Annotated in this window: 57 protein-coding genes and 1 tRNA gene (1 of these 58 running past the window's edge); 23 read left to right on the plus strand and 35 right to left on the minus strand. The window is 39.5% G+C overall.

Annotated features, from left to right (window positions below):
• Nucleotides 1-548 precede the first annotated feature (548 nt).
• A tRNA-Ala gene (locus BUB71_RS09585) sits at nt 549-624 on the minus strand.
• Nucleotides 625-753: 129 nt separating this feature from the next.
• On the opposite strand from BUB71_RS09585, the gene BUB71_RS09590 reads away from it, so the two are divergent.
• Both BUB71_RS09590 and BUB71_RS09595 read left to right on the plus strand, forming a co-directional pair.
• Complete coding sequence (locus BUB71_RS09590; RefSeq protein WP_073154634.1) at nt 754-1,665, plus strand: DMT family transporter; 912 nt, start codon at nt 754-756, stop codon at nt 1,663-1,665.
• 333 nt (nt 1,666-1,998) lie between these two features.
• Nucleotides 1,999-3,069: a M23 family metallopeptidase gene (locus tag BUB71_RS09595; protein WP_073154635.1), complete on the plus strand. Its 1,071-nt coding sequence runs from the start codon at nt 1,999-2,001 to the stop codon at nt 3,067-3,069.
• A gap of 445 nt (nt 3,070-3,514) precedes the next feature.
• On the opposite strand, the gene BUB71_RS09600 is transcribed toward BUB71_RS09595, so the two are convergent.
• Entirely contained in the window at nt 3,515-4,558 is a 1,044-nt protein-coding gene (locus BUB71_RS09600) for a cation:proton antiporter domain-containing protein (RefSeq protein WP_073154636.1), read from the minus strand.
• Between the two features lie 45 nt (nt 4,559-4,603).
• On the opposite strand from BUB71_RS09600, the gene BUB71_RS09605 reads away from it, so the two are divergent.
• Entirely contained in the window at nt 4,604-5,839 is a 1,236-nt protein-coding gene (locus BUB71_RS09605) for an MFS transporter (protein WP_073154637.1), read from the plus strand.
• Nucleotides 5,840-5,879: 40 nt separating this feature from the next.
• Here BUB71_RS09605 and BUB71_RS09610 read toward each other — a convergent pair whose 3' ends face one another.
• From BUB71_RS09610 to BUB71_RS09625, 4 genes are all read right to left on the minus strand, one after another.
• Nucleotides 5,880-7,307, minus strand: a complete 1,428-nt coding sequence (locus BUB71_RS09610; RefSeq protein WP_175552331.1) for a glycoside hydrolase family 10-like protein — start codon at nt 7,305-7,307, stop codon at nt 5,880-5,882.
• Between the two features lie 81 nt (nt 7,308-7,388).
• Entirely contained in the window at nt 7,389-8,438 is a 1,050-nt protein-coding gene (locus tag BUB71_RS09615; RefSeq protein WP_073154638.1) for a hypothetical protein, read from the minus strand.
• On the minus strand, nt 8,431-10,200 hold the full coding sequence (locus BUB71_RS09620; protein WP_073154639.1) for an HSP90 family protein: 1,770 nt from the start codon (nt 10,198-10,200) through the stop codon (nt 8,431-8,433). Before BUB71_RS09620 ends, BUB71_RS09615 begins: the two co-directional genes overlap by 8 nt.
• A gap of 590 nt (nt 10,201-10,790) precedes the next feature.
• A complete protein-coding gene (locus tag BUB71_RS09625; protein ID WP_073154640.1) occupies nt 10,791-11,705 on the minus strand; it encodes a LysR family transcriptional regulator in 915 nt (304 codons plus the stop codon).
• A gap of 140 nt (nt 11,706-11,845) precedes the next feature.
• Here BUB71_RS09625 and BUB71_RS09630 point away from each other — a divergent pair, with 140 nt between their 5' ends.
• Nucleotides 11,846-12,760 (plus strand): NADP-dependent oxidoreductase, encoded by a 915-nt coding sequence (locus tag BUB71_RS09630; protein WP_073154641.1) that lies wholly within the window; start codon nt 11,846-11,848, stop codon nt 12,758-12,760.
• Between the two features lie 528 nt (nt 12,761-13,288).
• Here the strand turns inward: BUB71_RS09630 and BUB71_RS09635 are convergent.
• From BUB71_RS09635 to BUB71_RS09680, 10 genes are all read right to left on the minus strand, one after another.
• On the minus strand, nt 13,289-14,248 hold the full coding sequence (locus BUB71_RS09635; protein ID WP_073154642.1) for an ABC transporter ATP-binding protein: 960 nt from the start codon (nt 14,246-14,248) through the stop codon (nt 13,289-13,291).
• A complete protein-coding gene (locus BUB71_RS09640) occupies nt 14,249-15,259 on the minus strand; it encodes an ABC transporter ATP-binding protein (protein WP_073154643.1) in 1,011 nt (336 codons plus the stop codon).
• Nucleotides 15,260-15,269: 10 nt separating this feature from the next.
• Entirely contained in the window at nt 15,270-16,178 is a 909-nt protein-coding gene (locus tag BUB71_RS19555; protein WP_073154644.1) for an ABC transporter permease, read from the minus strand.
• Nucleotides 16,179-17,111, minus strand: a complete 933-nt coding sequence (locus BUB71_RS19560) for an ABC transporter permease (RefSeq protein ID WP_175552332.1) — start codon at nt 17,109-17,111, stop codon at nt 16,179-16,181.
• A gap of 20 nt (nt 17,112-17,131) precedes the next feature.
• Nucleotides 17,132-18,763, minus strand: coding sequence for a peptide ABC transporter substrate-binding protein (locus BUB71_RS09655; protein WP_073154645.1), 1,632 nt, complete (start codon nt 18,761-18,763; stop codon nt 17,132-17,134).
• Between the two features lie 195 nt (nt 18,764-18,958).
• Nucleotides 18,959-19,747 (minus strand): potassium channel family protein, encoded by a 789-nt coding sequence (locus BUB71_RS09660; RefSeq protein WP_073154646.1) that lies wholly within the window; start codon nt 19,745-19,747, stop codon nt 18,959-18,961.
• A 113-nt stretch (nt 19,748-19,860) separates the two neighbouring features.
• Complete coding sequence (locus tag BUB71_RS09665) at nt 19,861-20,250, minus strand: DUF3221 domain-containing protein (protein WP_073154647.1); 390 nt, start codon at nt 20,248-20,250, stop codon at nt 19,861-19,863.
• Between the two features lie 255 nt (nt 20,251-20,505).
• Nucleotides 20,506-21,708 carry a hypothetical protein gene (locus BUB71_RS09670; protein WP_073154648.1) on the minus strand — a complete coding sequence of 401 codons (1,203 nt, stop codon included), beginning with the start codon at nt 21,706-21,708 and terminating at the stop codon, nt 20,506-20,508.
• 31 nt (nt 21,709-21,739) lie between these two features.
• Nucleotides 21,740-22,102: a DUF2085 domain-containing protein gene (locus BUB71_RS09675; RefSeq protein WP_245815564.1), complete on the minus strand. Its 363-nt coding sequence runs from the start codon at nt 22,100-22,102 to the stop codon at nt 21,740-21,742.
• A complete protein-coding gene (locus BUB71_RS09680; protein WP_073154649.1) occupies nt 22,096-22,341 on the minus strand; it encodes a hypothetical protein in 246 nt (81 codons plus the stop codon). Before BUB71_RS09680 ends, BUB71_RS09675 begins: the two co-directional genes overlap by 7 nt.
• A gap of 125 nt (nt 22,342-22,466) precedes the next feature.
• Between BUB71_RS09680 and BUB71_RS09685 the strand changes: the two genes are divergently transcribed.
• The 3 genes from BUB71_RS09685 (at nt 22,467) to BUB71_RS09695 (ending at nt 24,730) form a co-directional block, all read left to right on the plus strand.
• Nucleotides 22,467-23,390 (plus strand): S66 peptidase family protein, encoded by a 924-nt coding sequence (locus BUB71_RS09685; protein ID WP_073154650.1) that lies wholly within the window; start codon nt 22,467-22,469, stop codon nt 23,388-23,390.
• Nucleotides 23,391-23,862: 472 nt separating this feature from the next.
• A complete protein-coding gene (locus BUB71_RS09690; RefSeq protein ID WP_073154651.1) occupies nt 23,863-24,078 on the plus strand; it encodes a hypothetical protein in 216 nt (71 codons plus the stop codon).
• Between the two features lie 238 nt (nt 24,079-24,316).
• Nucleotides 24,317-24,730 (plus strand): cupin domain-containing protein, encoded by a 414-nt coding sequence (locus tag BUB71_RS09695; RefSeq protein ID WP_073154652.1) that lies wholly within the window; start codon nt 24,317-24,319, stop codon nt 24,728-24,730.
• 45 nt (nt 24,731-24,775) lie between these two features.
• Here BUB71_RS09695 and BUB71_RS09700 read toward each other — a convergent pair whose 3' ends face one another.
• Nucleotides 24,776-27,442: a phosphoenolpyruvate synthase gene (locus BUB71_RS09700; protein ID WP_073154653.1), complete on the minus strand. Its 2,667-nt coding sequence runs from the start codon at nt 27,440-27,442 to the stop codon at nt 24,776-24,778.
• 96 nt (nt 27,443-27,538) lie between these two features.
• On the opposite strand from BUB71_RS09700, the gene BUB71_RS09705 reads away from it, so the two are divergent.
• A complete protein-coding gene (locus BUB71_RS09705; RefSeq protein ID WP_073154654.1) occupies nt 27,539-28,162 on the plus strand; it encodes a nitroreductase family protein in 624 nt (207 codons plus the stop codon).
• A 136-nt stretch (nt 28,163-28,298) separates the two neighbouring features.
• Here the strand turns inward: BUB71_RS09705 and purU are convergent, their stop codons facing one another.
• From purU to BUB71_RS09730, 5 genes are all read right to left on the minus strand, one after another.
• On the minus strand, nt 28,299-29,162 hold the full coding sequence (gene purU, locus BUB71_RS09710) for a formyltetrahydrofolate deformylase (RefSeq protein WP_073154655.1): 864 nt from the start codon (nt 29,160-29,162) through the stop codon (nt 28,299-28,301).
• 64 nt (nt 29,163-29,226) lie between these two features.
• Nucleotides 29,227-29,709 (minus strand): preQ(1) synthase, encoded by a 483-nt coding sequence (queF, locus tag BUB71_RS09715; protein WP_217653546.1) that lies wholly within the window; start codon nt 29,707-29,709, stop codon nt 29,227-29,229.
• A gap of 1 nt (nt 29,710) precedes the next feature.
• The gene (locus BUB71_RS09720; protein WP_073154657.1) at nt 29,711-30,097 is read right to left on the minus strand and encodes a 6-pyruvoyl trahydropterin synthase family protein; all 387 of its coding nucleotides are present in this window, start codon (nt 30,095-30,097) and stop codon (nt 29,711-29,713) included.
• Entirely contained in the window at nt 30,090-30,785 is a 696-nt protein-coding gene (gene queC, locus BUB71_RS09725; RefSeq protein WP_073154658.1) for a 7-cyano-7-deazaguanine synthase QueC, read from the minus strand. Before queC ends, BUB71_RS09720 begins: the two co-directional genes overlap by 8 nt.
• 19 nt (nt 30,786-30,804) lie before the next feature.
• Entirely contained in the window at nt 30,805-31,506 is a 702-nt protein-coding gene (locus BUB71_RS09730; RefSeq protein ID WP_245815565.1) for a 7-carboxy-7-deazaguanine synthase QueE, read from the minus strand.
• 121 nt (nt 31,507-31,627) lie between these two features.
• Here BUB71_RS09730 and BUB71_RS09735 point away from each other — a divergent pair, with 121 nt between their 5' ends.
• The 3 genes from BUB71_RS09735 (at nt 31,628) to BUB71_RS09745 (ending at nt 34,596) form a co-directional block, all read left to right on the plus strand.
• Nucleotides 31,628-32,668: an oxidoreductase gene (locus tag BUB71_RS09735; protein ID WP_073154659.1), complete on the plus strand. Its 1,041-nt coding sequence runs from the start codon at nt 31,628-31,630 to the stop codon at nt 32,666-32,668.
• A gap of 47 nt (nt 32,669-32,715) precedes the next feature.
• Nucleotides 32,716-33,630 carry an alpha/beta hydrolase gene (locus BUB71_RS09740; protein WP_073154660.1) on the plus strand — a complete coding sequence of 305 codons (915 nt, stop codon included), beginning with the start codon at nt 32,716-32,718 and terminating at the stop codon, nt 33,628-33,630.
• Between the two features lie 144 nt (nt 33,631-33,774).
• On the plus strand, nt 33,775-34,596 hold the full coding sequence (locus BUB71_RS09745; RefSeq protein ID WP_073154661.1) for a squalene/phytoene synthase family protein: 822 nt from the start codon (nt 33,775-33,777) through the stop codon (nt 34,594-34,596).
• Between the two features lie 28 nt (nt 34,597-34,624).
• Here the strand turns inward: BUB71_RS09745 and BUB71_RS09750 are convergent, their stop codons facing one another.
• Nucleotides 34,625-35,170, minus strand: coding sequence for an NADPH-dependent FMN reductase (locus tag BUB71_RS09750; protein ID WP_073154662.1), 546 nt, complete (start codon nt 35,168-35,170; stop codon nt 34,625-34,627).
• Nucleotides 35,171-35,258: 88 nt separating this feature from the next.
• On the opposite strand from BUB71_RS09750, the gene BUB71_RS09755 reads away from it, so the two are divergent.
• Nucleotides 35,259-35,945 carry an HAD family hydrolase gene (locus BUB71_RS09755; RefSeq protein ID WP_073154663.1) on the plus strand — a complete coding sequence of 229 codons (687 nt, stop codon included), beginning with the start codon at nt 35,259-35,261 and terminating at the stop codon, nt 35,943-35,945.
• 8 nt (nt 35,946-35,953) lie between these two features.
• Here the strand turns inward: BUB71_RS09755 and BUB71_RS09760 are convergent, their stop codons facing one another.
• The 5 genes from BUB71_RS09760 to BUB71_RS09780 all read right to left on the minus strand — a co-directional run bounded on the left by BUB71_RS09760 (nt 35,954) and on the right by BUB71_RS09780 (nt 43,589).
• Nucleotides 35,954-37,075 carry a Ger(x)C family spore germination protein gene (locus tag BUB71_RS09760; protein WP_073154664.1) on the minus strand — a complete coding sequence of 374 codons (1,122 nt, stop codon included), beginning with the start codon at nt 37,073-37,075 and terminating at the stop codon, nt 35,954-35,956.
• Nucleotides 37,072-38,163 (minus strand): GerAB/ArcD/ProY family transporter, encoded by a 1,092-nt coding sequence (locus tag BUB71_RS09765; RefSeq protein ID WP_073154665.1) that lies wholly within the window; start codon nt 38,161-38,163, stop codon nt 37,072-37,074. Before BUB71_RS09765 ends, BUB71_RS09760 begins: the two co-directional genes overlap by 4 nt.
• Entirely contained in the window at nt 38,147-39,589 is a 1,443-nt protein-coding gene (locus tag BUB71_RS09770; RefSeq protein WP_073154666.1) for a spore germination protein, read from the minus strand. The genes BUB71_RS09765 and BUB71_RS09770 overlap by 17 nt, the downstream gene beginning before the upstream one ends.
• Before the next feature lie 332 nt (nt 39,590-39,921).
• Nucleotides 39,922-40,725 (minus strand): hypothetical protein, encoded by an 804-nt coding sequence (locus BUB71_RS09775; protein WP_073154667.1) that lies wholly within the window; start codon nt 40,723-40,725, stop codon nt 39,922-39,924.
• A gap of 293 nt (nt 40,726-41,018) precedes the next feature.
• On the minus strand, nt 41,019-43,589 hold the full coding sequence (locus BUB71_RS09780; protein WP_073154668.1) for a tetratricopeptide repeat protein: 2,571 nt from the start codon (nt 43,587-43,589) through the stop codon (nt 41,019-41,021).
• Nucleotides 43,590-43,897: 308 nt separating this feature from the next.
• On the opposite strand from BUB71_RS09780, the gene BUB71_RS19565 reads away from it, so the two are divergent.
• From BUB71_RS19565 to thrS, 3 genes are all read left to right on the plus strand, one after another.
• Nucleotides 43,898-44,047 carry a hypothetical protein gene (locus BUB71_RS19565; RefSeq protein WP_175552334.1) on the plus strand — a complete coding sequence of 50 codons (150 nt, stop codon included), beginning with the start codon at nt 43,898-43,900 and terminating at the stop codon, nt 44,045-44,047.
• A 182-nt stretch (nt 44,048-44,229) separates the two neighbouring features.
• Nucleotides 44,230-44,448: a hypothetical protein gene (locus BUB71_RS09785; RefSeq protein WP_073154669.1), complete on the plus strand. Its 219-nt coding sequence runs from the start codon at nt 44,230-44,232 to the stop codon at nt 44,446-44,448.
• 665 nt (nt 44,449-45,113) lie between these two features.
• Nucleotides 45,114-47,024: a threonine--tRNA ligase gene (gene thrS / locus BUB71_RS09795; protein ID WP_073154671.1), complete on the plus strand. Its 1,911-nt coding sequence runs from the start codon at nt 45,114-45,116 to the stop codon at nt 47,022-47,024.
• A gap of 57 nt (nt 47,025-47,081) precedes the next feature.
• Here thrS and BUB71_RS09800 read toward each other — a convergent pair whose 3' ends face one another.
• Nucleotides 47,082-48,017, minus strand: a complete 936-nt coding sequence (locus tag BUB71_RS09800; protein ID WP_073154672.1) for a phosphotransferase enzyme family protein — start codon at nt 48,015-48,017, stop codon at nt 47,082-47,084.
• A 37-nt stretch (nt 48,018-48,054) separates the two neighbouring features.
• Complete coding sequence (locus BUB71_RS09805; protein WP_175552335.1) at nt 48,055-48,567, minus strand: 2'-5' RNA ligase family protein; 513 nt, start codon at nt 48,565-48,567, stop codon at nt 48,055-48,057.
• Between the two features lie 124 nt (nt 48,568-48,691).
• Here BUB71_RS09805 and BUB71_RS09810 point away from each other — a divergent pair, with 124 nt between their 5' ends.
• From BUB71_RS09810 to BUB71_RS09845, 8 genes are all read left to right on the plus strand, one after another.
• Nucleotides 48,692-49,027 (plus strand): PadR family transcriptional regulator, encoded by a 336-nt coding sequence (locus tag BUB71_RS09810; RefSeq protein ID WP_073154673.1) that lies wholly within the window; start codon nt 48,692-48,694, stop codon nt 49,025-49,027.
• Nucleotides 49,028-49,030: 3 nt separating this feature from the next.
• Complete coding sequence (locus tag BUB71_RS09815; protein WP_073154674.1) at nt 49,031-49,570, plus strand: DUF2812 domain-containing protein; 540 nt, start codon at nt 49,031-49,033, stop codon at nt 49,568-49,570.
• A gap of 135 nt (nt 49,571-49,705) precedes the next feature.
• A complete protein-coding gene (locus tag BUB71_RS09820) occupies nt 49,706-50,311 on the plus strand; it encodes a hypothetical protein (RefSeq protein ID WP_073154675.1) in 606 nt (201 codons plus the stop codon).
• A gap of 133 nt (nt 50,312-50,444) precedes the next feature.
• A complete protein-coding gene (locus BUB71_RS09825) occupies nt 50,445-51,344 on the plus strand; it encodes a DUF4097 family beta strand repeat-containing protein (RefSeq protein ID WP_073154676.1) in 900 nt (299 codons plus the stop codon).
• Nucleotides 51,345-51,361: 17 nt separating this feature from the next.
• The gene (liaF, locus tag BUB71_RS09830; RefSeq protein WP_073154677.1) at nt 51,362-51,997 is read left to right on the plus strand and encodes a cell wall-active antibiotics response protein LiaF; all 636 of its coding nucleotides are present in this window, start codon (nt 51,362-51,364) and stop codon (nt 51,995-51,997) included.
• Nucleotides 51,994-53,025 (plus strand): sensor histidine kinase, encoded by a 1,032-nt coding sequence (locus BUB71_RS09835; RefSeq protein WP_073154678.1) that lies wholly within the window; start codon nt 51,994-51,996, stop codon nt 53,023-53,025. Before liaF ends, BUB71_RS09835 begins: the two co-directional genes overlap by 4 nt.
• Nucleotides 53,022-53,660 (plus strand): response regulator transcription factor, encoded by a 639-nt coding sequence (locus tag BUB71_RS09840; protein ID WP_084731390.1) that lies wholly within the window; start codon nt 53,022-53,024, stop codon nt 53,658-53,660. Before BUB71_RS09835 ends, BUB71_RS09840 begins: the two co-directional genes overlap by 4 nt.
• A gap of 105 nt (nt 53,661-53,765) precedes the next feature.
• Nucleotides 53,766-54,122, plus strand: a complete 357-nt coding sequence (locus BUB71_RS09845) for a VOC family protein (protein ID WP_073154679.1) — start codon at nt 53,766-53,768, stop codon at nt 54,120-54,122.
• A 156-nt stretch (nt 54,123-54,278) separates the two neighbouring features.
• Here BUB71_RS09845 and BUB71_RS09850 read toward each other — a convergent pair whose 3' ends face one another.
• The 5 genes from BUB71_RS09850 to BUB71_RS09870 all read right to left on the minus strand — a co-directional run.
• Complete coding sequence (locus BUB71_RS09850; protein WP_073154680.1) at nt 54,279-54,773, minus strand: hypothetical protein; 495 nt, start codon at nt 54,771-54,773, stop codon at nt 54,279-54,281.
• Between the two features lie 24 nt (nt 54,774-54,797).
• Nucleotides 54,798-55,394, minus strand: coding sequence for a TetR/AcrR family transcriptional regulator (locus tag BUB71_RS09855; RefSeq protein ID WP_073154681.1), 597 nt, complete (start codon nt 55,392-55,394; stop codon nt 54,798-54,800).
• A 365-nt stretch (nt 55,395-55,759) separates the two neighbouring features.
• Entirely contained in the window at nt 55,760-56,488 is a 729-nt protein-coding gene (locus BUB71_RS09860) for an amidohydrolase family protein (RefSeq protein ID WP_084731392.1), read from the minus strand.
• Between the two features lie 29 nt (nt 56,489-56,517).
• Nucleotides 56,518-57,348, minus strand: coding sequence for a PTS system mannose/fructose/sorbose family transporter subunit IID (locus BUB71_RS09865; protein ID WP_217653547.1), 831 nt, complete (start codon nt 57,346-57,348; stop codon nt 56,518-56,520).
• Nucleotides 57,345-57,671 carry the 3' end of a PTS mannose/fructose/sorbose/N-acetylgalactosamine transporter subunit IIC gene (locus tag BUB71_RS09870; RefSeq protein WP_073154682.1) on the minus strand. Its footprint extends 444 nt past the window's final position, so the window shows 327 of its 771 coding nt (coding positions 445-771); its start codon lies off the right edge, out of view; it ends in the stop codon at nt 57,345-57,347. The genes BUB71_RS09865 and BUB71_RS09870 overlap by 4 nt, the downstream gene beginning before the upstream one ends.

The following is a 57,671-nucleotide window of genomic DNA, read 5'->3' on the forward strand; positions in this document are numbered from 1 at the left end:
GGTTCTAAGCATCCCCGCAAAAGGGATACCGAACCACGTCCCATTCACCTCACCGCTTGTAGAAGCGGGAGTACTCTTGGACGAATTTGGATAGAATTGAGCAGTCTCAACAAAAATTAAAATTAGGTGCAGATTATAAAGATCAAAATTTAGTTATCGCAACTCGTTTCGGTACTCTGATAGGACCTCGAAATCTTCTTAGGAGCTTCTACCGAATTATCAAACAAAACAAACTAACCAAGATTCGCTTTCATGATATCCGCCACACACGCTACGCTTATGTTGCAACAAGGCGAACATCCAAAAATTGTGAGCGGAACGACTTGGACATTCAAATAGCCGTGTCATCCTAGATATTTACAGTCATGTGTTACCAAACGTGCAAAAAGGAGCTGCGGATCGTTTTGACCAATTCCTCACAAAAGAAAACGATCTTCATTTAGTTAAAAACACTTTAGCAGACTAAAGGTTAGCATTTCGTTTGCAATTTGTGATCTCCTCTACTTTCTCAACAAAGCAAAAACCCTTGCATATGCAAGGGTTTGTTTTGGTGGAGCATAGCGGGATCGAACCGCTGACCTTCGCGCTGCCAGCGCGACGCTCTCCCAGCTGAGCTAATGCCCCATGTTGATAGCGATGCTTGATATTTTATATGATTTAAGCAGGGTTGTCAAGAAAGGGAGATTGGCCACTGCTCTATGATTTTATAAAAAATAATGATATTTTATAGGGATGGGAATGGAGGAGTAGGTTTTGAGTAAGCGATTGATTTATTTGATTTTGCTAAGTGTTGCGTTGATGTGGGGAACGACTTATGTGGGGTCTAAAGCTGTGCTTCATATGGTTCCACCAACAGTAGCAGCAATGATTCGATGGGGATTTGCAACGCTTTTTTTAGCTCCTCTCTATTTGGTCAGGAAGGTAGAGAAGCCAAGAGGTCGCGAATGGATCATGGTGGCTCTAGTAGGTATGCTGGGTGTGGGCCTGTACCAGGCTCTTTTTTTTGGTGGATTACATTATACTACCTCATCAGATGCAACGATGATTCTATCGGTTGGGAATCCTGGATTTACCGTTCTGTTCACCCTTCTATTTTTCCGACAACGTTTGAGCCAGAAGCAATTAATCGGGTTTACCATTGCTTTTATTGGGGCAATTCTCTTCTTCTCTACTTTACAGCAAACAAATCATGTTGATGCGGATCGTCTGATAGGCATTGGGTTCATGATCTTAACTGCTTGTTGTGGAGCATGGTATGCCATCTTAGCAGGGCGCTTGATGAAACGCTTTGATAGCCTCTTGATTAGTATAATCTGTACGTTTGCTGGTACATTGCTATTAACATTGATGGCACTTCCAGAACTGCAAAGCGTAAACTGGAAGCAGCTTCCGTGGCAATTTTGGCTTGTAGAAATCTTTTTAGGGCTATTTCCTAGTGCATTAGCTAACCTACTTTATTTTAAAGCAATAGAGCTTGTGGGTGCCTCACTAGCCATCTCAGTAAACTATTTGGTTCCCATTATCAGTTTGTGGCTTTCTTCCCTACTACTCAACGATACCATCACGTTGGTTCAAATAATGGGCTCATTGATTATGATTATCGGTGTCTGGTTGATCCAGCAACAGACAGAAGAGATCAATAATAGAAAATATAAGTCAGGATGAAACAGATAGATGGAATCCCCTTCCATCTATTCCTCAGAACAACTGATTAATCTATCTCAATAGGCGATAAACCATACAAAAATAGGGCTTTTCACTGATTCTTAACTACCTAAGTAATAGATGTATGGTTACTAATTTTTAAGTATAATGGTTTGGCTTGCTTTTAAAAAACGACCTTCTATGATGAAGATTGATCCATATAGCGAAAACGTTTCAATCGTTTAAAAATATAATTGACTTAAATAATATGTTATTATTTAATCAAATCAATAATATAATCTTGTCCATTCTATATTAAATTTTTCCTTTTCTGATAGGAAGGAGTTTTGCCGTTTGAAGAAAATATCCAGTTTGTTCGCCTCTTTTGTATTAATTGTGAGTCTACTTACGGTAACGCTCCCAAATCAAACAAATGCAGCGGGAAAGCCAAATTTTTTACTCCCCTTTCCCTGTAAAGAACAATGGGAAGGAAAGACCTATGCAATTCATAATAATAAGCCTTCTGTTGACTTCTATCTTGCTTTTTCTAAAGAGTTAAGTGATGGAACCAGAGTGGGGACAAAAGGGAAAACTGTAGTAGCTTCAGCAGCAGGGAAAGTTATCTATGCACAAAATATGACCCTGGCTTCTAATCAAGGTACAGGCTATGGAAATGTGGTTAAAATTGATCATGGTGATGGCTGGGTCTCACTCTACGCCCATTTGGACACGATTGATGTAAAAAATGGTGCTTCAGTCAAAGCAGGAGATAAAATTGGTACTGTAGGGAATACAACCCGTATTGGCAATCATATAACACCCCATCTCCATTTTGAACAGTTTTACAATGGCGTCTCTCAAGCTATGACGCTTGAAGGAAAGGGCGTTCCATACAGTTTTATGGGATCAGCTAAACCACATGGAACCGAAGGAAAAGATTGGTGGTATAAAACAGAAGATAAAATAGTCAAATTAGTCCAAGTCTATACAAGTTCTAACTGTGGAAATCAAGATACCTCCAGCAAACCTGAAGAGAAAGAGACGATAAAGAAACCAAAATCGAGCGAACCTATCGATACAACGCAAAACGATTATCAAGTAACAACCCTTAAAAAAGAAGAACCACTTAAAGCAACCGAGCAACCCAAAAAAGGGACTGAACAAAAAAGTGATGGAAAAGAGTACAAAGTAACTACATTTGAAGGTAAGCCACTCTCCATCCGCTCGGGCCCCGGTACCTCATATCCCATTGTAGGGACATTAAAAAATGGGGATAAAGTAAAAATAGAATGTCAGGTAAAAGGTCCTCGTGTTCATGAAGGATTTGATAACAACCTCTGGGATCGAATTGGTAAAGACCAATATGTCACCGATAGTTATGTTTACACAGGTTCTGACAATATGGTTGTACCTGAATGTAAGTAATGATCCATAAGAATTGCCACTTGAAAAGTTGATTTCTCGTTTTATCAGGTTGGTAAAACTTTATATCATTCGATTTGCGCATCAAAAATGATCGAACATAGAAAGAGTCGGACAAAAGAGGATCATCCTCTTTAGATGCCGACTCTTTTTTATGAAGTGAATCACCCATATCGTCTTGCTAATAAAACGAAAGAATAACCTAATGATCATGTGAAGGTGGCATTTCGAGTGCTACTTCGTGCACTGGAAGCTATAGTCTGTGGACAAACTGTTCAACTCTCCACAGGCTTATATGCTAGAGAAGGCAGTTTTTTGCCCAGCCACAAGGGTTATCAGCCAAACATCCTCGCAAATCTGGAGCAGAGCGTCGCCGTAAACCACGATCAGGAGTAGATCATGGACTCTTTCTACAAGCTAATTCTCATACTAGAAGTTAAAGATTTGATCAGCTAGAGAGATATCGCTGGTTTTTTTCCATCCTTTTATCCAATAGGGAATTGGCCATGAGATGAATCAAATTAATGATAAAAATAGCAGGGGCAGTAATAGCTATAATACCTGGAAAAGTGGTTTCAAACGTTAAAGCCAAAATTATTGCTGTGATCCCATTTTGTTGTCCAAAAGCTAGATAGACTCGATCCATCTTATCCATTCGCCTTGTTAGTAAGAGGACGACAATTATTTGTGCAAAGATCGCAGCCAATGCAACCCAAAGCCCATCTAATAGTTGCCATCCATTCACCATTAACATACCTAATAAAAAAGTGGCAATTGCTAATGAGCCATTGGAAAGATAGTCGATGAACTTCCCAAAAGCTGGACGTAAAAAGAGTCCAATCAAGGCGATTCCTAGCATCAACTGTGCATAAATGGCAAAGATGATAGAAAAAACGACCCACACATATTGAAAAGCTGGGTATCGATACGTCCCTTTCCAAATGAGATAAATCATTGCTGCAAACACAAAATTCCAAGCTACTAGAAGCAGTTGCTGTCCTAATAAGCCACTAGAGACTAACAGATTGCCCGTTTGATCATCTAGCTTCGTCGCAAATTGTAAAATGAATAAGGAAAGAATAACGGTAACCGGATCATCAAATGACGACCAAAATGCAAGTAGCGTGCGTGCTTTGCTTGACATCTTGCTTTTCCCCATTAAAGCAGCAACCGACAATGGATCAATCTGCGCTACAACTACACCTAACAATAGAAAAATCGGTTTCTTACTAAGCAGAAACAATAGACCACCAATCAAGATCACTTTTAGTAAAACACCGAAGACGATAACTTGTAGAATTTGTAAAACTTGTGCCCGATCCCTCACTTTTTCAATTTGATAGGTACTGCTATATAATCCAATTGCTAATAAGGTATAGATCAGAATTTGATACCAATCCGATTGTTGTGGATGATGAATATATAAAGCATTAGCAAAAAGAAATCCGAGCAACGCTAAAAAAAATAATAAGAATAGACGAATGAATATCATCTCCTACGACATAATTATCTAAAAATTCATTCAAAGAGGTTAGGTATGAAAAATCAGGCTCGAAGGCGTTATGTAGTCATAACGCTACTCTTTACCACTTGGATGGTTGGCTATCTAGATCGACTTGCGATCAATACAGCAATCATTCCAATTGCAAAAGAATTCTCACTCAATGAAGTAGAGTCAGGTCTCATCCTCAGTGCTTTTTTCCTTAGTTATACACTGATGCAACTCATTGGAGGTTGGTTAGCCGACCGTTTTGATGTCAGATGGTTAATCTTACTTTCAGTCATTGTCTGGTCTCTCTTTACAGGGTTGACTGGACTTGCTACCTCTTTTCTAGGTCTTATCCTCATCCGAATCTTATTTGGAGTTGGTGAAGGAACGTTCCCTTCCGCTAGCACAGTCATCATCATCCATCTGTTTCAACCGGACGAACGTGCGCGAGCCAAGACATCCGTACTCTCGGGTACAACGGCTGGCACATTACTAGGTACCTTTGTCTCCGCTTCATTGATTCTCTCAGTTGGATGGCGCGGGATGTTTTATTTGCTGGGCTTACTTGGTACCATTCTCGTTCTTTGCTTCTGCTTCATGTTTCAAGATATGAAACCACAATCGGTACCCCTAAAAAAACATGAACCCTACCCATTTCAACAAATCTTCCGCTCCCCAATGCTTGTCTACATTTTGAGTAGCTGGTTTTGTTGGAATATTGTTCTCTGGGGCATGAACTCTTGGATGCCTTCATACTGGGTTAAGGTTCGCGGTCTAAATCTCATGGAAATGGGTACCGTGTCCATCATACCAGCTTTAGCAGGGATGATCGGTATGATCGGCAGTGGATGGGTTTTGGATCGATGGTTAAAAGGGCGCGAATCTTTATTAGGCGCGGGAGCAGCGATCGTTGCTTGTATCTCTCTACTAGGTCTTCTCTTCGCAAATTCAGATTGGATTGCTCTACTTTTTCAAACAGTTGTTGCTTTTTGTGGTTCTTGTGTGAGTGCTACGATCTTTGTCTACCCCATTAAATATGTTGCCCAGCAAATTGCCGGCTCCGTGACAGGTCTGATCAACTTTGGCGGAATGGCAGCAGCGGCCATCTCTCCTACTATTTTTGGATACTTAGTAAAAATCACAGCAGGTTCTTATCAAGCTGGATTTCTTTTCTTTATGACCGCTGCATTTCTCTCTGGATTGAGCACTTGGTTGATTCGAACTGATCAAAGTCTCTTATTTCCCAATTCCACCGAAGAAAAACCATTAAAGGAGAGTTCATAACCTTCCGTCTATTCGATTGACAAAGTCGCATGATTCCTTGCTATAACTTTGCGGGGTCACTCTCTTGATACGTTTGGTTAACTGCTGTAACTAGATATTGATAGGCTTCTGGTTTTTGATTGGTACGATCCATATATTCATGAACGGTTTTTGCTTGTTTGGGGACAATGGCAAGAATCGCTTCCGAACGCTGTAAATCAATCTTTTGATCAGGGGCAAAGCGATAGATGACAAAATAGCGGATATCTGCTGTGGATGAGACTGTCCAGCGAAGACGAACTCCTTCTCTTGTTGAGCTTGTGGGCATGGCTTGCGGTGTAGGAGGATGTTGAGATAGGTTACCAAAAGGAGGTAGCAGTGCATAGTATCGAAAATAATCTTTCTTCAACTGTTCTTGAATCTGTAGTGGATTTTTGCTCAGGTCTTTTAGACTAAAAAAGAGGCTCCCTTTTACTTCTGGATGTGAGAGATTTTCATCCAATTGATGAGGGATTTCATTTCCATCTTTCCATTCTTCAATCCGATAGGCTGCCTGCCCAATCATAAGTTGTACAGAGACAGAATGAACTTGTTTTACCCACCATTGCAGTAACTTCTGATAATCGGCAGCCTTGTTTCCTATTTTCCAATATAATTGGGGAGCAACATAATCAACCCATTCTTTCTGTACCCATTTCCGTGTATCTGCATATAACGCGTCATAACTCTCTAGCCCTTTACTATCTGAACCGGCAGGGTCACTTGAACGATTGCGCCAAATTCCAAATGGACTGATACCAAAGCGAACACTTGCCCGCAGCTGCTTCATCCGCTTGGAAACTTCACTCACCAACTGGTTGACATTATCCCGGCGCCACTCTGCTCGATTTTTAAAATGACCTCCAAATTTTTTAAAGCTCTGATCATCAGGAAAAGACTCCCCTTTTACTGGATAGGGATAGAAATAATCATCAAAATGTACAGCATCAATCGCATAGTTTTGCATGACTTCTTCGATACTTTGAACGATATGCTGTCGAACTTCAGGTAAACCGGGATCATAGTAGAGCTTGCCACCATACCGAACTACCCAATTGGGATGTTTCCTTGCGGGGTGATTTGAAGCAAGCTCTGATGTCTTCTCCGTTAAGAGTACCCGATAAGGATTGAACCAAGCGTGAAACTCTATACAACGTTGATGGCATGCCTCTACCATAAACTGCAATGGGTCATAACCAGGGCTTTTCCCCTGAGTTCCTGTTAGATAAGTTGACCAAGGATTGATATGGGAAGGATAGAAGGCATCTGCCATCGGGCGAATTTGCACAGCGACTGCATTTAGCTTTAACGTTTGGCATAGATCGAGCAACTGTACAAACTCTTTTTGTTGCTCCTCTTTGCTCAATCCCGAACGTGAAGGCCAATCAATATTACTCACAGTTGCAATCCAAGCTCCCCGTAACCAACGTTTTACATAACGATCTACCATTTTCACACCACCACTCGCTAGATTTACATTCATACTATCGTACGAAATAAACAGCAAATTGTGTGGATTCATAGATGTTATTTATAATTTCTCGTACCAACCCTTTAGTTCCTGTAGTTTTCTACGTTTTTTTTCAATTCCTGTGCTAAAATGGTCATTTTGATTTCGCTCATCAAATCGCTCGGCAATTTCATACATCTCTACTCGAATTTGCTCTGGTGTGATTCCGTTAGGAAATTGAATCGAAGTTAATTGTTGTTCATTCAATTGTTCAAATAAGAGTACCGATGCTCGATAAAATGAAAATCTACGCGAAGGGACAAACGAAGCAATTGCGTCCTTCAGAAACTCTTCAAACCAACTAACTGCTTTTACTAAGTCAACCACAATTAAATACTCTAATAAGCAAGTAACCTCGTAAAGAAAAGTATAATCAATCATTTCGCGGCATTTTTGGTAATAGTTTGCTGCTTCATCTGCTCGTTTCTGCTCTAATAGCGGTAACAAAAAAGATGCATATGTAGCTTGCGGCACGCCTTGACAGCTTATTTGACCTGCAAAAATGGGTTTCGCCACTTCATATGCCTGATCAAATGCTTGATTTCGCAGAAGTGTATAGGCTTTACTATCCAACTCACAAGCGGAACAATCTGTCATCCCATCGTGAGCCGCTTGATCCCATAACTCAAAATAATGAGCCGCTTTTTCAATATCATCAGCATGTAGAGCATTAGAGCGTTGAAGCTTATAGTAAGAACGCAATCCATAGCCATTTTCAAGCAGACGCTTCCGATAATCTTCTAGTGATTCCTCGATTTTTTCTTTTTTGATTTCCGGGAAATCATGCAAATTCTCACATATCCATTTATAGTGCCAAAGAATACTGTGTGTATCTTCCCTATTCTCTTGTTTATCGTAATAGGATAGACACCAAGCGAAGGAGAGAATCGCTTTTTCGATCCTCCCTGACATGACTGCGGCATTGGTTAGATCCATTCTTGCATTATATGCTTCGCTTGAGCTCAAGTGTGCATCAGCAATTCGCACTGCTTCTTCTAATAAGGCTACTTTGCTATTCCCATATGGTAAATCCATTGCTTCATAGATTAAATCATAATATCGATCACGCATTGGCATCCATCCCTTTCTCAATAAGACGAATCAAACCATTGTTTAATAAATGTAATTCTTGTTGTCGCAACGGATAGTGCCCTAAAAGCAGTGACTGAATGTAAAGTACTTCTACAATCATTCGTTTCATTTCTTCATCTTCGCTTTTGATTGCCCGCTGAATGATGGGATTTTGGTAATTAAAGCAAAGCTGGGCAAGCTGACCAACTGTCTGATGACCGGACATCTGGCCAATAATCGATGAAAAAAGCTCGTTTGATTCCTCTTTCGTCTGCTCTACCGTCCGCCAAAATAAAGCTTCTTCGTTTGTCGTATAGAGAGCAGGCAATTCGTCTGGGTTAAATTTCTTGATTTCTGCTTTACAGAGATAAGGCTGTAAAACAATATTTGCAATGCGAATAAAATCATATACATGCCCGCGCTCCTCAAAGCTTAACTCCATAAATTGATCCGTAAATGTTGTTGGATTTACCCGCTTGATCTGAATTGTGGGGTCGATCATCGGTAACTTTTCGATCAGTTCCGTATCATGTACATAGGCAGTATTTACGACACAAAAAGATTGAGCCTTCGCTACCTGTGTGATTTGACGGAACTCATCAAGACTAGGTGTGTAGAAGATAGTGGGTGACTGTTCACGAATCTCTTTTAACTTCATCCGGCCAAATGAAGTTTCAAACGGTAACCAGTCAATAAAGAGCCGATACAGTTCGTTATCTTCTTTTGCCAAAGTTTTAATCGATTCATAATGAATCTGGATAATCTTCGCTAATAAATCAGGATCTTTTTCTACTAATTGAACTAGATAGCGTTTGATACAATCCCCTAATTCATTCCGAACCACGTCTAATAAGGGGTCTTCATAGAATTCTTCTCGAGAAGCAGTTGGTCTTAATTGGTTGACATTGATTACACCTTTGACAAAAAATGACCAACTGGGTAGAAGTTTATCTACTTTCTCAGAAAGCAGCATTTGTTTCACATAGACTCGGCTGGTCTGTTTGGCGTTTATTCTTACAGCATATGGCAAGATATAAGCAACACCGTGCGCTTCACCTACAGTAGAACGAAGGGGAATCGCATCTAAGTAATCTTCTTCATAACGCTGACGCCCATAAGCTAATGCTTGATCAATTGTCATCTCCCATGGGGCTAACTCAGCATTAAGACGATGGGAATCTCTCGTATCCGAAAAATGAATTGGGTATGGTAGAAACTCTCCATAATACTCGCAGAGCTGCTTGACTTGATCAACCCGGAAGTAATGTTCATAGCCTGATTTTGCTTGTAAATAGATTCGCGTTCCTGGTCTCATTTCGGAGTCAACTTTTTCAATCGTATAACTTCCATCAGGCTTCCCTCTCCATTTTACAGTCTGCTCACTTTTTACAGAGCGTGTAAGCAAGACAATCTCATCGCTCACAATAAAACAAGAGAGTAACCCTACACCAAAACGTCCAATGTAATCGTCCCCATCTTCACCACGTTTAGAGGTTTGTCCGATTTGCGAAAGAAAATAATGAACCTCTTCTTCTGATAAACCGAGCCCGTTATCTTCAATAAAAATAGTAGGATTCTCACCAGCATAGACTTCTACATTGATTTTCCCATCATATGCTGGTTCTACTTTATGCCGTGCTGTAATCGCATCTACTGCATTTTGTAACAATTCACGTATAAAAACATGAGGTGTACTATATAAATGATTTGATAATAAATCAATCATTCCCTTTAAATTAACTTTAAAATGAAATTGATCCATAAGTTATCGCGCTCCGTTTCGTGCTGATAATTACTAATTGTAATTGTATTATACAAACAATAATCCAACTAGTCATTTTATTCTTATGTGTGAATTTAATTTAATTGAGATAAAAAATAAGTAGTAGGCCTCGGTTTCTAGCATCCCTTTTCATCACATCAACTTCTCACCACTCATGTTACGTTTTTTCTTCCATTCATTTCTTCACTAGCTGTCTTTTATAAATCGAACTCCAGGATGCCAACACTAAAAAATAAAATGATTCATCACACCTAGATATTTCCCTTCTACTAATACCAAGCTCTATCACCCAAATATAAGAATATCAGTTAATCACTAACATAACTATGGGGTTATTGCATAATACAGCTTAAAGTTTTCTAACCCTTAACCAGCAAAGATGATCGATAGAATCCCCAAAATATGTTTTGTCCTCAAACAACTCAAAGGAGAATAACAATGGAATTAGCGGTGAAGTGGATGGAATATGGTTCGATATTTCCCTTGGGAATACTTTCACTGCAAGAACTATGGGTTGAGTCTGCTAAGATAAGATTGATATTTGCAAGACTCACTTCATGTGTAGTCATTCAACGTAACATCAATGCTTTCCTGAGCGTGTTCCCTACTGGTTCTTCATCTTTGAAATAATTCACGATAAAATCTCGAAATACGATTGCTGCTCGTGATAAATATCGATTTTCCCGCCAAGTGATACGAAAAATTCTTTCACCGATCGGATCAACAATCGGCAATTTGACTAAGTTTAACTCCTCCTCACTTCTACAACCACCAATAATAGCGACACCAAATCCAGAACGAACAAGATCGATGATACTCGCAGGATCCTCAGTTTCACATACCATCTTCGGGCGAAATCCGACGTGGGCACATAAGCGATCATTCATTAACCGTAATGGAGAATTTTCTTTATATCCAACAAAAGCTTCTTCTGACACTTCACTAAGATGAATCGATTTGCGATTTGCATATTTATGTCCATGCGGTACAACAAGGTAGAGTTTTTCCCGTACCAATGGAATCTCAATGAATCCCTCTTGATAAATTGGCATTGAAGTTAAATAGAAGTCTACCTCTCTCTTTAATTCTAAGTTCTCAAAATCCTCAATAGATAATTGAAACATATGGAAATTTACCTCACTATGTTCAGCTAAGAAGATCTGCAATGGTTTTCTCATCTGTTCCATATTCATCATTGCTAAGTGAATACGACCTTGCTTTAATCCAGATAGATCTTCTATTTCCCGTCTCCCTTCTTCGAGTAAATGCATGGCAGCCTTCGCTTTTGCTTCAAAAGCTTTACCAAAAGGATTTAAACGAATTTGTCGTCCTTGACGTTCAAATAATGGTACACCTAAATCCTCTTCCAGCCGATGAATTGTTCTACTCAATGCCGGCTGGGATACATGAAGTTCTTGTGCAGCATTCGTCATATGTTCTAATTTAGCAACGGTCAAAAAATATTTAAGTTGAAGTAGTTCCATTGTTCCTCTCCTTTCATTACATTCAGTATATAAATATATAGCAAAAGAAGTATTTTTTATTATCTATTTACATTTATATAATTGATTGAACAAGCAACATACTAAAATAAGAAGTTAATCGTATAAAGGAGCTGATAAAAATGAAAGCAGTGGCATTTCATTCACCTGGCACTCCAGACGTATTGCAAGTGATGGACTTCGATGCTCCAATCCCAACAGCAGGACAAGTTCGAGTAAAAGTAAAAGCAGCAGGTGTACAGCCTATTGACTGTACAATTCGTAGAGAAGGCATCAGCCCTCCAGGAATGAAAATCGACTACCCTCAAATACTTGGAAATGAATTTGCTGGTACCATTGATATGGTTGGCGAGGGAGTTGAGGAATTTTCAGTTGGTAACGAGGTGATTGGTTGGGCACTTCTGTCTAGTTATGCTGAATATGTAGTCGTACCGACATCTCAACTCGTTAGAAAGCCTAAAAATATGCCATGGAAAGAAGCTGGTGTGCTCACTGCTTCTGGGCAAACTGCCCATACTGCATTAGAGGAGCTGAAAGTCAGTGCAGGAGAAACCGTTCTCATACACGCAGCCGCTGGTGGAGTTGGAACATTCGCAGTACAAATAGCGAAGGCTTGGGGAGCAAATGTAATCGGCACTGCCAGTCCACGTAACCATGACTACTTGCGATCCTTAGGAGTGATTCCAGTTACATATGGAGAAGGACTTGTTGATCGAGTTCGCAAATTAGCTCCCAAAGGAGTTGATGTATCCTTTGACGCAGCAGGAAAAAACGCATTAGAGCCCTCTATGAAGCTTGTCCAAAACAAAAAAAGAATTGGCACAATCGTTGATTTCGATCTTGCAAAAGAGCTAGGAGTTGTATGCATCTTCAATAAACGTAGTATTGTAAGGTTACATGAGCTTACCCAATTGTACGAAAAAGGGTTACTTCGAATCTTCATATCAAAATCATTTTCAATCCACCAAGCTGCCGAAGCTCACAGAGCTGTGGAGACGGGTCACGTTCGCGGAAAGGTTGTTCTTGAAATAGAGTAAATCAATCTATAGCGTAAAAATTATCGCCCTCAATCAAGAGCGATAATTGCTATCATCTACTTAAACTATACACATTTCTTCAAATCACAAACCTTCTTGATTGAGACTCCTCACGCTTAAAAGCGTGGGATTCTTGGGTAGTTTGCGCACTCCATTCATTTCTGCTTCGTGCAACTCCCAAGCTAGGGGCTGTCCCATCAGCCCATCCCATGCAGTTCTACAACTTCTGTTGCATGTATCTACATGGGCGGCGTACCTGTTACCAGTACGCTAGTTTCGGTTCCATCACTCACTCTTATGGTTTTACCAAGCGGGAGAGATGGGTTCGTCGCTTGAACCTCATACCATCACGTACACAGGAACAAAGCCTGCTACAAGCAGGATGAGCACCGCTCATGTGTTCGATTATACAAAAAATGGTTGCTCTTAGCAATCCCTTGAAAGGGATTGCTAAGAGCAACGCCATCTTTCATCCCACTATTCAAACCGTGGCTTTCAGCTGGCAGATTTCTGTAAATAGATATCGTTCTACGTATAGAGGTGGCACGCAACCCAATGATTTGGTGTATCTTCTATCTCCGTTGGATCAACTTCTGCACAGATTTTCATCGCATGTGGACATCGAGTTCGAAAAGGGCAACCACTAGGTGGATCAATTGGATTGGGCACCTCACCAGAGAGAAGCACACGCTTTGGCTGTCTAGCCTGCCTTGGGTCTGGGACAGGAATGGATGAAAGCAATGCTTGTGTATAGGGATGTAAGGGGCGACGATATAATTCATCACTGGCTGCTAGTTCTACCAGTCGACCTAGATACATCACGCCTACTCGATCACTAATATACTTAACCATCGATAAATCATGAGCAATAAATAGATAGGTCAAGTCTTGTTCTTGTTGGAGTTTGCGCAGCAGATTCACGACTTGTGCTTGAATCGATACATCTAGTGCGGAAATGGGCTCATCAGCCACGATAAATTCCGGTTCCACAGCAAGAGCACGTGCAATGCCAATGCGCTGTCGCTGTCCTCCACTAAACTCATGAGGGAAACGACTTGCATGGTCAGATTGAAGCCCAACTTGCTCTAGGCGCTGGTATACCATTTCACGCTTCTGTTTGCCACTTGCTAATTGATGGATCTCCATTCCTTCAGCCACAATATCCATTACGGTCATACGAGGATTTAGCGATGCATAAGGGTCTTGGAAAACCATCTGTACCTTTTGACGGAAATGCTGCTGCTTTTTCCCTTTTAGTTGGTGGATATCTTGATCTCGATATCGAATTGTGCCACTTGTAGGTGTATACAAGCCAAGTATTAACCGACCTATTGTAGACTTTCCACACCCAGATTCTCCTACTAACCCGAATGTCTCTCCCTTTCGAATCGAAAATGATAGCTCCTTCACAGCTTGTAGCTGTTTTTTCCGACTCAATGAAAATACCTTTGAAACCTGATTTACGGTAAGGATTGATTGATTTGCCATCTACTCATCACCCCCCGCTCGGTTCTCATGTTCTTTTGAAGCCATCGGATGTTCTAACCAGCAAGCAACCTGATGCGTGCTAGAACAAGCAGTAAGTTCTGGTGGGGTTTGATCACAAATGACCATAGCCTGCAAGCAGCGATTCACATAGGGACATGCTTTAGGAGGATGCAGCAGATCAGGAGGCGAACCTGGGATCGCAACGAGCGATTCTTCTCTTGATTGTTTTAACTGTGGCAAAGAGCGTAGCAATCCCCAAGTATAAGGATGTTTTGTATGCTGAAATAGTTCATCGACGGTTCCATGCTCCACGATTTTCCCCGCATACATCACCATTACTCGATCAGCCACCTCTGCTACAATCCCTAAGTCATGCGTAATCAAGAGTAAAGCCATGCCCATTTTTTCCTGGATCGATTTTAATAGCTCCATAATCTGCGCCTGAATCGTTACATCAAGAGCGGTCGTAGGCTCATCAGCGATTAAAAGCTTTGGATCACCAGCAAGAGCGATCGCGATCATGACGCGTTGCCTCATTCCTCCAGATAGCTGATGTGGATACTGCTTCAAGCGTAGGTGTGGATTTGAAATCCCCACAAGTGAAAGCAATTCTTCTGCACGTTTTTTTGCCAACCGCTTATTCAAATGAAGATGTTTTCGTAAGCCCTCCATCAATTGCTGACCAATGGTCATGGTCGGATTTAACGAGGTCATCGGGTCTTGAAAAATCATCGCAATCTGGGAACCGCGGATCGATTCCATCTTTACTTCGGTGAGCTGGGTCAAATCTTGCTGTTCGTATCGAATCTCTCCCTGAACAATTTTTGCAGTGCTTGGCAAAAGGCGCATAATCGTCTGTGCAGTTACACTCTTCCCACAGCCTGACTCCCCTACTATTGCAAGTGTCTCCCCTGGCTTCACTGCAAAGTGAATTCCCCGTACTGCCTGGATTTCCCCCTGATAGCTATGAAAAGAGACATGCAGGTTATTTACTGTTAATAATGGTGTCATCATACCCCCCCTATCGTTTCATTTTAGGATCAAGCGCATCTCGCAAACCATCGCCCATTAAGTTAAATCCAAGCATAATCAAACTAATCAACAAAGCAGGCCACAAGAGCTGATGAGGATAAAGCTGCAAATATCGATACCCCTCATTTACTAATACGCCTAGGCTCGCTTGTGGGGGCCGAAGCCCTAAGCCAATAAAACTTAAAAAGGCTTCAAAAAATATCGCACTTGGAATGGAAAAACTAACGGAAATAATAATTGGGCCAACTGTATTTGGAAGCAAATGACGAATGAAAATACGTCGATGACTCGCTCCTAATGATCGTGCCGCCAACACAAATTCTTGTGACTTTAACTTTAAGACTTGAGCCCGCACAATTCTTGCCATTGGTACCCAGCCCGTAATCGATAGTGCGACTGCGATCGGGATTATCCCTGGCTCCAGCCACATTAACATCAGAATAATCACAATCAAATTCGGAATTGAATAGAGTATTTCGATAACTCTCTGCATAGTATCGTCTACGCGACCCCCAAAGTAACCTGAAATCCCCCCAAATGTAACGCCAATTAAAACATCAAGAGCAACTGCTAAGAAAGCGATTAATAGAGAAATTTTTGCTCCATACCATGTACGAGCCCAAAGGTCACGCCCTAGACTATCTGTTCCAAAATAATGTTGTGCTGAATCTCCTTGATCAACCTCTAGCAAGTTTTGCGAATAATAATCATACTGGCTAAATGAAGAACCAAAAAAAGCAAAAAACATAATACAGATAATAAAAATAGCCCCAAGGAGTGCTCCCTTATTTGAACGAAAGCGATACCAAGCATCCTGCCAAAATCCAACTTGTTTACGCTCCAATCTTTGATAAGAGAGAAAATTACGTTGAATCGGTTGAAACGATTCTTTTTCCATCTACTCACCCCTCCTACCCGCAACACGAATCCGCGGATCAATCCAGCCGTATAAAATATCGATGAGCAAGACAGAGATCATAATCAACAAGCTATAAAAGATTGTCGTTCCTAATACTGCTGTATAATCGTTATTGATAATCGAGTCCACAAACAACGCACCCATACCAGGAACACCAAAGATTTTTTCTACCACAAGCGACCCTGTCAAAATATTCACCGTTAAAGGACCTAAGACCGTTACAGCAGGAATCAATGCGTTACGCAGACCATGTCTCCATATCACTGCCGCTTTTGACAGACCTTTTGCTCTTGCCGTCTTGATATAATCTTGATTTAAAACCTCAACCAATTCTGTGCGAACATATCTGGAAAACTGTGCAATCACTGCAACGGAAAGCGAGAGAGAGGGCATAATCGTATGCGCATAACTCCCCCAAAGCGCCGGGGGTAAAATTCCCCATTTCACCCCTACCCAAAAGGAAAGTAAACCTGCTAATACAAAACTAGGGATGGAAACGCCTAATACAGAAGTAGAAGTAGCGAAATTATCAATCCATCTTCCTTGATAAAGGGCAGATAAAATCCCCAGTCCACCTCCGATTATCAATCCGATTAAAATTCCCTGAAATCCGATAAATGCTGAAGCAAAAAAACGCTCTTTTAACATTTGACTAATATCCCGACCATCATACATCAAAGACTTACCTAAATCGGCTTTGAACAATCCTCCCATAAAGCGGAAGTATTGAACATAAAGGGGTTGATCCAGTCCATACTCATGTAAGATCTGGTCACGTATCTCAGGAGGCAACTTCTCTTCATTTTTTAACGGGGTTCCTGGCAAGCTGTGTACCAAGAAAAAAGTTGCTGTAATAATCAGCAGCAGTGTAACCATCATCAGTATCAGTCGTCGTAATATATAGAATGTCAAGAGTCATCACCCTTTCTTCACTACTTTTTCCAATCAAGATAGGTCTCCTTTAACACATAAGAAGAACCCGTTGATATCCAATAAATTCCTTTTACAAAAGGCTTCTTAATCCCTAGCCGAGACCGGTAGTATAAAGGGACAATCGCCGCATCTTGAATCAAAATCTTCTCTGCTTTCATCAAGTCAGCTAATCGTTCCTGATCATTTGGATTGGTCATCGACTTACGTACCAATTGGTCATACGTAGGATTACTCCACTTTCCTCTGTTATAGCTACCTCCGCTCAAAAATAAATCGCTAAAGGTCATTGGATCGTTATAATCAGCATTCCAACCAGAAATAAGTAAATCAAATTGTTGTCTTTTTCCACGCTGTAAACGCTGCTTAAATGGAATAGCAGTTACTTCAACCTGTAAACCTAGGTTTTTTCGCAACTGTTCTTTGATATATTCCATCTGTTTCTTTGAAGAATCCGCATCGTCCCCTACAATCTCTAATCGATCTGGTTGTCTTTTTAAACCAAGTTCTTTTAGACCTGCTGCATAAAGCTGTTTTGCTTTTGCTGGATCATATAGGACTGTATCAGGAGACAGCTCCCGAAATTTATGTTTCTCATCTCCTTTCATATGGGTAGGCATCAATCCCCCAGCAGGAACTGAATCATTTTTTAATACTCGTTTGGTTAACGACCGCTTATCAATGCCATAATTGATCGATTTGCGAATATTTAGATTTTTAAAAAAAGCCTTTGTCTGATTCATCTCGATATACCAACTCGCCATTTCCTTAATCACTGTTCGATCTGATTTCCCTTCAAATATAGCGGCAAATTCGGGGTTGATCTCAGTAAAGTCAAGTCGATTTGCACTATATAGATTTACCGTTGAGGCAACATCTTTTATAATCTTGCCTTCAACACGATCCAATCTTACCTTCCTCTGATCCCAATAAAAAGAGTTTTTCTTTAAGGTAAAGCTTGCTTCATGTTCCCAATTGCTTAATGTAAAGGGACCATTAAAGATTAATCGGTTTGCCTCTAATGCATACTCTGATCCATACTGATTCACAATATCTTCCCGTTGTGGCATGAATGTCGTAAAGCTACATAATTCCATAAAATAAGGTGTCGGAAATTTAAGTTTTACTTGAAGATGTGAATCATCTAATGCTTTTACGCCCACCTGACTAGCGGAAACTTTCCCTGCGTTATACTCCTCAGCGTTTTGAATTGGGAATAGAATAAATGCGTATTCTGACTTGGTCTTGGCATTTAAAGTACGTAGCCAGGAAAATACAAAATCTTGTGCTCGAACCGGCTTGCCATCACTCCATCTCGCATTGCGAAGTGTAAATGTATAGGTTCGTTTATCTTTACTTACTTGGGGAAGCTGGGCTGCAATAGCAGGTTGAGGTCGACCATTGCGATCTTGACGCAGTAGCCCTTCCATCGTATTATTCAGAATGCGTGATGAAACTTCATCAGTCGACTTCGAGACATCCAGATTCGGAGGCTCAGCACTTTCGGCTAATACAAAGGTACGATTATCTCCTCCTGCGGGTTTGATCGCATTCCCTTCAAACCCGCATGATGCCAGCAACAACGCACAAATCAGTACAAAAGCAAGAACGGATAACAAACGTTTTTTGTTCATCGATTCAAAATCCTCCTACAAGGGAATATAATATTTATAATATTATGATAAATATAGCGATACAGGGCTGTAACCTATACTGTTACTAATATAATATTATATTACAAAATTTGGAAAACAACTATACCTAGATCGATTCAGTTTTCAAAAAGAAAGACATCATAAGTGACAGCTACTATGTACGCAGACAGAGAGTTAGTCTACCTTTTGATGTCGCATTGTCTCAATCATTGCCAGTAACGTTTTATATTCCTCATCGCTCAGCTCTTCTATTTCTTCCAATTTTTTCTCAATCAGCTCGATAAGATCCCGACGAACTCGATCTTCACCAGTAATCTCCTGAGGGATTTTGAGGTACTCCATGAAATGTGTTGCAATACTTGCTGTCACAGACCCAATTAAGCCAATCCCCGTAAACATGAGTACGACAGCAATCATACGTCCACCGAGTGTGACTGGGGAGATATCACCATAGCCAACAGTAGTAGTCGTTACAATTGCCCACCAAATAGCATCTAGAAATGAATGAATATTCTTGCTCATAGGAGCCTCAATCAAATACACACCTGTAGCTCCCCATAATACAACCAAACTAACAATCACAAAAGAATAACGAAGTTCTTTGCGGCGAAAAAAGGCACTTAAAATCTTCGACATCCGTACTAACTGAATAAACCGTAAAATGCGGAAAAAACGAAAATGAGAATCGAGGGGAAGCATCGCAATGAGTTCAAACCAGTTTTTCATTACAAACTTACGCTTCTCCGCTGCATAGATGTAACGAACTAGATATTCCAACCCAAATAAGAAAATTAAGCCCCAATCTAGCCATAACATCTCTTGAGGGGTCAAAATATCAGGAATTGCACCAGAGGAATTTTGGATAAGTAAAATACTATAGCTTAGGACAAGAAAGATAACAAAAATTTCATAAAATAAGACCAGTCGTCGTTGAGTTAGTTGTTTCAACAATTTTCCATTCATATCTTTTTCTTCCTATCTCGCATGTTTCAAACCATTATAAATCATAGAATCGGGTTGTTTAATTGGAAAAAAATACATGAAAAAACCCATGTATCTGCATGGGCTTATCACTTTTATTTATTTTCACTTGTTAAATCGACGACCACATGACTTGCTTTTGCTTCGAGCGGAAAAGAGTCTTTTGTGATTCCCGTAAACCATACATCTACTGTTTTCCCTTGATTGATATCAGTCTTTTTCCCTTCTTGATAGCCAGCTTTCTGTTTTATGTAATACTTGGTATCTGAACCTAATTCGATATCAGCCTTCGCGCTCACTGTCTGTTCATTTGGATCTTCTTCAACAAAAATGCGATCCCCTTCAATCTTGGTAACGGTTCCACGAATGTTCGATTGTTCAACAGGAGGCTGTACTTGATCAGCGGTACTCGTACAAGCAGTTAAACTAAAAAGGAGTAAGCACGCACAAAGTTGAAATAGGATGATTTTTTTCTTTATAAACATGTTACACTTCGGTCTCCTTTGCATCTATTCGTATTCTAAATATTACCAATCAAATATAAGATTGTCAACTCGAATTTCAGTTTACGAACAAATATCCCCCTTTGTTTCGACAATATTGCTGAAAGAATACCCGCTCAATCTCCTCTTACAGCCATATTGTGGGCAATGGCATCATCCAAGGATGAGGATTCATCAAAATGATCAACCATCATTCAGAGCGAAATTTTTCTACACAATGCTCATTCCTCAGTACAACTACTGATCATACATTTGCTTAATAAACTGTAACAAGGAGTGAACTTTCCATTCCAACGGTTCAACACGAGTCTTACTCATCCGATATATCTTACTCAAATGAACGATGATCTTTAATGTCATTTGATAAAGTTGTATCCACTTCTTTGATTGGTTATTTAGCCCATACCAATAAGGATAAGAAGGGTCACTAGGAGGATAGTTGGAATCATTTTTTGCAAAAAGAAAATGGTTTCCAAGCCATTCCATCGCTTTCTCCTTTTGCAGTACAGGTTGGAAATTTTCCGTCAGAGGAAGATCATCTAAAATCATGATCAGACCTAGCTCCGCTTCTCTAACAAAGTTCCGTCGAAAAGCTTGTGCTGTCTCACCAACACTTAAATCAATTTTGTGTATTTCATTATCATCTAAGCCGATGTCACCCAAAGCATAGATATCATGATCCCAACGGAATTGAGGGAACATCAACTGTTCTGATCGATCGATCAATTGTTGCAGAGCAGTATAATGAAAGACCGTTTGCATGGTAATACCAACAGGGCCTGGCCAAGTGTAAATCTTTACTTTTCGATTTTCGATCCCAACGTAAACTTTATCATTACTGATCAAGTTATACCCAGCAGCTAGCAGCCCAAGCATCATCGTGGTCTTTCCTGCACCCTTATCTCCGCATAATAAAATGGCTTTTCCATCCTTTTCAACGGCTGCCGCATGCAGCAGAAAGAAACCTTTCCGTTCCATATAACGAGTCATCAACTCTCGAACCATTCGCGCCGGTTCATAGATAAAGCCTTGGGATTTTGGAGAGGCAACTAAGAATATCTGTTGGAAATTTTGATCACAGATTAAGAAAAGCATCTTTTTTCTATCATATAAAATGGAACCATCGGAACCATTTACAAATTCAATATCTTCTTCAAACGATTGATCTAACTGTTGTGGTAGATATTCCTGCAAGTAATGATTCATTTGTATAAAAAGCTCATGCTCTATCCATGTAGCGACAGAAAAATGAGGGCGAACCGATTGAGGAAGTTCAACTGATTGATAATGAGGACGAAAATATTTTTTTGACCAATCAAGAACTTCCTGTCGATTCGAATATAAGCGACCCACAATTCCTTTGAACATATACGCCACATGGTATGGATAAGTTATCTCAAATAATCGAAACGTTTTCACCAATTGCTGATACGACATCATTGATGTATCCCTACCTTATGTGCATCATCTTCTATTTCATTGCAAACAAATGAACAAGCCAAGTTGAATAGAAGACGACAAAAACGGATAAGCCAAAACCGCTAATCAGTCCAGTAAAAAGACGTAATCCATTTGTGCTTTCTCTCCAACCAAACTTTTGTGTAAAACCATCGATTAGCATCGGAACTTGCGCCCCAACGCCAATCCACCATGGAATTACAAATGGTAATATGAATAAAACGGGAACAAAGAAAAATCCCAGTAACATACTCATACACCTTGCACAAATGGGCAAAGGCTTACCATTCACATGAAAACAGCGATCAGGGCGACGATGACATGGCACAATATCAATCATTCGTTTGAGATAAGTCAACGCCCATGAGCCTAACAATCACATCCACCACAATCACAATCAACACAATCACAGTTATCAAAACAATCGAGCCCATCACATACCTTTTTACCAATCTTTCCTTTCTTTTTTAGCTTACTATAGCCTAGTTTTGAAAAGAGAGATAATGAAACTCCACCGACTAATGTCGAGAGCCCAGCTACCCAGCTATTGTTAAATAGGAGTTGAGCAGATGAAACATACAACGTTAAATTTGCTGTGACTAATAGAAAAAACATAATGATCCTCCATAAAATAGCATTATTCCTGTTTCTATTTACTATTTTAATAATCCTATCAAGAATTGAAAAGCGAAAGTTCATAAAGGAGCTGAATATTCTATAGTGAAAGGAGTGACTTCACCATGATGGTACCCACACTCCCATCTGATGCTGTGCTTGGGATTATTGCCCCAGCCAGCCCTGTTTCCCCTATTAAAAGGGATATTGCACTAGAACGTTTTTTACAATATGGTTTTTCCATTCAATTAGGAAAAAGTGTTTCAGCGCAATATGGATATCTTTCTGGAGATGATGAATTGCGTGCTAGCGACTTGGAAGAGATGTTTTTACGCGATGATATTGATGCAATTTTTTGCCTGCGCGGTGGATATGGCACCATGCGCTTACTTGAGCATATCAACTATCAAATCATCGCCCAACACCCCAAACCATTTGTTGGTTATAGCGATATTACAGCGCTCCACATAGCGATCCACCAAAGAACAGGCATGGTCACTTTTCATGGACCGATGGTCAGTGAGACAAGGAAAAAAGAAAGTGAATCGAGCTTTTTGGAGCTTTTCCGAATATTACAAGGTCATAACCCGCTTCCCTGTTATCAATCAATTGATCATTTTCTATGTCTAACACCTGGCTGTGCAGAAGGGAAACTGATTGGGGGGAATTTAAGTTTAATCTGTTCTACATTAGGGACACCTTTTGAGATCGAAACAACTGGCTCAATTCTGTTACTGGAAGATGTAGACGAGGCTCCATATTGTATTGATCGTATGCTGACACAACTCTTACTGGCAAATAAACTTCAGCAAGCAGCAGGAATCATCTTTACTTCATGTCACAAATGTAATCCACCCATCAATCATCCTTCTTTTTCTTTAGAACAAGTGCTATTGGATCGATTATCCTCTATATCTGTTCCTGCATTTTATGGACTGCCCATTGGACACCGCCTGCCGAATTTACCCATTCCACTAGGCTGCCGTGCTATAATCGATGCTTCGAACGGTAGCGTACAAATGATTGAACCATCGGTTTATCCTCATTAATAAAAGAACATATTTTTTCAAGAACGAACAACCTATCCAAATTTACTGGATCTTCTTTTTCTCATGGCTCGATCTCACCGTTCAAGATGATACAGGGCATTTTTTATAAATCAGAGTGATTATTATCCATATAATGAACGTTGCGAATGGGTGTTTTGTTTCGACCCATCATCAGAAGCTACCTTTCAACCTTCTTCAAAATAAAAATGTATTCAAATACAACTTTCTGTGCACATCCTAGTGAAACATATCATACAGACAGCTTTATAAAAAAGAATCATTACTATTTAAATTATACAACACGATTAAAATTCATTTTGTTAATTTGTCGTTTAAATAATGGTAATATTTAGATATTTTTCTTTTCTTTTGGTTATCTCATTGCTATAATAGTAGATAAACGAAACCGAATGTTAGAGGTAGATGATACCTCTGTTACATAGATACAAAACTGTAAGGGAAGGTGAGTCCAATGCGTAAAGAACAAGACATCACCCTAGCTACACTTTTAGAAGCAATGCAAAATTTAAATGCTAAAATTGACCGGATGGAAAATCGACTAGTCGAACAAGTAGTAGAGGTTAAAGAAGATGTAACCACTGTAAAAGAAGAGATTGCCCAATTAAAGCAGCATAAGGATCAGTATTCAGTGAAAGAGATTCTATTTCGACAACCCGCTGAATCATAATCGAGCTTATGTCTAACATAGTTACTGAAGTCGCCCATTGTAGAAGCGAAAGCTCTACATAGGGCTTTTTTCTAATTATAGTCTTCGATTCGCTTCTCGCTAAATAACTGATAACCCTAAATAGGTGGTTAATATTTTTATTCTCCTTTGGTAAAATAATTATACTAATCATTTTATATCAATCTATTTGTAATCACAAAATGATTGAATTTATCTGAGTAAAGGAGAGTGGACTTGTATGAGAAAAGCCATTCAACCAAATGATGTTTCAACACATTCTTTTTCTTGGGGCGTTATCAAGTGGCTAGTCACACCGGATCAGATTAAAGGAGCGAACATGACCTTTGGTGAAGTCATCTTACTTCCAGAACAAGGACATGAACGCCATAATCACCCAGAGTCAGAAGAAATTCTCTATGTCCTCTCCGGTGAAGGTGAGCAGATGGTAAATGATGAAGCATCTTTTCAAATTCAGGCTGGCGATGTCATACATATTCCTAAGGGTGTCTATCACTCTACATTTAATACGGGCTGGGAACCACTTCGGTTACTAGCAATCTATAATCCTGGCGGCTCTGAGAAAGAACTAGCAAGCATGCCTGACTTCCAAGAGATTCCAGCAGGTCAAGTCGCCACCTTTACAAGAAAGTAAATCATTCAGATCATATAACAGGCAGCCTGTAAGCGGGCTGCCATTTTATTTCTCTATGCGTTCCACAATGCCCTGTGTTCCATCTACGCGAATCCTATCACCTGTTTGAATCGTTTCTGTTGCATTTTCTACACCGACTACTGCTGGAATTCCATACTCTCTTGCAACGACAGCTCCATGTGTCATCATTCCCCCTACTTCTAGCACTAAACCTTTTGCTGATAGAAAGAGCGGCGTCCAACCGGGATCAGTAAAAGGTGCAACTAATATTTCCTCTTTCTCTAACTCGGCTTGATTTGGCGTTAACACAACTCGGGCAATACCTTCAACTACGCCACTGGAAACAGGGTTCCCAACCCATACTCCATCTGCCAAGTCTCGCTGATTCTGAAGCTGTCCAGTAATCACTTCACCCCGACTTGTAAAAGTTCTAGGTGCCTTTCTTTTAATATCTTGACGAAACTTATCTTTGCGCTGTTCGATCAAGCGGAAATATTCGGTTTCATCAGCCCCAGCTCTTAACTTGACCAATTCATCAAGGCGAAGGTAGTACACATCTGTTACCTCCTTGAGCAGTCCTTGATCGACAAGCTGTTGAGCTGTATCGAGAATCGACCGTCTAAAAGTAGAAAAAATGCGCATCATATAGTACTTATGGTGTTCACGCAAAGCCATTCCATAACGGAAAAGACGAATGAGCCGTTGCAGAACCCACCGTTTCCACCAACCACCGCGTTGCTTTCTCACCTCTTGTAATAGATACTCGGTTTCGGCAATAGCTGTTTGCTTTCCAAGATCAAATTGTTTACGATGTTCACCTGGTTCTCTTTTTAAGTGGCTAAGAATAGAAGAAAACAACTGTCCAGGTTCCTCTTGCCAGCGAGGGCGGCTAATGTCAATCTCACCAGGACATCGAACTCCATATTGATTGAGAAAGGATGCAAATGCCTGTTTAAAGTCAGCACTTCCTTCAATCGAATCAAGTTGCTCTAAAAAGTTGGGTTGATCATGTGCTTGCTGCAAATATTGGATGAGTTGATGATGAGAACGTGCCTTCTCAGCTACATCGCCCAATGCGAGTCCCATCTCACTTGTCACATTTCCTTCTAAGGATTTATTTAAAATAGAAATAGAATCTTCTCGATCCAACCATTTTCGAAGCAGATTCTTTAAAACAAACATCGCCATGAGACCTGGAATCACAAAAGCGACTGCATTTTTAATAATATTTAATAACATTTTTCCACTTTGAATCTGTACCATTCGAAGTTGCTCGCTGCCTTCTGTTTGTTCGATCACTTGCGCAGTTTCCGAATCGAGCTTTGCTAAGACTTTTTCTATTTTCTGATGAAAGCGCTCAGGTTTTCCAAAGAGAAAGTTAGTCAAGCCACGCCGAAGCGGATACCAAAATACCCATAGCATCGTAGTGAACATTTCATTTGCTTTCTTAGAAGCATGCGCTTGAAACTCTTCTTTTGCTATAAACTGTTCTACCGCATTTTGCAATTGTGAATCGATCACTTGTCTAAGAACTCGTGGCACAACCCGCTTCCCCACAGATGTTTTCAGCAACGTTGTTAAGTCAACAAAGAGTCTACTGCCAGCTTCAACCATAAGCTGACTTTCTTCAAATACATGTCTCTTGCCAAAGGGAAAACAGGTACGAAAGAGCGATAAAGCTAATGGTTTTAATGCTTCAGTCATCATTTGTAAGTGACCAAAGGAAAAATAAAGGTGTAAATCAGCAGGGGTCGGCTTTGGTAGCGGATAGAGGGAAGTAATCGGACGTGCTTGCAGAATATAGATTTTTCCTTTGGCAATCGCCCACTCTATATCTTGAGGCTGACCATAATGCTGCTCAATCTGTTTCCCTAGCGTAGCCAAAGAGAGAATTTCATCTTTGTGAAGAGCTGGAGCTTTCTGTTTTCTTTTCGGCAGTTCGATCCGTTCCGTTCCTCCGCTTTCTAATGGTAGTATGGCGATCTTCTTCTCAGCAATTTGTTCTTTTATCACTTGTCCCCTACGAATTTGGTACAGATCAGGTGATACCCAACCGGATACTAATGCTTCACCTAAACCATAGCTCGCATCAATCGATACGACTTCTCGATCGCCACTCACTGGATCAGCGGTAAATAAGATCCCTGACACTTCGGGTAAGACCATCTCCTGGACAACTACGGATAATGAAACAGATTGATGGGAAAAATGTTGTTTACTGCGATAAGTAATGGCTCGATCTGTAAAAAGGGAAATAAAACAGTTTTGAATCGCTTCGATCAACGCTCTTTCTCCGCGGACATTTAAATAAGTATCTTGTTGTCCTGCAAATGATGCTGTAGGTAAATCTTCCGCTGTCGCACTTGACCGTACTGCATAAAATTGATCTTGACCGAGTCGGTTAAAGGCGGCTCGAATCTCTGCTATCAGCTCAGTTTGTAACGTTAATTGCCGTAAATGGGTGCGAATTTTCTTGCCCCATTGTTCAATTTCTGCTTGCTCTTCTGGCTTTAGCTGATCTAGCTGTTCTAACCAATGGAGCAGGTTTGGGCTTTGATTGCTAAATAGTCGATAAGCTTCTGTCGTCAAACAAAAACCAGAGGGAATGGGGAATCCCGCTCGTGTCATCTCACCTAGATTTGCTCCTTTTCCTCCAACAATCTCCACATCTTCATTGCCCAGTTCTGTAAAATCTCGAATGTACCGACCCATCTTTGTCACCTCATCGCCCATTGATCTACATTTGAATGGATTTTATCATGAAAATATACTACATATATCCTTATGCTTTAGAAATGGAGGAAAACAATGGCTAACCAATTTGAACAAGTATTACATGCACGACACAGTATCCGTCAATATCAGCCGGATATAAATATCGATCAAAAAGAATTGGAATCCATGATCGAATTAGCAGCAACAGCACCAACTGCATGGAATCTCCAACATTGGAAAACGATTTTAGTACAAGACCTTCAACAAAAAGAGCAGTTGTTTGAAGCGATCAATCATCAACAGCAAGTTTTAGATTGCTCAGCTCTCTTTATTATACTAGGTGATTTAGAAGCGAATCGTAATGCAGACTTGGTTTATCAGCCGATGGTTGAAGCAGGACAATTGCCAGCAGATGCTTATCAAAAGTTAAAAAATAATATAGAAACTGCTTATCAAGATCAGAAAACAGCACGAGATGAAGCAATTGCCAATGCTTCCCTATTTGCGATGCAACTCATGTTAGTTGCCAAAGATCATGGCTATGATACCTGCCCAATGGGCGGCTTTAACCGTAAGCTATTGATCGAACAACTTCGTATACCTCCACGCTTTCTTCCTGTTATGATTATTTCTATTGGTAAAGCTATAACTACTTCACATCCTAGACATCGAATTCCAATTAGCGAAAAAATAGTATATGGAGCATTTGATCGATAAGTCTAAAAAAGCGTCAAGCTGTGATTGTCTGATCCAGCCTGACGCCTTCTTCATATTATTCCCTATCTATTCAAATTGAATCAATGATTAAGGAAGTCTAAAATCATATTTTGATACGATGCTATCATACTATTTACTATCCAGGGAAGACGATCGTCTTATTTCCCTCTACAATTACCTGATCGCTTAAATGCCATTGGACAGCGCGTGCAAGAACGATTCTCTCCAAATCGCGCCCTAAGCGTTTTAGTTCCTCCGCATCATGACGATGATTTACCCGATATACATCTTGTTCAATGATCGGCCCTTGATCTAATTCTTCAGTTACATAATGAGCTGTTGCACCAATCAGCTTCACACCACGATCATATGCTTGGTGATAAGGATTTGCACCTATAAAAGCTGGTAGAAAAGAATGATGGATATTAATAATCTGTTGTTGATATGCTTGTACAAATGCAGGTGGTAAGATTTGCATATACCGTGCTAAGACGACTGTTTCAATCTGATTCTCAGCCAATAACTGCAAATGTTGCTCTGTCACTTGATCACGATTCTCTTTGTTTACTGGGAGATGATAGTAGGGAATCCCTAATTGCTCAACTGTTTCCTGCCAAATTGGATGATTGCTAACCACCATTCGAATATCTGCATCTAATTCCCCAATTTGCCATCTCCAAAGAAGTTCACGCAGGCAATGATCCTCACGAGAAACAAAAATGGCCAATCGTTGACGATGCGCAGCTAAGGCAATCTGCCAATCCATCTGCTGCTCAGTTGCTAGTGGTTCAAATTTACTTCTTACTTGATCCAGACGTTGTGCGAGTGATGGGAGTTGAAATTCAACACGCATAAAAAAGCGCTTCTTTTCAATTTCTGTATGCTGGTCTGAATGAATGATATTGGCTCCTTCTTCATAAAGAAAACGTGACACTTTCGCCACGATTCCAGGCTGATCCGGACAAGAAATCCGCATCCTTCCGATATCTGTCTGCTTCATGAAAGCCTCCTTTATGATGTTTCATATGATCTGTTCGATCCAACCTTCCGTTTCAAATCTACATTTAGCGATTATCAATATTCTCTGGGTTTAAATCATGTCTATGCAACCGATAAGCTGCCATATCGGCCCATTTTGTCCCTTCCATACCATAGTTCACATATGGATCGATACTAATACCACCCCGAGGTAAAAATTTCCCCAAGACTTCAATATATTTTGGCTCTAGTAATTGCTGTAAATCTTTCATGATAGTTACAACGCAATTCTCATGAAAATCACCATGATTACGAAAGCGAAATAAATAAAGCTTGAGCGACTTACTCTCAACTAATCGCAGATTTGGAACATAACTGATATATAGAGTAGCAAAGTCAGGTTGCCCCGTCATTGGACAAAGACTGGTAAATTCAGGACAATTAAATTTGACGAAGTAATCTAGATCAGGATGTTGATTGGGAAAGGCTTCTAAGACACTTGGGTCATATTGAAAGGAATATTCCGTATCTTGACCTAACTTAGTCAGTCCTTTGATTGATTGTTCCATGTTATATCTCTCCATATCTCGCATAAGCTTCTGCGGTTTCACGTATCTCAACCCAACGCAAACGAGGTTGATTCTCTTTCTGACTGCAAAGTTGTGCAATGCGCTGAAAGCACACTTCTGCAATCCGTTCTGCAGTCGGAAAAACGCCTCCTTGTTCCCGATCAAACTCGGGAAAATGATTTAACAGTTGATGATCGTATCGTTTCACTAAGGCATGTTTTATTTCACGAAAATCGATTAACATATCTGACTGATCTAATTCTTTACCTTCAATACAAAAAGTAACCTGATAATTATGACCATGCAGTTGTCCACATTTATCAGCACCTGGGATGTAATGCGCACAACTGATCGAAAACGTTTTGACAAGTTGATATTGTTTAGACATTAACGCTCACCGAATCATGATAAGGGATTGGATCGCGAACACCATTTTCAGCAAATCCTTTTAAACGAAGATGACAACTATCACATTTGCCACACGCTTTTGCTTCACCTCGATAACAAGAGGTTGTGAGATGGTAGGGTACTTCTAATTCTATACCTTGTCGAATGGTCTCTTTTTTAGATAAATGAATCAATGGAGTAACAACTTGAATACTTTCCTTCTGGTCGTTTACCCCTACCTCAGTTGCTAATGCAAGTGTTTGGTTTACTGCCTCAATAAAAGCCGGACGACAGTCTGGATAACCACTAAAGTCAACGGCGCTCACACCTAAATAAATAGCCGTAGCTCCAACCACTTCCGCATAAGCTGTAGCTAAGGAAATAAAGATCAAGTTGCGAGCAGGAACATAAGTCGAAGGAATGCCCTTTTCCTCACCTGCCGAAGGTACATCCATCGTTTGATCCGTTAATGCACTTCCCCCTAATACACCTAGCCAGTCGAGTGAAGCAATTTGGTGTTGGTCACTCACATGATAATGCGCAGCTACAGCAGCCGCAGCTTCAAGCTCAATTCGATGGCGTTGTCCATAGTCAAAAGTAAGCGGATATAACTGATATCCATCCTTTTGTGCAATTCCCATACATGTCGTACTATCAAGACCACCACTTAAAATCACTACTGCTTTCATCCCTAATCCTCCATTCATTCTACACGCCCCGTGCCTCTGGGTCCCAAATATATTTATGTAATTGAAGATTTAATTTTACATTTCGAAGATGATTCTCTTGTATCCATGTAACGAGTTGTTTTGGATCACAAATTTCCCAAACAGGACTAAATAATGGTGTTCCTCGTATTACTTTTTGCTGCAAAATCTTCCTTGCCACTTGAAAATCATGTTCATCTTGAATCACAAACTTAACTTCATCAGTATCTGTTAGCTGAGAAAAGTTGTCTTCAATCATACGATGCTGTTCACCACTTGCTGGCAGCTTGTAATCGAGAATAAAGCGAACCTTCTGTCCATTTTTGTCACTCAAACGCCACTGATGATATGGTTTTAAATCAATCGCCCCATTTGTTTCAATATGAATATCTTTAATAAAAGGAAGTAAAACGAGTTCTTGTATTAAATGTAAAGAATGTTCGCCATGAATCAAAGGCTCACCACCCGTTAAGCAAATGGATGGATTAGGCAATTTCTTTACTTTGTTCACAATTTCAGCAATTGTGGCTGTAAATACTGGTTTAGCTGGCGCATAACTATAAGTAGTATCACACCATGTACAGCGGAGGTTGCAATGAAATAAACGAATAAATGTAGTCGGAAAGCCAGCTCGCAGACCTTCCCCTTCTACTGTCTGAAAGATTTCAACCATTGGCAATTCTTTACTTATATCTCTTGACACGTTCTCACCTCCGTTGTTTACACGTATTATACCAAAGCAAGTAGATTCACGATGGTATAAATGTTCTGTTATCATAGGAAGTGTATCAAATCTTCAAGATAAAAAGGAGTTAGTGTGTACCATGAGCATACGTGTAGGCGTTGTCGGATATGGACTGTCTGGCCGTGTCTTTCATGCCCCATTTCTGGAGCATCTTGAGCCTTTTCAGTTAAAGGCTATTGTAACATCACGAGTAGAACAGGTAAAACATGACTATCCTAATGTTCAGGTACTCTCTTCCTTTGAAGATTTAATTGAACAAACAGATCTTGACCTTATTGTGATCACCACACCCAACACCACACATTTCCCATATGCACATGCTGCAATCAAAGCCAGAAAACATGTAGTAGTAGAAAAACCGTTTACAAATACGGTTGAGGAAGCTGATCAATTAATTGAAACAGCTCAGGCACAGAATGTCTTACTAAGTGTTTATCAGAACCGACGATATGATAACGACTTTTTAACATTACAACAAACATTACGAGCGGGTATCCTAGGCGAACTTTCCCATTATGAAGCCCATTTTGACCGTTTTCGTCCACTTGTTAGCCAGCGTTGGCGCGAAGAAGACTTACCTGGATCGGGTATTCTCTATGATTTAGGAGCACATTTGATCGATCAAGCATTGGTTCTATTTGGATTTCCTCGTTCAATCTGGGCTGATTTAAGCAATCAACGAACCGATGCGCAAACAACCGATTATTTTCATATGGTTCTCCGTTACGATCGGATGCGCGTAGTTCTTCATTCAAGTAGTTTAGTCCGTAATCCAGGGCCAAGAATACAAATTCATGGTGATCAAGGAAGTTGGACAAGCTATGGTCTTGATCCACAAGAAGAACAGCTGAACAAAGGTATGTCCCTTACCAATCCAAACTTTGGATATCGAAAGCCACGATCTTTTGCACAGCTTACACATGAAATTGCTGGCATCGAAAGCACAAGCAAAGTACCGCTCGTCCAAGGTAATTATCTACGCTATTATCAAGAGATTGCTGAAGCGATCCTTGAAGGTCAACCTGTACCCGTAACTGCAAATGAAGGTCGCAATGTGATTCAGATGATTGAACTGGCGACCAAAAGTCATCTCCAAGGTCAGGTTATACCGATTGTATAGATGGCTGTGCCATATCGACTATTGAAGATGAGGTGACAAGAAAACCGATGAAATTGGCAACCTCTATTCCCAATCTACCCGCAATCTACCGCTATCCTTTGATCATTTTGATCTTACTTTGTGTTTTCATGATTTCTATCTCTAGTTATGTACTATATAACTTACTACATCCTGAACGAAAGCCAATCGAGCATCGACCTGAAAGTTTTCATCTTCCTTATCAAAATGTTACCTTTCAAAGCAAAGATGGGGTTGCTTTAAAGGGTTGGTTAATACCTGGTAAACATCCTGGCAAAAAGATCGTGATCATGGCACATGGCTATGGCGACAATCGATCATCAATCGATGCGACCTTACCTATGGCTAAAGCACTTTATGAGCAAGGCTTTGCTACACTACTTTTTGATTTTCGAAATTCTGGTGAAGCCGGAGGAACCTTGACAACTGTAGGTGTTGAGGAAAAACTCGATCTGCATGCTGCGATTCAATTTGCAAAACATAAGGGTTACCAAAACATCGGGTTATATGGTTTTTCAATGGGTGCAGCTACAGCAATCGTTACTGCTTCCGAACGCCATGATATTCAAGCACTTGTCTCCGATTCGGCATTCTCCGATTTACGGCCCTATCTAGAGGAGAATCTACCTGTTTGGAGTGGTCTACCTAATTTTTTCACCCCCATTATACTTCGCTTAGGAGAATGGAGCGGTGTCAATCCTAGCCAAAATAGACCGATTGAAGCGATGAAAAAACTTAAAAAAATGCCAATTTTACTGATCCATACTTCGAAAGACCCCTCAATACCTGTTACTGAAACTAAAAAACTATCACATGTGTATCATAATCAATCAAGTATGACAGTGTGGCTGACAGCAGGTACTGAACATGTAGGGTCTTTTCCTGCCCAGCCCCAAGAATATATAAAACGTGTGACATCATTTTTTACACAATATCTCAAGTGAACCATGAAACGACCAGATGATCTGGTCGTTTTTGTTTGCTTCAATCCTCCTTTACAGGGTACAATTAATATTAAGAGGCCTTGGTTGAGATTTTTTATTCTTGGAAAGCAACCAAGCTTAGATAACTGGAGGCTATAGATAAATATGATCGAAGCTAATTCCCCATTGTACAATGACGCAATGAAAACATTAGCAGCAACAAGTCGTACCTTTTTTATCCCGATTGATCGATTACCAAATGGTTTAAAAGAGGCGGTGGCATCTGCTTACCTCTGTATGCGAGCAATTGACGAAATTGAAGATGATCCATCTCTTCCGGCATCTCATAAAACATCGCTCTTGGAAAAAATCAGTTCGATCCTCGTACGGCCATTCATGGCAAGTGATTGGAACTACCTCTTTCGAGACTACCACTCGTTATTACCAGAAGTGACACTTCGAATCAATGATTGGGCAAAGTTAAGTCCATCTCCTATCGCGCAAAATATTTTCCATGCTACTGCGGTCATGGCAAAAGGAATGGCAGTTTGGGTACAACGTAATTGGACCATTCGTACAAAGGATGATTTAGATAATTATACTTACTATGTAGCGGGCTTAGTGGGTGAACTATTAAATGAAATTTGGCACTGGTATGATCAAACAGATGCAGATCAGGAGCTTGCAATCGCTTTCGGACGCGGTTTACAGGCTGTAAACATCATCCGCAATCGAGATGAAGATCTCAAACGAGGTGTTGATTTTTTTCCTGATGGCTGGGAAAAGGCTGACATGTTTTCCTATGCACGTCAAAATCTAGAGATGGCAGATCGTTACATGACGCAAATATCAAATAAAGCAATCTATGACTTTTGTAAAATTCCTGTTGCACTTGCGCATGGAACATTAGATATCATGGAAGCGGGCAAGAGAAAGTTAACCCGCAACGCAGTAAAGGCGATTGTAAAAGCTGTCACTGGGAAATAATAAGAGCCCACAGGGCTCTCTGATACAATTATTTTTTTACAGTATGAATCCACTTTATAAAGCGATCTACCACTTGATCTATAAATTCGATAGTCGGTTGATCAATTAATTGTCCCGCTTCATCTATTTTTTCGTGTACCACTCCCACAAAAATCTCATTGCCAGGAAGTACAAGGGCTGACACACCAGGAGAGTTTAAGATATCTCGCAAATGCATTTGCGCACGGACTGTTCCATGTAAGCCCATTGATGCACCCGCTACCATAGTTGGCTTGTTAACCAATACTTGCTCAACACGCGAACACCAATCTAAAGCATTTTTCAATACAGCCGAAATCGAATGATTATATTCAGGAGTGAGCATCAGTACCCCATCACTATCTGCAATCTGAGCTTTGACCAGCTTGACGATATCAGGAGGATTGAGTTCATCATCTTGGTTATAGATGGGTAACTGATCAATCGGCACTAGTTCAATCGACAATTTCGCTTGATATCGTTCTTTCATAAATAAAGCTAACTTTTTATTATAAGAATCACTACGATTACTTCCTACTAATGCGACAATTTTCAATGCTAACACTCCTTAACCTTATATTCAATTATTACTATACCCGAAACGATTATTTAGAAACATTGTGATAGAGAGGACGCGTTAACCCTTGACTAATGAGCATATCGAAGCCGTGATTTTTGACTTAGACGGAACACTAATTGATAGTGAACCTGTTCATTACCTCGCGGAAAAGGAATTGCTACAAGCATATGGTATTGATGGATTTACGATGGAGATGAAAAAACCTTATATTGGTAAAAGTACAGAGTCGATTATGGAGGCACTAAAAGAAAAATATCATCTAGATGCTTCACTTGAATCACTTGTTGCAGAGAAAATCAAACGCTATTTATACTTAGCATACCGAAATATGGATGTCTATCCCGAAATGCGTACATTCCTACAACAATTAAAAAATAGCAACATCCCACTCGCTATTGCTTCTGGTTCATCTCGATCGATTATTGAAGAGATCTTAAAAATCACAGAGCTTCAACCGTATTTTTCAGTCGTTGTATCTGCTGAAGAAGTAGCCGCTGGAAAACCAGCACCTGATGTATTTTTAAAAGCTGCTAATGATTTATCCATCAATCCTGAGCGATGTGTAGTATTGGAAGACTCTCAATATGGAGTAGAGGCTGCCAAACGAGCTAAGATGTATGCAATTGCCATCCCTTATCTATCTGAGCCACCGCTTCATCCCCTATTTGGGCAAGCCGATTTATTATTTGAGCAAGGCATGTCCCAATTCTCTGCTAGCAAAGCAATTAAATGGATCAATGAAAAAAGGTAATCATTTTTTTAATAGATGATGCCATTCCCTTTGCTCTCTACGTGGATAGTTGGATAGAAGTTTGCATGTGTGTATACTTCTTTATAATTCATATGTTTCCATTCATCATTATGGTAGGCGATGATTTGCCGCCCTATTCCTAATCCATCAAATTGGTGTTTTTGCATCTTTGCAAATAAATGCTTGCAACGGTCCTTTAAAATTTTCTCAATGTAACGGTTTAATTTAGACACTTCTTTTGGAGAATCTAAATTTGCCGGTGGATATTCCTTCACATTGATTTTTAATCCTAACTTGTAGTAAACATCCAAGTGGTTTCTCCTAACTCGAAGCTCTATTTCAGGTGAGCTTTTCATTATTTCAAAGCTCACACGATTCACAGCAGAATGCACATTTGTCATTGGAATCGCTAAACTTACTAAGGCGGTTCCATCATTTTTCCCTCGCATCATCTGCAAAAGCTTCGATTCTACACGACTTAATGAACCGACCATTCTCTGTCCTCGCATCATGGCAGCACCTACCACTTCGACCTCATTACCTTTTACTTCAAAGTATGGCAAAGAAAAATCTTCACCAGGATCAAACATCAACGGACAAATGGACTGAATATCTTGAGGGGAAATAACAGATAGCTTTTCTTCTCCTTCTATCAACTGATCTAAATATTCACCGATCAATGTTGTACCAATTTTCTGATGTTGAACCACTTCATTTGCTTCCCCTTTTACAATGCCAACCTTAGCATTTAGGGGGCTTTTTGGTTCACGATAAAAGGAATCTAGTAGTGGATACAGATCCTGTGTTCTGGCTAATTTTTCTGATAAAAGTAACACACGAAATTTAAAAACACGCAATCTTCCATTTAAACTTGCACTGACCGCTTGGCTCATCTCTCGCATCGAACGTCCTTTTGCATAGTAAATGGTATTATTTGTCTCAATTTGTTGTGTATGGGATGTTGTATTACGGACAACGAAACTTCCAAGCAGCTGTCCACCACTTGCTTGATCAAGAGCAATGGTATATACGAGCCGTGCCTGCTTCAATTGGTCTTGATCCCAACATCCTAATAAAAACAAAGGGAAAATTAACACGAGTAGCATCAAAAACAGCTTGAGTCGCTTCATGATAATCGCTCCTTTTTCCGAAAAAAAGAAAGGAGTAGGCAGATGACCGGAATGATAAAGGTGAAAACTGGTATAATTCCAATAAATTTCATTTCATAATATTTAACAGAGAATGGATCTGTTGCTACATAAGTGAGTAAGGCAGCAATAAGAGCAATTATAGGAACCACTTTTTTAATCGCAATATGATTGTTTATACTTTTCAAACCTTTTCCTGAGATATACAGATAGATTGCCAAAGTTGTAGTAGAGGAGAGTACACCAAGATTGAGGAAGATCAAGTCTAGTCTTTCTACCAAACTAAACCGAATCGCCTTTAACATGTAGATTAATGGCTCTGGTACAATAGCTATCTCTTCTGGGGCAAACACAGCAAGCGAAGTATATACTAAAACTGTATAAATTAATGTTGTTAAAGCATTCGCTAGTGAAGCCGCCATTAATTTTTGTTTATTTGTTCCATGCACATATGGATAAATAAATAAGATCACTTCAAAACCACCAAAAGCAGGCAATGCTAGAAACGCGGTTTGGATAATTTTCAGCCATCCCACTTCTAGAAAGGGCATGGGATAAGTAAAATTAGCAATACTAAGCCCCATTGCTACAAGCAAAAACAATGAGGGAAGAAAAAGTGATGCGATGACCATCACTCTTGACATAACTTGAAGTGAAGAACGAGCGAGATAAACGCTTGTAAGTAACATAACGAATAATAAGAACCAATGGGGGGTTTTAGGAAATACCCATGCTTTTGCTATCTTCACATAAACCATCAACGTAAAGGCGGCTGCTAATAGAAAGAAGCTACTATATATTCCACATAATACGCGTCCTAGCCATTTGCCAAAAATATGGATACAGATCTGATAAAAGTCTTGCCCTGAAAAGCGGTTTAAAAGTAGACCAAACAAGAATATGAAAATCTGGATACAAACGCCCATCAACAATGATGATATCCAAGCTCCACCCTTTGCAGTTTCTTGCAAATTATGTGGAAGAGAGACTAGCTGTGTTCCGATCTGCGTCTGTAATATCATACAAAAAAATTGACCACGTGTGATTTTGGTTTTATTCTGATTGATCATGTCCCCACCTTCTTGAGCTTTCTACTTGTTTCTTACGTAATGGCTCCGGTTGGTTTGATCTTTCTTTTAAGCTCCAGACAGGAAAGCGAAAGACAGCATCTTTCCATTCTTTCAAACGCAAAGGTGAAAAAGGTTCAAAATAAGGTAATCCAAATGATTCTAAACGACACAAATGAATAACTAAAATCATCGTTCCAAATGTGATCCCGACTAATCCCAATACAGCAGCGGCAAACATCATAGGGAACCGCAAAAGCCGAACAGCATTGCTCATTTCTTGAGTGGGGACAATAAAGGAAGCAATCGCTGTAATCGCGACAATAATAATCATTGTGTATGAAATATAACCAGCATTTACAACCGCATCACCAATTACTAAACCTCCCACAATACCAATCGTCTGACCTACTCGACTAGGCAGTCGAATTCCTGCTTCACGAATCAACTCAAGTGTTAATTCCATAATCGCTGCCTCGATCAATGGATGGAAAGGAATTTGTCTGAGAGAACCTTGAATATTGTAAGTTAAATTGAGCGGAAGCATCTCAGGGTGAAATGAAACCATCGCAATGTAAATGGCAGGTAATTGAAAGGCAAGAAAGAAGCTAATTAAACGAATTATACGCAGAAAAGAACTCACTTGCCATCGACTATGATAATCATCTGTAGATTGGTAGAACGTAAATAATGATACTGGTGCGATCAAAACAGAAGGATCGCCATCAATAAAAATTGCAACACGTCCTTCCATCAAATTGGCGATCACACGATCTGTCCGTTCTGTATTCAGCAATTGGGGAAACGGAGAGGCTGGTGATTCTTCGATAAACTCTTCTAGATAACCAGGTAATAATTGATCAACTTTGATGCTTGTAATCCTTTTCTTCACTTTCTTGATCAGGATAGGATTTGCCAAATTCTTCATATAGGCTACAACAACTTGTGTGTGTGTATCCTTCCCTAAATAGAAGGTGGACAAATGAAGGTGTTTACTTTGAATCTGTCTGCGAATTAATGATAGGTTTTTCAGTATATTTTCTGTAAAACCTTGATGTGGCCCCCTTACAATCCGCTCATTCTCTGGTTCAACAGCTTCTCTAGCTTCTTCTTTTAATGCGGCAAATAGGTAATTATTCTTCTCATTTTCTAAGAGCAACAAAACCCAGCCTTGGAGTAACTGCTTGATTACTTGCTCCACATCTTGCTTTACAAGAATGTTAACAGAACGAACGACATGAACAGGCGAGCCTCGTTCAAGCCGTTGTAAGGGAGTAATAATTTCCCGGACAATTTTTTGCTCATCACAAAGCGTTTTTAGATAAAGCAGAGCTGCTACTTGCCCTTTACAATGCAACATACGCTGTTCAATATCTATAGAATTAGATAGATTCTCTTTAATTTCATTGATTCTCTCTTCTAATCTCATCTATCCACCTCCCCTTCCCGATAACTTTATTATGTATGTTAATCTTTGGAAATATACGGCAGACAGTTTCGTTATAGAGTTGTTTGTTGTGCTAGTAGAAAGGCGGCGTTACGCAACCGACTTACAGGCTATGCTGACAAAACCCTCCGAATGGGGGAATCGTAATTCCACATATTGACATCTCCGCCGAGGGTGAAGACAAGATCCATACTTTGATGTGAAGGAGATACGGAAGAACTGAAGCAGAGCAGGATGAGGACTAATCCTTTTTCAGTCTCTTTCTAAGCCAAACGGACCCACAGGAACATTAGTTCCCATGCCCGCTTGCGATTTTACAGCTCCGATTGAAGCTGGAGTCCCTCCATCAGAACTTTCTCAGCCATGGACAGAGTGAGCCGACAGATTAGCTCACCTGTTCTTTCATAGATGACCACCCACTCATCTTCGGAGAGCCGATAGATCACTTTGCCCCCTCTGACTTTGCTCAGTCTTTTGGGGCTGCCAGTCCAGTTTCTGTTGATCTTGCGCAACTGTTTTGAAGTGATCTCTTCTCGAACTCCTTTCAAACTGACCTGGTCTGCCTCGGCACAGCTTCCCTCGATCCTGGGCTTATCTCCACGAAGGATCGCCTCATAGATCGAACGATCCGTAATCTGGCTACCCACTTCACCAGTAACAATCAAGTGCTCCGCGAACACCTGACCACGATGATTTTTGATCTCGACCTTTTCCCCCCGAATCTGGGACTTGTAAGCGGATTCCTGAACCCGAATCTTCGACCCAGGGATCAAACCCTGAATCTGTCCCGTCTTCGTCAGGAATCTGACGTTGATCTCAGCGGCCTCCTTCTGATCAGGGATTCCGACGATCTGGCCTGCTGCTATTCGTACTGTTACACTTCGTCCTGTTACCCAGCTTCCAGTTTGGCAGTCGCGCACCTTGAGGTGACCCAAGGAAAGCGCGACTCCTTTGAGCGTATCGATCGAATAGTCTGTACCAAAGTAGACTTCATCTACTTCAGCGCGTTCGATTGATGATCCCGGAATGACTGGAAAGATGTTTTGTGGAAAATGCTTATCCGTGATGTGCGGAGAAATCTGTAGGCGCATCATCTCTTGCGCCCTTTCCCAATCCAATGAATTCCCCCAAATAACTGTGAGTCCGTCAGGACTTCCGAATGGTCTCTTCATGCTTGTACATGAATTCCCCTATTCCGTCTCCTTTCGTCCATTTAAGAGACGATATGAAAGAGGAAGATCGCTTAGATCTCCCATATTAGAACAAACTTTATGATACAGGTCAATTCGTCTAATCTTTCTCTTTCTCAACTATCCTCGCTTCGTGTAGCTGACAAGTAAAATTCGAAAAGATTCACAAGTTTGTTCTGGACACTTTCAGTTTCATCTAGTCAGTTTATATTGAAATGTGACTACTTCAAAAACCATTCCGTTGATTGATGAAATGCTAGATAGGTCATTGCATACTCTTCATATCCTTTATTAAATAAAAATCTTACTAATGAACGATCTAATATCTCTTCCTTATGTGGATCGATGAGAAATGGATCAATCTTCTTCCAAATTCGATTCTTGCTTACCTCCGATAAATGAATCAACGTCTTTGGCTGTTGATCCTCTATATATTCATACTCTAAGAAAATATAAACAACTCCTCGCTCTGATTGAAGTTGTACAATCTCTTTTGGTAAGATCGGGAGTGATTGTTGCTTAATCATATCCGCATCTACTTTTAAGCTAATATGATCACGATATTTTGTGATACTCCATTTCACATCTTCAGCATCCATCATTCCTGGCTTCAATGAAATTCTTCCAAAGAAAGTTGTAATCACCAATCGATTTTTCCGTTCTAAGCGATAGGCAAACACAATATCATGATCAATCACGCCCAATCGGGATGCGAAAATGTCCATTCGATTCGCTTCCACTAAAATTTGCAACAATGGTCGTAAATCTTTCATTGTCAGGATTGGCCCTACACGTTCATTCCAACGCTCCAATGCATGATCGGTTAACAGTACTTTAAAAGGATGTTCAGTATCTGTAACCCGCTCTTCGACAATCGGTGATGTTTTCTGTTTATATAGTAGTGAAAGAATCTCCTTTTTACAGTGGAAGGTGGAATCTTGTAGATATCGAAAACGACGCACTTGATATGGATTTGTGAGTCGTTCGATGATGGATTGACGTATAAACGGATTAGCTAGTTGTTCATAAATAGATAAAACATCACACGATGGATGAAGCGTTTCTTTTATTTGCAATGGCTCATGATAGCTTTTACGTAAACTTCGTTCAATCTCTGGATTTTGAATAGATGTAACTTTTTCAAGCCATTGTCTGCCTAAGAAAGATCTTCTGATAAAACGCGAACCAATGATTAATTGCTTTCCCCACTCTAACATTGCGGGTTGATATCCCGCTTTGGAAGCCTTTTCTAGCAAATTCTTTCCTTCATTCACTCGACTTAGGTCGAAAGGATGCTTCATGAAATGCTTACCCAGCTCATACATTGCTTGAACATCACCAACATGAGCAAGTTTCCGTAGCCACTTTTCTCCTTCTCTACTCTTTTTCTTTAATCCATCCCCAGATATCAGCATCTTCCCTAGTTTAAACATAATATCTTTATAACCAGCGGTTGCCCCTAACTCTAACCATTTTTTTGCTTGCTGCACATCTTGACGAACTCCTTTTCCAGCGATGAGCCGTTTGCTCAATTCAAGATACGCATCCTTAACCCCATCCCTCGCTGCCTGCTCTAACCATTTTCGTCCTTGCTTTCTATCTTTAGGCACTCCTTTTCCATCAAGCAAACGCTTACCTAGTTCTAGACAGGCAAACGCCATTCCCGACTTTGCCGCCTGTTCTAACCATCGTAAGCCCTGTTTCACATTTCTAGGTATTCCATTGCCTTCGATGAGCCGTCGACTTAATTCGAAAATTGCATTTTGGTGCCCAGCCTCTGCTGCCTCTTCTAATAACTTTCTTCCTAGAGGACGATTTTTTTGCATCCCAACACCTGTTAATAACTTTCTTGAGAGTTGAAATTGATCTTCCCAATCTTGATTTCCTGTCTTCGTTTCTATCTTTTCTCCTATTTGTTGATCCATTGTCTGCGACGTTTGCCCCATTTTCGCTTGAGCATCCATCCACGCTTTAATATCTTGTTGATTCGATTCTGCTAAACGATATCCTAGTTGATACATCTGTCGATCTTGCTCACCATAAACGGTCTTTTCCTCAGTGATGAATGTTGCGGGTTGTTTAGACTCTTCTTTAAGTATCTCGGCACAAATCGGATGAGATATCTTGCTTATTTCCTCTGCCGCCCATTGGGATACCACTCGATATAGTCGACCCCGCTCTTTATGATTCATTTTATCTTTCGACTCCGTGATTACCCGTTCCAGTTGCTTACTCAGTTCTAATTGCAGCTCACTATGTCCTGCTGTAGCTCCTTTTTCTAACCAAAGAAATCCTTCTTTTTCATTTTTGCTGAGTCCTTTTCCGGTTAATAAACGCTTTCCTAGATCAAGTACTGCATCTTTATATCCCGCCTTAGCAGCTACTCGAAGCCAGTATTCACCTTTTTGTATATCTTGTTTCACACCCTTTCCATCAATTAAACACCTCCCCAATTCAAATGAGGCATTTTGCAAACCTGCTTCCGCAGCGATCTCAAGCCACATGATTCCTTCCCGCTCATTATGCTTCAAATCATTTCCGTTAATCAATCGCTTACCAATCTGAAAGATTGTATGACGATATTTTAGGTCTGCTGCTCTTTGTACAATTTCTTTTATCCTTACTTCTCGCTTCCCCTGTGACTCATCATGTCTATCAAATACATCTAGAATGGAATAGCGTGTCGCAATCTTTTCTAATAGTTTTTCGCCGATTTGGCTCTCTTTGCTTTTCTGGTCGTCATAAAAGAATAAAATAAGCTCTTCTAGAAATGGACTTGTCTTCACATCCATCCATACCACCCCTATCACCCTTCATTATATCGATCAAAATATGTTAGATAAATAAATGGATTCAAAATAGAAATAACATATACGATTTATAAACAGATATTACTATTGATTCACTCTAAATCTTCGAAACAAAATTTTGTCTTTTCATAAGGCGAGCGAATAGGGGAATTGTTCTTTTATATAAACAAAAATTGTTTTACTCTCATTATCAAGAGGTAATATATATGTTAAAAACTAATAATTACATATCTTAGATATATATCGATAATAAACTTATCAAGGTATAAACATGAAAGGAATGAGTGAAAATGCTAGATTGGTTGAAAAAAAGCATGACTCATATCAAAGATATAATCGAATCAAAAGAATGGATTCAATGCAGCAAATGTAAAGGAACTGGTATAAATGCACATGGTGGTGTTTGTGAACATTGCAATGGTGAAGGGGCTAAGTATTAACGCTTAACAAAAGATTGATAAATATACACTCATGACCCGATAAGTGGGTCTTTTTTATATACATCTATCTAGAAGACATTGAAATGATCCTTATCATCTTCACTTGGTCTAAAAACCAAGGTTCCATTTACAAATCTATTTTGATAGACTAAAAAGAACTAAGGGTGTGAAGGAGTTATGCAATGGAACAGGTTTTACAACTTTTGAAAAAAGTGAACAGCCGGCTTGATCAAATTGAACAGCGAATGGTCACGAAAGACGACATTGCAAACCTTGCTACCAAAGATGATGTCCAAATGCTCCTGACAGCTATTACCGCATTGAGTGAGACTCAAGGACAAACCCACCAAGTTTTAAATTTAACAGATAAACGACTGAAAAAGATCGAATCCTCAAGCTAAACTAGCTTTGAGGATTCGAACTGAAGAAAAACCTACATTTTGGTCAAAAATAAATGAAACTTGTGCACGGAGTGCATAAACCTTGGCTCCCAGAAATGAAAACAATATATACTTTGTCTGCAAGCTGTGCCTGATGAGTCAGATTTCCATCCCTAATACAATTTTCACATACAATGAATAGCAATTTCACGTCTATTTATCATTTAACGAAATAAAGTTCTTGTTATAAGTAACAACTAAAAGGTTAATACTACAGAAAACTTTATTTTCCTTTCAAATTGACACTTGCTTTCCCAAGTGAGTATAATAAATAAAAATTTTCATGTTTAGCGATGAAGAGGATCAGAGTGTGAATTGATGGTTTCAGAGAAAAGGAGTCAGTGGCTGTAAGCTCCTTTACCCAATCATTCATCATTACCACCTTGGAGCTATTGCAGGGAAAGAGTTTCTTGAGTATCTGCAATCGGAGGCACACCGTTATTGGTGCTAAAGAGGGTTCTGATCATCCTTTATTCAAGGGCTGGTTCATCACTGCTTGATAGCCTTGATGCTGATTTTACTTTGGATGATGAGGACCAAATAAGGGTGGAACCACGAACACAAAGCTCGTCCCTACTAGGGAAGGGCTTTTTTATTTTTCTTCAGTTAGGAGTTGATTGTTCAATATGAGTCTATCTATACGTTTACCCGATGGTTCATCACGTGCATACGATGAACACGCAACACTTGCAGATGTTGCAGCGTCCCTGAGCAGTAGTCTTCGTAAAAAAGCCGTTGCCGGAAAGATCAATGGTCAAATGGTCGATTTAGGTCGTGAACTTGCTGACCAGGACGAGATTCAAATCTTTACACTCGATGATCAAGAAGGATTAGAGGTTTATCGTCACAGTACAGCCCATCTAATGGCACAGGCTTTAAAACGCTTATATAAGGATGTAAAGCTGGGAATTGGGCCTGTGATTGAAGATGGTTTCTATTATGATGTTGATCTACCTGTCCGCCTCACTCCTGAAGATCTGCCTAAGATCGAGGCGGAGATGACACGCATTGTCAAAGAAAACCTCCCCATTCAACGGCGCGTCGTCACAAGGGAAGAAGCAATTCAAATTTTTGAAAAGATTGATGATCCGCTTAAATTAGAGCTGATTCGCGATCTACCCGAAGATGCAACCATTACGATCTATGAACAAGGAGAGTTTCTTGACCTTTGTCGTGGGCCCCATCTTCCCTCGACTGGCAAGATTAAAGCATTTAAACTACTCAATATCGCAGGCGCATATTGGCGCGGAAATTCGGATAATCAGATGCTACAACGCATTTATGGAACAGCATGGCCAAAGAAAGCACAACTGGATGAACACTTACATTTCCTAGAGGAAGCAAAAAAGCGTGATCATCGTAAGATCGGAAAAGAGCTGGAGCTGTTTGCTTTTTCTGATGAGGCTCCAGGTATGCCTTTCTACTTACCAAATGGAATGGTGATCCGTAATGAGTTAGAAAAGCTCTCTCGGGAATTTTTCCTTCATGCCGATTATGAGGAAGTTCGGACTCCACTCATGATGAATCAACGTCTTTGGCAAGAATCTGGTCACTGGGACCATTATAAAGAGAATATGTATTTTACAGATGTAGATGAAAATGTGTTTGCAGTAAAGCCAATGAACTGCCCTGGACATATGCTGATCTTTAAAAATTCACTACGCTCCTATCGGGATTTGCCGATTCGCTATGCTGAGTTTGGTCAGGTACATCGTCATGAACTGTCCGGCGCCTTAAATGGTATGTTTCGGGTAAGGACATTTACACAAGATGATGCCCATATCTTTGTACGTCCAGATCAGATCGAAGCTGAAGTAAAACGTGTGATTCAACAAGTTGACCAACTTTATGCTGTGTTCAACTTTCCCTATACGATTGAACTTTCAACAAGACCTGAAAAATCAATGGGCTCAGATGAATTATGGGAAGCAGCGGAGCAATCACTGAAAAATGTCCTTGATCAATCAGGAATCACTTATCGCTTGAATGAAGGAGACGGCGCTTTTTATGGTCCAAAGATCGACTTCCATATTCAAGATGCTTTAAAAAGAAGTCATCAATGCGCCACTGTTCAGCTTGACTTCCAAATGCCTGAGAAGTTTCAGCTAAGTTATATAGGCGAAGATAATGAAAAACATACGCCGGTTGTCATTCACCGTGCCATCTTTGGCTCGATTGACCGTTTCATGGGAATTTTGATTGAACATTATGGTGGTGCTTTCCCACTATGGCTATCTCCCATTCAAGTCAAAGTTTTGCCTGTCTCAGCCAATTACCTCGAATACGCAAAACAAGTAACCAAACAACTGCGTCAAGCAGGTATTCGTGCTACTACTGATCAACGAGATGAAAAACTCGGCTATAAAATTCGTGATGCTGAAGTTCATAAAGTCCCTTACATGTTTGTTGTTGGTGAAAAAGAGATGGTATCACAAACAGTAAATGTTAGAAACCGCAGCTCTAAAACACAAACATCAGAAAACCTAGCTGAAATGATTCAAAAGTTAACAGAAGAGATTCAAACAAAAGGGAAATAAATCTCTCGAAAAATCGATAAAAATGGCGCGAACCGTTCTATGGTTTGCGTCATTGCTTTAAATCCACTCCTCTAACTGCTTCCAATGATCCTGTAACCAAATAATCTCAGCTAGAAACCGCTGTGGAACTTCCCCTTTTGATAGGGTATCAATACGTAGCCACCAAGTACTCTCCTTCACCCAAATCAAACGCCAGGCTCTCGCTAAATCTGATCGCTTAAAGAAAGGAATCCACGCTTGATAACCTCTTAAAAACTCATTCACTTTTTGCTTATCCATAACCCCATGAACTAAACAGCCCGAAAGAATAGCTCGCCCCACATCTAACTCTGGATAGACATATCTCATCCGATCAAAGTCTACAACTCCAACAAAATTCTCTTGGTTAAATAGCACATTATATATACTCATATCCCAATGTGCCCACCCATGTCGACACACAGTGAAAAGCGAGAAATCAAGGGAATCTAGAATCTCCTTTTGCCTGTTTAAAACAGTCATGAAGTGCTGGTCTTTGTATTTTTTTGCCAATTGATATTGTTTGCTCCATTCCTGGTATACTTGGCTGGGCTTAGGAACCCAATGCAAAGTGGTTGCTGGTATTCTCTGCAAATGGAAATGAAGCTTTCCACATGCCTCTCCCCAATGATACATCTGAAGCTCTGTCGGTTTTCCTGGCATCACATGAACGCCTTTTATCAAATCCATCACTGCAAACGAGTCATCAGATGGAAGAGTGATCAAGAATTGACCTAGATCAGGATAGACTCGGGGACAAGCTACGCCTTGAACATTTAACCATGCTTGAATCGATAATGATCGTTCTATTGAAGACCATTTCCCTTGATTTCGTTGCTCATCATACTGCTTTACAAAATACCATTTCCCATCTGCTAAGCTTACTTTCCACTTTCGATTTAAATACCCACCTTTAATGACTTCAATTGAAGAAATTGATTGTGAAAACAGTCCTTCCACCTTACTACGCATCATGTTATTCAATCTCTATTCATCCCTTTTCCAACTTGTCCTAATCTGCTAAAAAGATGACTGATTCAATGATTGACTTACCATGATGATCAATCTGTTCAACATATATTCGATCCACTTTTGCTTGAAACACTTGGTTCAATCCTTCTGTCTCAATTAAAGCTTGCTTAAAGGCTTCACGTTGTTCAAATCTACCCACAGTTACATGGGGAGCATAAAAATACTGTCTGTTCAAATAAGGCAATAGCACACTTGTGTATAGATCATCATGTAGATGAATAATCAAATCATTGCCTTGTACTACTCTTAAAAAGAGATATTGTTCAATTGTCCCTGTAATCCCTTGTAACTGAATAGAAAAGGAGCTCGTTTCATGAGCAATTTGTTGAACATGCTTTTTAAGTAATGATGAAGGATGTTCACTCTCAAAGGGAAAAACCAAGGTAATGTGCGGTGGAATCAGAGCATATAGAGGATCATATCTCTTGCGCCACTCCTGAATTTGATGTGTATTTGAAAAAGGTAGAAACAAATTAATTGCCCGCTTGATCATCCTATCCAACTCCCATCCCACAAAATTGAAGTGGAGATTATCACACTTTATTGACATATATCGTTTTATGATATATATTAGTTAATGACATATCATAAAACGATATATAGAAAGGCAGAAGATTATGCCAAGATTTGATTCATTAGAAGCAGGTGCATTAACCGATATCTCATACTATATTCTTCTATCTCTCATTGAGGCTAAGCACGGATATTTAATTATGAAAACGATTGATCAAATGACTGATCACCAATTCACCATTGGCCCCGCCTCGATGTACACAACGATTAAAAAATTGCTTGCAGCAAAACTAATTTCAGAAATAGGAGGTACTGGGGATCGAAATAAAAAAACCTATGTAACGACTAAAAAAGGATTGGAACTACTTCAGAAAGATGTAGAACGTAGAAGAAAAATGGTTGAACATGCTGAAAAAGCATTTTATAAAAAAGGAGAATGAAGGATGAGTAATACCAAATATATGATCAACAGAGGGTTAGCATTTTCAGAGGAACAGGATATGCGACAGTTAAACGAATATGCAAAGCAAGGTTGGTTGTTAGAAGGATTCGCTGGAGGTGGTTTCTTCTTTAAGCTAAAAAAAGGAACCCCTCAAGAAGTACAATACAATCTTGACTATCAAGTAAATGTAGATGAAGAATATTTCGCTTTTTTTCAAGAAGCCGGCTGGAAACATATTTGCTCAACTGGACACATTCATATTTTCCAAGCACCGATCAACACGAAGCCGATTTATTCAGATCAATCAACATTAATTGATAAATATGAGCATGTAGCATCTTTTACTGGAAAATATGCATTCTTTTCACTTTTGCTTACCCTGCTCTTTGGCGTATTACTAAAATTAAGCTTCATGTTTCAAATACCAAGCGTAATTTCTTACATCTGTATAGTCTTGATGCTACTTTCAGTTGTTTTGCTTGTTTTTACAGGTCTTCCTTATCTCGCTTATCTTCGCAAACGAAAAAAGCTGCTTAACTAATATGAACAGAGGCTTTTCAGTCCACATTCATCTATCATCCTAGCCATAAGTATAGGTACAAAACTATACTATCGCTTGTGCCTTTTTAATCCACCCTTTCTTATACTAAACATGAAAAAGAAAGGGTGGATCAAATTGACAAATTTTAAGAGAGTGAATCATATACTATTTGGTTCTACTTTAATATTGGCAACTCTATTTAAAATCTTATCAACTTTTTTATGGCAAAATGGGGAGTACGGGGTCTATGGAAGTACTTGGGCACTTGTCTCTGACGCTTTATGGATTCCTGCTTATATCGCTCTATTTGGATTACTGAAAGCCAAAATGCCTTATTATGCGAATATCGGTCTTTTCATTGCTATACTAGGTTGCGTGGGTGGAGTCACATTTGGGTTTGAAGGGCTATATACAGCTGCATTATATCTTTCAAATCATTACACTCTTCAGGCGCATGATCACTTCCCTACAGCTTTTAACGTCACGTTGTTTTGGCTTGGTCCTCTTTACCCCATCAGTCTGTTTATACTCTCAATCGTACTGATCTGGAAAAAGATTACGCCCTGGTGGATTGGATTGATGTGGACGATTGCTGCGATTGGATTTCCAATCAGTCGAATCCCACCTCGCATAGAGCTATTTGCTCATGTAGTAGATATTCTTATGTTCGTCCCAGCAATATACATTACGTGGAAATACTTCTACCGAAGCCAAGAAACACTCGATTCTGAAATCACATAGGGGCAAAAACTCCCTCCTTCGTCTGACACTCGCTCTCATTCCCGTAGCTAAAGCTAGGGTTTTCCCGCTCACAAAAATATAAACAAGCAATGGTATCATTTGTGATACATTGCTTGTTTTAACAAAGGAGAGTTTGCTTATATACCAATCGAATCACTCCAATTTCTATAGAAACTTGGCAGGAGTAACTCTCATACTAATCGGGTTTAGCTTATTCGTTATTTCGATCTATCATATTGGACAACGATTCGGCTTTTTGAGCGAAAAGATGTTGCAACACACATCATCATTAGATGAAATCCAATCGATTAAAGTTAACGTTCCATTTGATACAGAAATTCTTCCTGCTAAGCAAAAGCAACTACAAATTCAGATTGCCAGTCAGTCAATTCCTCAACCTACTCTGGTGATGTCAAAACAGAACAAGCAACTACACATTGAAATCAAACCAACTACTGTACATTTTTTACTTCGAAACAAATCAAAAGTGCGTATCATTGTACCCTCATCTTATCATCAGTCTTTTATCCTTCATACAGAAGGCAATTTAACCATTTCAGGGGTTCGTATAAAACAAACTTGGTCAATTGACCGTCTCGCTATTCAATCAACTGCCGGAATAACAAAACTAGATCATCTTTTATTAAATCAACTCATGTACAAAGGTACTACTGGTAGTCTTTATGGAGATCAATTAAAAGCTCATACTTCAAATTTCAATATATTATCTGGAAACCTCAATCTCGATCAGTATACGGGGAAGTTAGATGCAAATATAGTTTCTGGAAAGGTGCAGATAGAGCTAAAAGAATTGATCAAACCAACTCATATCAAAGTGATCTCCGGAAATATTCGACTATCGCTCCCTCCATCATCCGCTTTCTCGCTTGATGCCATTACAGAGCATGGTCACATATCCGGCAAGATACCGATTAGAGGTCTCACTACTAAACAGCATTGGAAGGGAGATTATGGACAAGGGAAATGGCCGATTCGCATAGAAAACAAGTCAGGAAATATTTCGATTCAATAGTTGAGAGAGGGAGTTTGATGAACTACTCACGCTATTTCTTTTTCTTACTCATAGGAGCTTTTAGTTCATTGGTATACTTATTTACAGAAGATTACTATGTTTCCACCCTTATTCTCATACTACCTATTTCAATATTCTTATTTATAGGTCGTTATTATTTAGCTGCAATCATCAGTATCACATTATTGATTCTGATCTATTTCCAATTGATCTTACCAGTTATACAGATCTGTGTTGCCATCATGTTTATTTATTACGGCTTTCAACTCTTATGTTATAAAAATCATGCACAAAAAAATCATACTTGGTTTGGTAAGGTTGACCCATTGCAAACACCACGAAGACTTGATCATGCTCATCTCTTTTGCGGTGTAGGATTGATCAATCTAAATCTACATCAAGCGATCCTACTCAATGGTGAAAATCGTATCATCATCCAAAGCTGGTTTGGTCAAACCAGAATTTTTGTACCTGCTGATCTTACTATCTCCATCTCCGCAGTTGGTTTATTTGGAAAAATGGACTTTTTTGGTGAAGTCAAACGTTTCCCTTCTCCCATCCAAGTTTCATCAAAAAACGATCCTCATTCCGCTCAAAAGATCAGCATATCAATTCTTTATTTGATTGGTGAGATTGAAGTGATACAGCAATGAATCATCAACATTTTCGATACCTATTCGTGTTTGGAAATGCGATCTCTATATTTATTCTCTGTTTGATTCAGTTCTCACTTCATCTTGAATGGTTCTTCTTCTTAACAGTAAGAATAGCCGCTATTCCGCTTATAATCTGGATACCAATGATTAATTTATTACTTAGTTACTCAAGCCAACTTCTTCAGTTTCAAAAAACAAAACGTCGATTACGAGGAATACAACCATTAATCAGACAAATAAAGTTGAATGCTGACATAGAAAGATTGACGCTTTATGCAACTGATGCATTTGATCTGATCGAACATATCTTGCCACAAGTTCACAAACAGCGCCTGAAACAAACACAAATATTACAGAAGCTCACTACTGATCGACTTGAATGGGAAAACCAACTGAAACAAACCGTTGTAATAGCAGAAAGACAAAAACTTGCAAGAGAACTTCATGATTCGGTGAGTCAACAATTGTTTGCAATCTCAATGATACTTTCCAGTCTACAAAAACGGAATTCGACTACTTCTGAGCAATATAAGAAAATAGAAATGATAGAAAATATTATTCATGATGCTCAAAATGAAATTCGTTCTATATTATTGCACCTTCATCCACTTCCCTTAGAGAACCAAACCTTAGACAAAGCTATTCAATCATTACTTGAAGATCATAAAAACAAATACTCGATCCACATCGAATGGGAGCTGACCCCCATTCCAAAACTATCAAAGGGAGTTGCCAGTCATCTATTTCGCATCCTTCAAGAGGGACTTTCCAATATTCGTAGACATGCAAATGCGTCTAGGATCTTTGTTTCATTAAAACTATTGGATAAACAAATTTATTTTAAGATTATCGATGATGGAAAAGGATTTCATTTGAAAAAGACCCCTCCCTCTATCGGACTTACTTCTATTCAGGATAGAGCAGCAGAAATGGGAGGAATCTTCGATCTCATGACGGCTCCTGGAGAAGGTACACAAGTAATGGTTCAAATTCCATTTATACCTGAAAGGAGCGAGAAATATTGATTCGGCTTTTGATTGTAGATGATCATGAAATGATTCGCTTAGGTCTAAAAAGTCTTCTACAAAATGAACCAAAGATTCAGATTGTAGGTGAAGCAAATAGCGGGTATGAAGCGATTCAGTATACAAAAACGACAAATCCAGATGTCATCCTAATGGATGTGAAAATGGCACAGCTAGATGGTATTCAAGCGACGAAGTCCATTATGGAAGCCCATCCACAAGTAAAGATTATTGTTCTAACAAGTTATGAAAATAGCGAGCAAGCAAGGCGAATTTTAGATGCTGGTGCATTTAGCTACTTACTCAAAACATCCAATCCGGAAAAAATTATTTCTGCAATTTACCAATCAATGAATCAACAAGCAGTTATTGATGAAACCATTGCTGGAAAATTGCTCACGCATTCTAATGATCTACATTCACTTCATCATTCACTCACTTCAAGAGAACTTGATATTTTGAAGGCTATTACACAGGGAAAAAGCAATCAACAAATTGCTATAGAATTTCATATTAGTCTTGCCACTGTCAAATATCATATTTCCAATCTACTGTCCAAGTTACAGGTAAAAGACCGTACGCAAGCAGTAATCTACGCATACCATCATGGTCTATTTCAACTTCAAAACGAATAGAAATGAATATTGTGATTCACAATTGTCACCATAATTCGCTATATTATTTCCTCAAATTCTATTATTCATTTCGATATAATCAGAAGAGAAGGGAAGTGATGAAAGATGATCTTGAATCACCTTAACCTGACTGTACCTGACGTAACTGCAACTAAAGAATTTCTAGAGAAGTATTTTGATTTGAAAACATATTTTGTCCGGGGTAAAGGATTTGCTTTGTTGAGGGACAATCATAACTTGATGCTCAGTTTGATGAAGGGAACAGAAGTGAAGTATCCCCAGACTTTTCATATCGGTTTTGGTCAAGAGAGCAAAGAAAAAGTAAATCAGATTAATCAACGTCTAAAGGAAGATGGCTTTGATGTAAAACCGCCGGAACAGTTACACAATTGGACATTCTATGTCATGGCTCCTGGTAATTTCAACATTGAAGTCTTTTATCAAGAAGCTAGATATTCCTAAGCCAATCGATCTGTATACGCTGAATCAGTATGAGTAAATTTGATTTGAGACTATCTAAACAAATCAATTTCAACTTGTAAGACAAGAAATGATTCATTCACTCGAGATTGAAAAGAGTGAATGAATCATTTCCTAATCATGAAACTTATTATTCTCCTATAAAGCCACTTGTCTTTTTTTCATCCTTCTAAATATAAAGTAACCAATTCCATTTATGATTAGAAGACCGAAGAGCGTATTGCCAATCGGAGCCCAACCATTTTCACCAGTAAAGATTAAACCCAACACGATTTTACCGATTAATGCACTATTGAGAATGATCAAGCCCATTTTTAAGGAGTGTTTCCAAAATGCCATACAAGCTAAAACAACAAACACCACACCTACAAATAGCGTAATCACAGCAGTCAAAGGTTGACTTAACAGCATTTTTTCAAACTCTAAGACAACTTGCATTTTAGGATCAATCGTTTCTGGAGCTGGAAACCAGACCATACTGCTCGTCATCACCAAAAATGTAATCAGTATCCCTTTCCAACTGCGTTTATAGGCAAAATAACAGATAATCACTAAAAAAATGGGACGGATATACCAACTCAGCGGATTCAAATGCCGTTCAAATGCCCAGTCTAATATATTTTGCACATCCATCGTTCTTACCCCTTTTTTTGAAAGTTATATGGTTATATATTTGGAAATCGCATCAAACATCATTTCAGCTACTTTTGGATATTGTTCTTCTCCGATATCTTCCTTATGTCGAGAAATCGTCATGGCTGCACGCATGAAACTGACAATCGTCATAATATCCTCATCGATCAGTTGCCCAGCTTCTTTTAATTGCTCCAGAAATTGAATAAGCGGTATGATATTTCTCGCTGTTTTCCGCTGTAAAAACTCAGGACTTACTTTACGCGCCACTAATTGAATTTCTTCTGGATGTGTTTGTAATCTTTTCATTAAAGGATTTTCCTCTAATTCCTTTGTCATTGCATGAAGATAGCTTTTTAACTTATCTTGGGTAGTTTTCTGCTCGTTTACAACCGTCCAAACACGCTCTTCAATCCCAGGCCCATCCTCATCAAGTAACTCTAAATAGAGAACTTCTTTTGACTCAAAAAAGATGTAAAAGCTACTCTTCGCAATACCAACAGAACTCGTTAACTCTTCTAAAGAAGTTTTCTTTAATCCTTTGGTAGCAAATAACTTCCTAGCCGTTGTTAGCAACTGCTCCTTAATCTGCTCTTTTTCTCTTTGTGTAAATTGCGGCATATTATGGCTTCAGCTCCTTTTAAAAAACAAAACAACAAATTGTTTTTATGGTTTTATAATAATCCCATTCATTTGCGGTGTCAATAGAACCTAAAAAAATATTTCATCAGTGTCCACAAATGGATCCATAAAGTTGTCATCAAAGCGACAAGAGCCCATCACACGTATAACGAGTGATGGGCTCTACATATGAGATAATAAATGGAAGAAGCAAAGGAGGTCGAATCGATGAATTCATTTGACCGAAGTGACCGCAAACTGATGTGGCTCTGTTTGATTGTCGCTGCCATTATGCTAGTTTCCTTGATTCGTAAGCTTTTCTAGATTAGCTAACATTTATTGATATGATGATCTTTTCGATTATGTTATTCGATTCCTAGCAGTTTTTTTGCATTCCTAAAATAGATTGCATCAAGCATATCTTGATCTAAATGAAATAGTTCAAAAAGATCAATCGAGCATTTTGTCAACCGCTCTGCATATAACGAACCAAAAATTATTTTCTCTTTCGGTAATTGCTGAAAAGCTTTATTTAGAATTTGCACTTCATATTGATTAGAAGTTTCAACAAAAACATTATCTAGCTCTTTGGCTACATCAACACAACTATAACCGAAGTCGAAACAACCCATATGAAGCATAACAAAATCAACCTTTGGAAACCTTTTTGCATAGATTGCCCATTGTTGAGGTAAAGACATCGCTCCTATGCCAGTAAATACCTTAACAGGGACATGATATTTCTCTACAACTTTTAAAATATCATTGATTTGCTCGCACTTTTCAGGGAAGTAGCCATGTTCAAGCGCATTCATTTCTACACATTTTATTCCTGGTAATGCTAAGGCTTCTTCAACTTCTTCAACAGCTTGGTCATTTTTTGGATTGATCATAGCGGCTCCGACTAATCGATCAGGATACTGCTCGACCAATGATGAAATATAACGGTTTTGCTCAACAATTGATCGTCCTTCAATTGCTGAGACCATACGCAAATCAATCTGGTATTGATTCATATCCTCTATTAATTCTTCTGCAAGATATTTTTTTGACTCCTTCTCTCTTTTTATATGTGAATGAAAGTCAATGATCATCTTTATCACCAGTTTCAGCTATAAATATTTTAAGCCAAAATACCCAGATAGACGCCAGCAATCCCAACTAGCATTGTTAAAAGCATTAACATAACAGGGGACATTTTCTTCCTCGTCATCAACCAATAGATTAAGCCGGTAAAGAGTAGGGGGACTAAACTTGGTATCATGCCATCTAAAATATCTTGAATTTTCAATGTCGTTTTTCCTGCTGTATAGACGATCGGTATCTTCACATAAACAATAGCAGAGATAAAACCACCACTTATCACATATGCAGCAACGGAAGCAAGCTCGGAAATTCGACTGATTAAACCACTACTTTGTAAGTTTGCTACGATTTTTGTGCCTTGCTCATACCCTTTAAAAACACCTAAATAACGCACACCCAATGTGATGATGCTCATCGCAATGACAAATAGAATAGGTCCTAATAAACCAGTGCCACTTAGCGCCAAGGAACAAGCAATCCCAGCCAATATTGGACGCGCTGTACCATTGATTAATGAGTCGCCTAATCCTGCTAACGGGCCCATCATTGCTGTTTTTACGGCATTAATTGAATCTGGGGCAATATCTTTCTTTGTGGCATATCTTTCTTCCATTGCTGCTGATATCCCAACAGGAATAGCCGAAACCATATCTTGGGTTAAGAATAGCTCCATATGTCTTTCATAAGCAGCTTTCTTTTCTTCAGGATCATCATAAACTTTTTCAATTACAGGCATCATTGCTTGCGTAAATCCAGCATTTTGTTGTCTTTCAAAATTATTAGCACACCGGATGGTCATTTGGTTAAAAAAAACTTTCCACAAATCCTTTTTGGATAGTTTCTTTTCTTTTATTTTTTGATCTGTCATTTCTCTACACCTCCCGGTTCTGTTGGCTGTTTAGCAACTTTTAAATAATAATAGAGTGCTACACAAATAACCGCTAATAAACCAATGCCAATCATGTTTACTTTCATATATGCCGCAAAGAAAAATCCAAGGAAGAAAAATGGCCACAAAGTTTTTGACTTGATTGATTTTAAGAGTAATGCAAACCCAACAGCTCCGATTAAACCACCTCCAACAGCTAAGCCTTTTACCACTTTATCTGGGATTGCATTGATAATGTGTTGGACATATTCCGCTCCAAAATAGATCGCTAAAAAAGTTGGTAAACCATATAAAACAAGATT

This window comes from Seinonella peptonophila (assembly GCF_900129355.1).
GTDB lineage: Bacteria > Bacillota > Bacilli > Thermoactinomycetales > Thermoactinomycetaceae > Seinonella > Seinonella peptonophila.

What these genes read in the sequence shown, in the direction of transcription:
- BUB71_RS09600 (WP_073154636.1), bottom strand. Translation starts at nt 4,558, where the DNA reads ATGATATTCATTCGTCTATTCTTATTATTTTTTTTAGCGTTGCTCGGA.
- BUB71_RS09605 (WP_073154637.1), top strand. Translation starts at nt 4,604, where the DNA reads ATGAAAAATCAGGCTCGAAGGCGTTATGTAGTCATAACGCTACTCTTT.
- BUB71_RS09610 (WP_175552331.1), bottom strand. Translation starts at nt 7,307, where the DNA reads ATGGTAGATCGTTATGTAAAACGTTGGTTACGGGGAGCTTGGATTGCA.
- BUB71_RS09615 (WP_073154638.1), bottom strand. Translation starts at nt 8,438, where the DNA reads ATGCGTGATCGATATTATGATTTAATCTATGAAGCAATGGATTTACCA.
- BUB71_RS09620 (WP_073154639.1), bottom strand. Translation starts at nt 10,200, where the DNA reads ATGGATCAATTTCATTTTAAAGTTAATTTAAAGGGAATGATTGATTTA.
- BUB71_RS09625 (WP_073154640.1), bottom strand. Translation starts at nt 11,705, where the DNA reads ATGGAACTACTTCAACTTAAATATTTTTTGACCGTTGCTAAATTAGAA.
- BUB71_RS09630 (WP_073154641.1), top strand. Translation starts at nt 11,846, where the DNA reads ATGAAAGCAGTGGCATTTCATTCACCTGGCACTCCAGACGTATTGCAA.
- BUB71_RS09635 (WP_073154642.1), bottom strand. Translation starts at nt 14,248, where the DNA reads ATGGCAAATCAATCAATCCTTACCGTAAATCAGGTTTCAAAGGTATTT.
- BUB71_RS09640 (WP_073154643.1), bottom strand. Translation starts at nt 15,259, where the DNA reads ATGACACCATTATTAACAGTAAATAACCTGCATGTCTCTTTTCATAGC.
- BUB71_RS19555 (WP_073154644.1), bottom strand. Translation starts at nt 16,178, where the DNA reads ATGGAAAAAGAATCGTTTCAACCGATTCAACGTAATTTTCTCTCTTAT.
- BUB71_RS09655 (WP_073154645.1), bottom strand. Translation starts at nt 18,763, where the DNA reads ATGAACAAAAAACGTTTGTTATCCGTTCTTGCTTTTGTACTGATTTGT.
- BUB71_RS09660 (WP_073154646.1), bottom strand. Translation starts at nt 19,747, where the DNA reads ATGAATGGAAAATTGTTGAAACAACTAACTCAACGACGACTGGTCTTA.
- BUB71_RS09665 (WP_073154647.1), bottom strand. Translation starts at nt 20,250, where the DNA reads ATGTTTATAAAGAAAAAAATCATCCTATTTCAACTTTGTGCGTGCTTA.
- BUB71_RS09670 (WP_073154648.1), bottom strand. Translation starts at nt 21,708, where the DNA reads ATGATGTCGTATCAGCAATTGGTGAAAACGTTTCGATTATTTGAGATA.
- BUB71_RS09680 (WP_073154649.1), bottom strand. Translation starts at nt 22,341, where the DNA reads ATGTTTTTTCTATTAGTCACAGCAAATTTAACGTTGTATGTTTCATCT.
- BUB71_RS09685 (WP_073154650.1), top strand. Translation starts at nt 22,467, where the DNA reads ATGATGGTACCCACACTCCCATCTGATGCTGTGCTTGGGATTATTGCC.
- BUB71_RS09690 (WP_073154651.1), top strand. Translation starts at nt 23,863, where the DNA reads ATGCGTAAAGAACAAGACATCACCCTAGCTACACTTTTAGAAGCAATG.
- BUB71_RS09695 (WP_073154652.1), top strand. Translation starts at nt 24,317, where the DNA reads ATGAGAAAAGCCATTCAACCAAATGATGTTTCAACACATTCTTTTTCT.
- BUB71_RS09700 (WP_073154653.1), bottom strand. Translation starts at nt 27,442, where the DNA reads ATGGGTCGGTACATTCGAGATTTTACAGAACTGGGCAATGAAGATGTG.
- BUB71_RS09705 (WP_073154654.1), top strand. Translation starts at nt 27,539, where the DNA reads ATGGCTAACCAATTTGAACAAGTATTACATGCACGACACAGTATCCGT.
- purU (WP_073154655.1), bottom strand. Translation starts at nt 29,162, where the DNA reads ATGAAGCAGACAGATATCGGAAGGATGCGGATTTCTTGTCCGGATCAG.
- queF (WP_217653546.1), bottom strand. Translation starts at nt 29,709, where the DNA reads ATGGAACAATCAATCAAAGGACTGACTAAGTTAGGTCAAGATACGGAA.
- BUB71_RS09720 (WP_073154657.1), bottom strand. Translation starts at nt 30,097, where the DNA reads ATGTCTAAACAATATCAACTTGTCAAAACGTTTTCGATCAGTTGTGCG.
- queC (WP_073154658.1), bottom strand. Translation starts at nt 30,785, where the DNA reads ATGAAAGCAGTAGTGATTTTAAGTGGTGGTCTTGATAGTACGACATGT.
- BUB71_RS09735 (WP_073154659.1), top strand. Translation starts at nt 31,628, where the DNA reads ATGAGCATACGTGTAGGCGTTGTCGGATATGGACTGTCTGGCCGTGTC.
- BUB71_RS09740 (WP_073154660.1), top strand. Translation starts at nt 32,716, where the DNA reads ATGAAATTGGCAACCTCTATTCCCAATCTACCCGCAATCTACCGCTAT.
- BUB71_RS09745 (WP_073154661.1), top strand. Translation starts at nt 33,775, where the DNA reads ATGATCGAAGCTAATTCCCCATTGTACAATGACGCAATGAAAACATTA.
- BUB71_RS09760 (WP_073154664.1), bottom strand. Translation starts at nt 37,075, where the DNA reads ATGAAGCGACTCAAGCTGTTTTTGATGCTACTCGTGTTAATTTTCCCT.
- BUB71_RS09765 (WP_073154665.1), bottom strand. Translation starts at nt 38,163, where the DNA reads ATGATCAATCAGAATAAAACCAAAATCACACGTGGTCAATTTTTTTGT.
- BUB71_RS09770 (WP_073154666.1), bottom strand. Translation starts at nt 39,589, where the DNA reads ATGAGATTAGAAGAGAGAATCAATGAAATTAAAGAGAATCTATCTAAT.
- BUB71_RS09780 (WP_073154668.1), bottom strand. Translation starts at nt 43,589, where the DNA reads ATGGATGTGAAGACAAGTCCATTTCTAGAAGAGCTTATTTTATTCTTT.
- BUB71_RS19565 (WP_175552334.1), top strand. Translation starts at nt 43,898, where the DNA reads ATGCTAGATTGGTTGAAAAAAAGCATGACTCATATCAAAGATATAATC.
- BUB71_RS09785 (WP_073154669.1), top strand. Translation starts at nt 44,230, where the DNA reads ATGGAACAGGTTTTACAACTTTTGAAAAAAGTGAACAGCCGGCTTGAT.
- thrS (WP_073154671.1), top strand. Translation starts at nt 45,114, where the DNA reads ATGAGTCTATCTATACGTTTACCCGATGGTTCATCACGTGCATACGAT.
- BUB71_RS09800 (WP_073154672.1), bottom strand. Translation starts at nt 48,017, where the DNA reads ATGATGCGTAGTAAGGTGGAAGGACTGTTTTCACAATCAATTTCTTCA.
- BUB71_RS09805 (WP_175552335.1), bottom strand. Translation starts at nt 48,567, where the DNA reads ATGATCAAGCGGGCAATTAATTTGTTTCTACCTTTTTCAAATACACAT.
- BUB71_RS09810 (WP_073154673.1), top strand. Translation starts at nt 48,692, where the DNA reads ATGCCAAGATTTGATTCATTAGAAGCAGGTGCATTAACCGATATCTCA.
- BUB71_RS09815 (WP_073154674.1), top strand. Translation starts at nt 49,031, where the DNA reads ATGAGTAATACCAAATATATGATCAACAGAGGGTTAGCATTTTCAGAG.
- liaF (WP_073154677.1), top strand. Translation starts at nt 51,362, where the DNA reads ATGAACTACTCACGCTATTTCTTTTTCTTACTCATAGGAGCTTTTAGT.
- BUB71_RS09835 (WP_073154678.1), top strand. Translation starts at nt 51,994, where the DNA reads ATGAATCATCAACATTTTCGATACCTATTCGTGTTTGGAAATGCGATC.
- BUB71_RS09845 (WP_073154679.1), top strand. Translation starts at nt 53,766, where the DNA reads ATGATCTTGAATCACCTTAACCTGACTGTACCTGACGTAACTGCAACT.
- BUB71_RS09850 (WP_073154680.1), bottom strand. Translation starts at nt 54,773, where the DNA reads ATGGATGTGCAAAATATATTAGACTGGGCATTTGAACGGCATTTGAAT.
- BUB71_RS09855 (WP_073154681.1), bottom strand. Translation starts at nt 55,394, where the DNA reads ATGCCGCAATTTACACAAAGAGAAAAAGAGCAGATTAAGGAGCAGTTG.
- BUB71_RS09860 (WP_084731392.1), bottom strand. Translation starts at nt 56,488, where the DNA reads ATGATCATTGACTTTCATTCACATATAAAAAGAGAGAAGGAGTCAAAA.
- BUB71_RS09865 (WP_217653547.1), bottom strand. Translation starts at nt 57,348, where the DNA reads ATGACAGATCAAAAAATAAAAGAAAAGAAACTATCCAAAAAGGATTTG.